The organism is Flavobacterium pedocola, assembly GCF_053764385.1.
In genome coordinates, this window is record NZ_JBSNCR010000003.1 from 519,043 (window position 1) to 576,713 (window position 57,671).

Genomic DNA, 57,671 nt, shown 5'->3' on the forward strand with positions numbered 1-57,671 from the left:
CAAAATCCTTTCCTTTATCACGGCAAAAGACATTTTTGTCGATCCGAAAAACCACGGTGGCGGGCTTCACCAGGGTAAGAAAAACAGTTTTCTGGACATGCACCTGGATTTCAATTATCACCCGATCAACAAAAACTGGTACCGTGAATTGAATTTACTGTTGTATTTGAACAAAGACTGGAAACCGGAATACAAAGGTGGTTTAAAAATAAAAGACCTCAGAACCGACAAAGAAGCGGAATTGGACGTGCCTTTCAACCGAATGATCATTCAGCAGTGCGCACCTTATACCCTGCATGGCTACGACATGACCAGTTTTCCGGAAGGTCGTTACAGAACTTCCATTGCCACTTATGCCTATCAGGTACATAACCGCTTAATCGAAACTCCTCGTACCACTGATTGGTTTCCGAAAGAGGATGCTTCGTTCCTGAAAAAACAGCTGGCGAAAAATTATAATGTACTGGTACAGACCAAAAATAAATTTTTTGGTAGTGGAACGGCTAAAAATCAGTAAAAAATAAGCTTTCTATTTTCTAACTTCAATTAAGCTTTTTAAAATTTCTGCTGATTTTTCCCAATCATATCGGTTTTGTATTTTTTGGGAAATCGTATTGATTTTTTCCGAGAAATCATTTTCAAGAATCATTTTCAATTTTCGATTGAATTCATTTTGATCATACGGATCGAAGAAAAAATCTTCAAAGAAATCAAAATCGGACATTGCCGTTTTATTGGAACATAAAGTAGGTATCTTGGCTGCAATTGACTCTAATGGAGGTATTCCGAACCCTTCTGCAATGGAAGGATAAACTGCTGCTTTTGCCCCTCTTAACAACATTAACATTGTCTGGAAATCGGTTTTTTGAAAAGAATAAATTTTTGATTTTACTGAAGCGTCCAATTTTTCATAAATATCCGCATAGGCCTTATTATCAATTGTTTCGTCGCCAATAAAAAGCAGTTGATGGCTTTCATATAATTTTAAATCAACAAATGCTTTTAAAACCAATTGCTGATTTTTTCGGGGCTCCCATCGGCTGATATAAATGATGTATTCCTTCAGCTTGAATTTTTCATAAACTTCCTTCTGAATTAATGCTTTATCATAGTTTTCAAAAAAAGCATCATTAATGGCATTCGGGGTGATATGATAATCCTTTAAAGAAAAATGATTGTCTATTGTTTTTTGCGAATAGCCCGAAACCGTTAAACGGATATCTGAGAACTTTGCGCTGAATTTATAAAGGATGGTGTTTTTTATTCTATTAAAAAAAGGAAAATATTCCGGGAAATCAATGAACAAAACATCGTGGGTCGTAACAATATACTTGCATCTTTTAAAAGGCGAAACAATATATTGAAAGTGTGCATAGTCGATTTGATAGCGTTTGATAATTTGAGGAATATCAAGCAACAAACGGCCAAATTTATTATGGTATTTATAGGTTATGTAATTAACATTCGGATGCGAGCCAAAAATCGATTTCAGTGCGTCGGAATTGTTCGAGGCCAAGAAAAATTCAAATTCCTGACACTTGATAAAATAAGTATAGATTCCTTGTATATATGTTCTGGTTCCCTGAAAACCATCATCGAAAACATGACAGTCTACAAAAATTTTGAAACGGTTTCCCTTATCCATTATTAATTCCTTTTTGGCTTTGATTTTCTCGTATCGTTATCTCCCTAAGAGCCAATAAAAACCCTATTATGATTGACTTATTATCTAATTTTAAGTATAATCCAAGGAAAACCCAATTTGAAACAATTAGGAAAACACTTGTTCCTATCAACAAATAATTGATGTGCCTTACCGATTCTATATCTGATTTCTTTTGTCTGAAAAGTAGGATTATGAAAAAGACACTGATGCAAACCCCCAACAATCCCGATTTTAAGAAAACAGTCATGAATCCATTATGTACATATGGAATATATTGAACATACTCACCATCATTCGAAAGAACCTTTCTTCCCAAATTTAACTTCGACCCTAATCCCTCACCAAAAAAAATGGAATTCCAACCATCATTTGTGACCTGTTTGATTGTGATGATGTTTTCGTAAGACCTGTAATTGTCATTGAAATCCTTCCAGTCTCCTTTGTCGATTTTTGTTTTAAAGGGCTCAATGGGAGCTATTTTTACTTTATACAGAAACGCCTCTAAGCCTTCTCCGTTTCTTTTCGGATTGATGTATAATATGGCCGAATACCCAACTAAAACTGCCAATACAATTGATGCGAGTACTTGAACGGATTTTTTATTTACCGTAAAATATCCCTTAAGCGCGATGTAAAGGATTATAATTTGAATAAGATTTGTTCGTGATAGGTATAAGAAACATGATATCCCCAAAACAAGCATAAAGGACCAAGCGTTTATTTTTGAAAAAACAAGCTTTAGATTATTCCGGAAAATTAAAATTATAAGGGCGTATATTTCATAATCACTGAAATAACCCGCCTCCTTCCTAATCAAATTGACATTCAGTGTTTGATATTTAACCGAAGCTATTGCAATAATTATAAGATGAATTACAGCAATGATTAAACCGGTATACACAAATAACTTTAATGCTCTTTCCCTATTGAATTTACATAATTGATATCCGGCTAACATGCCAACGACCGGCTTGAGCAGATAGGTAATATCCCTGATGATGTCATAAATGCCATGTTCTCGAAAAAGACTTCCGAAGAAGGCGATAGATAAAATCAAAACGAAGCAAGAAACATATTTTAATATGGTAACGGTGTAGGTCCTTTTAACGGTAAGCAACAACGTCATAAACCATATCAGAAAAGTCAACTCATAGTTATTGAGAAAGGTTACCCCAATACATGCAAAATAAAGAAGTTGATAAACAATATTTTTATAGTTTCCAAACATGAACTAGTTTGCTTTTGCCTCAGACTTTAATATATTTTTTACACTTGAAATTTCGTTTGTCTCAATATCGAATAAAGGCATGTTCTCGATTACTTTAAGTCTTTTATCGTGTCTTAAAAAAAGTAGTTCCCCTTTTTCTCCTTTGGAATCCCTGTTGGCAGATTCATTAAATCCAGTTTCGGAAGAATATTTTTTAAACGGCTCGGATAAATCTTTTCTAACAAAATAAGCATTAACGCCAGCTCTTGTACTACCAATAAAGTCATATCCTTTTCTATCAGCCAAATGACAAAAAGCAGCTAATGAGGCCCCAAAATACAATTCAGAATAATGCTCCTTACTTCTTACAAAATCTGATTTGTAAGGCACGGTAACCTTTTTCTCAGGTCCGAAGGCAGAATTATATTCGCAAACAACCACTCGGGGCTTAATACAGTCGATGCTTTCCCAAACCCAGTAGTCATTCCCGTCTATATCAACGCTCAATAAACCAATATCTTCAACATCGGTATACTCGCTAATCAGCTGATTAATATTTTCCTTTGTGATGAAACTCCTTTTTGCAGTAATGTCGTACTTCCAATAGATAAAATCTTTTTTGATAAAATCGATGTTTTTCTGGCTTCCATCCAAAACCAATCCTGACCAATTGTTATTGATTAGTAAAAAACGCGTGTTGGATTCCGTATAGGTTTCTACGCCAAATTCGACAAATATCTTGTTGGGAATATCAATTTTACTAATAATGTATTGAATAATACCATCTTCTCCCCTTTGTGAGAAAACCTGGAACTCAACTTCGTCCAATGAGGCGATTTTTTCTTTCTTACTGTTCAGTTCGGATAAAATTTTACCATTTAACAGCAATCCTTTATGTACATCGTAATTTATCTTCTGATAAATTTTTTTATATAAATATTTAATATACTCTTTCATATATCCTAACCGACAAAATGTTTCAATTTATTAAACTCATTTTTAAGCACATAACAATAGATTCCTGCCAGACATGCCTCTGTAAAAATCAAAAGAAAAAAGGCCTGTGCCAGTCCGAAGGTATGCATCAAAACCGATAATCCCAAAATGTTAAAGATAGTGGATAATATTGTTACTCTTATGTACTCTTTATTTTTATTTAAGCTGAAAATTAGCTGCTCCAACGGCAATGTTATTCCTATCAGAAAAGGAATGAATACCGCCAGATGCAAATAGTTTTCGATTTCTGCCATGTGGACCGCGTCTACTTTGAAGAAGGTTAAAATTTCTGTGGAAAAGAGAACCACCAACACCAATAATAAAACCAGAAATATAAAATTAAAGCCATTAAATTTTTGCCATAATCTTACTCCTTTTTTAAAATTATCGTCTATAGCGAAACAAACATAGCTATAGGAGAACTTGAAGAACAGCTGCAGATAGGTACGAAACAGATTGATTATCTGCTCGACCACTTTAAATTGCCCGGCCACATAATCCCCTGAAAAAAAGCCAATGATGACAACTGCGGAGTAGTTTCTTGTAGCGAGGAAAAGCTGGGAAACACAGAAAGAGAAATCACGAACCAACAATTCTTTCACCAGAGCAAAAGGAACTATTTTAAGGGAAAACCGGTAGGTCCTAAATATCCAAAGTAAACCAATTATATTGGCGACAATACTGCCTAAACCCATCCATAAATTTGCAAAAATATAATCAGATTGTGTTTTCACCAACGAGAGAACACCCATTACGTAGATGATTTTCGATATCACGTTAATGACCGTTATCCATTTGAAATTCTCAACACCTTGCAAAAACCAGGTTGGGTTAAGGAATTGAGCAATGATAATAGTAAAACTGAAGAAAAAAACAGTTTTCTCTTCCCTGAAATACGGCACAGCATAAATCAACAACAGCGACAGTAGCGCGACTACAAAAAACAGTGCACCTTTTGCGGCATAGATTGTTTTAAAGAGTGACTCCAGTATCGTTTTCTCATCCCGGTTGACGGAAATCTCTTTGACGCCAATGATATACGAACTATAATCAACGATTACGATCAATATGTAGGCAAAAGACTGTCCGATGGCGATAATTCCCAACTTTTCTAGACCGCAAACATAAATCAGATAAGGGGTAATTAGTAACGGACTGATTATATTAATGACTTGTCCGATTCCATAGACCATGAAATTTTTAAGCCATTTGTTAAAAAATAATTTGTTGAAAAAATCCCTCAAGTCCGTCGTGCAAATTTGTTCGCAAATATACTATTCTCATTCCATAAAAATAAAAAACCACCTTAAAGGTGGTTTTTTATTTTTATGGAATGACTTACTTAATAAGTAATTGAATCTGGTCGTAAAGTTCTTTACCTGAATAAGTAATCGGATCGTATGTTCCTTCTTTGGTAATAATAGGAGTAACTGAAGACTTAGCCGTATCTTTTTTCATTGTAAGTTCATTTACAGTAAGATATTTAAAGAAATCTGTTCCTTTTGCCTCAAATGTTTTTCCTAAATAATCAATTTTAAAACTGTTAACAACAATCTCTGGCTGCTCTTTATTCGTTCCAAAGTCCAGTCTTAAATAATTTGGTAAAACGTCTTCCGGAAGTTTAAAAACTATATCCTGTGGTTTATCGCTTCCTTTAAATTCAATAAAGAAAGAATTTTTCTCTTCATAGGAAGCTGCATCATCGTTCTTGTAATAAATCTGAAAACTGTCATCCTTTTTAACTGTAGCGTTTAAAGTAACACTGAAGATATTAGGGTTAGCAGCCAATTGTTCAGTGGCTACCTCGGTTTTTTCCTCTACCTTTTCTTCTTTCTTACAAGATAATAACGTTAAAGCTAATAATAAGCCAACCAAAATTTTATTTGCTTTCATTTTTTTTGAATTTAACTGTGCAAATCTAATTTTTTTTTCCATCTTAAAAAACATTACTGTTAAAAAAATTTATCTATTTCCTGTTAGAATCCTATAAGGCCCTGAAAAATTTCTTTTCAAAAAAACAGCAGTCATGATGCTGATTGCTATTGTTAAAATTGGGGAAAAGAAATAAACAAATAAATATGCGCTTAAACTTTGATTCATCACAGAGAACAATGCTTTTTTAATAATTGTTAATAAAGGCTCATGAAATACATAAATAAAAAAAGAAGTCCATGAAACCAATGCAATTTGATTAACAATCTTATTGGAATAATCAGCCAATTTATCATACAACGCCCAAAAGGAAAGTAGGCCAATCAAGATTGCTGTTTTTAAAAGAAACAGCTCTAATTTTTGGGATAATCCAAACATCCCTACTCCCGTTTTGAAAAACAGCAATAAAAACCAGAGTATAAAAATCCCTATACTCTTATCGACTTTTTTTTCCAAAATTTCAGGGCAATATAATGCCAGCGAAATCCCTGATGAAAAAAAGAACAGCGCTTCCGAACTTAAAAAAACCGAATCCTGATTAAAAAACCAAAATAGGAATGTCGTGAATAGGAATACGAATCTAATGCGTTTTATTAGAAACACAATGAGTGGCGACAAAAACACCATAATTATCAAATCTCTTAAAAACCAAAGTTGATAGGGTATCGGTTTGTAAAATATTCCCTCAACCCAGTCCAAAAATGAATAATCAACAATCAACTTATTTGTAAAAAATGGCTTGCTTTGCGGAATACTCTGTAGTATTAAATAAACTAAAAGCCCAATTATTGTCCAAAGCAAATATGGAATTAAAAGGGTTTTAATTCTTTTAACTATTTTATCGCGTAAATCATTTATTCCTGTTTTTCGGTTATAGACAAATAAATAACCCGAAATAACAAAAAAAAGAGGAACTGCTATTCTGGTAAATCCGTTTGAAATAAACGTTTGCAAGAACCAATTAAAATCCTTTTCTAAATAGAGCCTTCTATCCAACTGCTTTGTATCAATATTATAGCTATGTAAAAACACAACCATAATCATCAATAAAAAAGAAAGATTCTTTATTTTCTGGCTTAATCTATCCGACATTCTATTTACTTATATCAAAGTTCTTGTCGGTTAAAACAAGTCCTTCCTTATCTGTTTTTTTATCTTTAATAATAATCCCCATTCTGTAAGTTCCTTTCTCGAGTTTGTTCACTTTTATTACTGATGAAAATCCTGAATTATCCAGATTGAACTCATTGTTGGACGCTTTAGTAATATCTTCTCTTTTTATTTTTTGAGTTGGTGCTCTGAACGCTTTTCCATTTGAGAATAATACGACCCGGATATCGGAATTTACTGCGTCCTGCTCTTCCAAATAACCCCATCCCTGCACTTTTATGTATTCCGAGGTAACTTCAAAGGCCTCAACCCAAGATTTGATTTTTGCACCATTCTCATTCTTTAGTGGTTTATATTGAGATACATCTATTTCAGCTAAGGATTCCGTGTTTTTTACATACAATTTTGTCCAACAATCATATAATTCTGCATTATCCTCTACCGTAAAATTATCATCCAAAAATTTTTGAGATGATTCACTCAATGTATATGGTTTGTTATGTCCGTCAACATACCAGAAATTAACCTTCTTAGTAGAATCTTGAACCATTTCATTCACCAAAACCTCCAACGGTTTGTCGATAATATTCATTTTAACTTTTTCATTGTTAAGGAAATAAGGAAAATACCATCCCAAACTCGTATAAACCGGATTTTGGTTTTTATTGTTATCAATGATAAATTGCGAAACCTCTCTAAACTGTGTTTTATTCACTTTACGATAATAATCTTTTACTATAATTATATCTGTAAGTGAAACAACAATTAAAATCAGCACTATACCGTAGCGAATCAATTTGTTTTTAAAATAAAATAATCCACTAGAAACTATCAGCAAAACAGCCGGTAGTACATTAATGAAGTACCTGTTTATTATCATTGGTATTGAAAGATAAGATCTAATCAATGGAATTAAAACAACCAATATAATCCATGGAATCAGAATCAAAAACGAAAGAACTGTTTTATTATTTATTATGGTATCATAACTTATTTTCTCATCTTTCTGCTTTGACAGTCCTAAGAAATAAAAGAGTATTGCAAGATTTATAATTCCAATCAGGATTTCAGATGAATTAAAAAAATCATGGAATATCTGTGTGTAGGCATCCGGTTTAGGAACTTCAATCCAGAATTGTTTTATTGATGCCGTCTGAATAAACAGCTTTAATGCCGGTAAAAAAAGTATCGCTGTTACAATTCCCGAAAGTAGTGAATTAATAAAAATACTTTTTCGAACCTCTTTTACTGAAATAAGAATAAATACTAACAGAATTACATATTGTGCAAAAAGACCAAATAAACCAAAAAAATGACTGCAAATCATTAATGCTGCAAAAACACCATAAATTAATGCGTTCTTTTTTGTTGGATCCTTTAAGAACTTAATCATTCTATAAAAGGCTAAGGTTGTGAATAAAAAAAGAAGCACATAAGGTCTGCCGTCTTGGGAATAGTATAAATGAAAACTATTGGTACAAACCAGCAGCGCCATAACCAGCCCCACTTTCTTATTAAAAATTTCCCTCCCTAATAAAAACGAAGAATAAATTCCAAAAATTCCAAGTACAGCAGAAAAAGAACGTAGAACAATTACAGAATGACCGAAAATTTTAAATAAAATATAAGCACCATAAAAAAAGAGAGGTGGATGTGGTTCCGCAATCATCAAAGTATCATACACTTCTGAAATTGACAAATTCGGATTCGCTTCATTCAATGTATGGATTTCATCCAACCAAGCACTTTGAAAATCGATATGATAGAACCTTAAAAAGGTTCCAACTGTCATTATCGCTATTAAAATAGAATTTTGCTTTATGTATTCTAGAATCTTCATATTCTCTTTATTTTTTATTGTCTTCGGATTTCTCTGTTCCGTCCTGAATTATCTTATCTATAATAAAAAGCGGCCTGTTTCTCACCTGATTATAAATTCGCAATACATATTCCCCGATTAATCCCAACGATATAAGCTGCACACCGCTAAATAAAATTATCGCTAAAATTGTGGCTGTAAAACCATGTGGCACGTCGTTATAATATATTTTTCTGTACACATTATAACCAAAATAAATTAAAGAGAATACCACTGTTAAAAAACCCAATCGAGTAATGAATTTTATAGGGAAATCACTGAAATTGAAAATCCCGTTAAAAGCCAATTCAAACAATTTTGACCAACTGTATTTTGTTTCCCCGGCTTGTCTTTCGTCACGATCATACTCATATCCTATCTGCTTAAATCCAACCCAAGCACGCATTCCTCTTAAATAACGGCTTTGCTCCGGCATAGCATTCATATTGTCTACAACTCTTTTGCTTAACATCGAGAAATCACCACTGTCGATAGGAATATTAAAACTGGAGATTTTTTTCTGAAGACGATAATAGGCTAAATAGGCCATTTTTTTTAAGAAGCTTTCTTTACGATTTTTCCTAATTGCATAAATTACATCATAACCTTTCATGAGAAGAACATAAAATTCATTGACTAATTCCGGCGGATCCTGTAAATCCCCATCAATTATCATTGCTCCTTTTTTTCCCCTAACATTTGCCAACCCGGCACTTACTGCTAATTGATGCCCGTGATTCCTGGATAATAAAATCCCGGTAAACCGTTCGTCTGCATTGCAGATTTTTTCAACCAACTCCGCTGTTTTATCAATACTACCATCATTAACTAAAATAACTTCGCAAGCAAAGGGCGTTTTATCAATAACGCTTTGTAATCTTTGTATTAGTTGATTAAAAACAGCCTCTTCATTATAAAGAGGGACAACAATAGAAATGTCAATTGTTTTCATTTAAATATTCTTATAAACTTTTTAAACTCTCCTCCCACTCTTTAACCTCAACTTTAAAAACGCTTTTAATTATACTTTTATCCAAAACGCTGTATTTTGGCCGCTTTGCCGGAGTTGGATAACTCGATGTTGGAATGGGTTGCAAATCGATGGTTATGCTATTAACATTAAAAATTTCTTTCGCAAAATCAAACCAGCTGCACGCTCCTTCGTTGCTGAAATTGTAAATTCCATAATCTGTTTTTTGACTCAGGATTATTTTGATTAAAGCCTCTGCTAAATCAACAGCATTTGTTGGCGTCCCGATCTGATCGTCCACCACCGAAAGGGTGTCCCGCTCTGATGCTAGTCGCAACATGGTTTTCATGAAATTGTGCCCAAATTGGGAGTACACCCAAGAGGTCCGTACTATAAAATGTTTTTCCCATCTGGCTTGAAGCGCTTTTTCACCCTCCAGCTTAGTTTGGCCATACACTCCGGTAGGATTGGGAATATCTTCTTCAGTATAAGGTGTGGTTTTCGTGCCGTCAAAGACAAAATCGGTGGAAATGTGCAATAAAACCGTATTGTGATTTTTACAGACTTCGGCCAGATTTTGTACGCCGGTTACATTAACCAAATGTGCTTTTTCCGGTTCACTTTCTGCTTTGTCTACCGCAGTGTAAGCCGCTGCATTAATACAATATTCTGGTTTGTGTTTTTCAAAAGCTATAAAACAGCTTTCTTTACTTGTGATGTCCAATGCTGAAGAATCACAAAAGACAAATTCCAAGTCAGGATATTTTGTCCATAAAGATCGTATCGCTTGGCCCAGCTGACCTGTGGCGCCGGTGACTAAGACTACCATACTTTTTTTGCGTTTTCAAATGTGGGTAAAACCATGTCTTTCTCTGAGATCAGGAGTTCCTTCTCCTCTAATTTCCAGTCGATCTGCAAGGTGTTGTCGTTATACAGGATTCCGCCTTCGGATTCTTTGTTGTAGAAATTGTCGCATTTGTAGAAGAAAACCGCCGTGTCGCTCAACACCACAAATCCGTGGGCGAACCCGCGGGGCACAAACAGCTGTCGTTGGTTTTCGGCCGATAAAATTTCAGCCACAAACTGTCCGTAGGTTTCCGATCCCGGTCGAATGTCTACAGCCACATCCAGCACTTCTCCCTGCATGACCCTGACCAATTTGGCCTGCGCATGTACACCGCACTGGTAATGCAGTCCTCTCAAAACGCCTCTTGAAGAAAAAGATTGGTTGTCCTGAACAAAGTGAACATGTTGCCCGATTCCCTCGGAAAAAGTTCTCTCGTTGAAGCTTTCCATGAAATAGCCTCTTGAATCCCCAATCACATTAGGTTCAAGGATAAAACAACCTGCTAGTTTGGTAGAAATGAAATTCATTTATTGTAAAAGGCTCATTAAGTGTTTGCCATACCCGCTTTTTAATAACGGTTCGGCCAATATCTGTAACTGTTGTGCATCGATAAAACCCATGCGGTAGGCCGCTTCTTCAATAGCACCTATTTTCAATCCCTGACGCTCTTCGATAACCTCTACGAATTGTCCGGCCTGCATCAGTGACTGAAAAGTTCCGGTGTCCAACCAAGCTGTTCCGCGATCCAGGATACTCACTTGGAGTTTTCCCCTGTTCAGGTATTCTTTGTTCACATCGGTGATTTCCAGTTCCCCTCTGTGACTCGGTTTTATGTTGGCAGCAATTTCCAGGACATCGTTATCATAGAAATAAATGCCCGGTACCGCATAATTCGATTTGGGCTGAACCGGTTTTTCCTCAATGGAAAGCACTTTCCCTTCCTTGTCGAAATCCACTACCCCATAGCGTTCCGGATCGTGAACATGGTACGCATAGATGATACCGCCTTCCGGATTGTTGTTCGCCTGAAGTAATTCTGCCAAACCGGTCCCGTAGAAGATATTATCCCCTAAAATCAGGGCCACTTTATCATTTCCGACAAAGTCCTTCCCGATGATAAACGCTTCCGCTAATCCGTTGGGTTGTTCCTGCACGGCATATTCGAAGCGACAGCCTAAATTGCTTCCATCCCCTAATAACTGACGGAACAAAGGCAAATCGTGTGGGGTTGAAATAATAAGGATTTCCCGTATTCCTGCCCACATCAAGGTTGATAATGGGTAGTAAATCATCGGTTTGTCATAAATAGGCATCAGCTGTTTGCTAACCGCTAAAGTTAACGGATGCAATCGTGTTCCTGAGCCACCGGCTAATATGATTCCTTTCATTTTTTAAGTTGCAAAGTCTCAAAGTTGCAAAGTTGCAAAGTCGTAACTTAAAATTATGGTTTAATAAACATTCTACTTTTTAAATTCATTCAAATACCAGGTAATCGTTTTGCGGATGCCGGTTTCAAAATTTTCATCGGCTTTCCAGCCCAATTCGTTTTCGATTTTTGTTGCATCGATAGCATAGCGCAGATCGTGCCCCGGACGGTCTTTTACAAACGTGATCTGATCCTGATACTGTCCTTCGTTTTTTGGTTGCAACTCGTTTAGGATATTACAAACCGTATCTACGATATACAGGTTATTGCGTTCGTTGCGTCCGCCGATATTGTACGTTTCTCCCGCCGCTCCTTTTTGGAAAGCCAACTCGATCCCTTTACAGTGATCCAGTACATACAACCAATCGCGTACGTTTTTACCGTCACCGTAAATTGGAATGTTTTCTCCGCTAAGGGCTTTTCGGATAATGGTCGGGATCAGTTTCTCATTGTGCTGTTTCGGACCGTAATTGTTGGAACAGTTTGTAGTCACCACATTCATCCCGTAGGTGTGGAAATAACTGCGAACGATCATATCGGAACCTGCTTTGGAAGCCGAATACGGGCTGTTCGGTGCATACGGAGTCGTTTCTTCAAACAAACCGGTTTCGCCTAAAGTTCCGTAAACCTCATCGGTGGAAACATGGTGAAAACGACACGTTGCGTAGCCTTCTTTGTAATGGTTCGGACCGCTCATCCAGTGCTTTCTGGCCGTATCCAACAGGTTAAACGTTCCTAAAACGTTGGTTCGGATAAAAGCCTCAGGACCGGAGATGGAATTGTCCACATGGCTTTCGGCAGCGAAATGGATGACATCATGAAAATCATGTTCTGCAAAAAGCGCTTCAATAAAAGCCCTGTCGCAGATATCCCCTTTTACAAACGTATACCTCGGATGGTCCTGTACTTCTTTTACATTGTCAAGGTTCCCGGCATAAGTAAGCAAATCCAGGTTTACCAAATGATATTCCGGGTTATTTTCAATAAAATAGGGAACAAAATTAGCGCCAATAAAACCGGCTCCGCCTGTTACTAATACTTTTTTCATGATTATGCCAGATTTCTTTTTGCCATTTGACGTCTATAGAAAGAACGAGACATGCCAAAGAAAATGAATAAGCCTACAAAAAATAGTGGCAGGACAAATTTCATCTTACCGTTTACTGCTTTGGTATTCTTAACGTTTAAAGTATAACTACTGTCTTTAATTACTTTATCTGAAACCACTAATTCCAGACGTTTACTTCCCTGCTCGTTGATTAATGCTTCTTTGGTTTTGATTACATCATTCAATTGGGTGTTTTCATTGTAGTATACCAACTTATCACTTTTCTGATTACTACTTACAGCCTTAGAGAATTGATTCATTACTCCATCAATCTGCTTAATGATACTGTCGTTCTCCTTGATTTTTACATTGATATTGTTAACCTGTTCTTTCTGGATTCTTTTATAAAACTCGCTGTCGTTCAAGAAATTCAGAATCGGAGTCATTGTTTTTGCTTCCGTCGTAGTGCCTTTAGTCGTATAGGAAATCGAGTGATAGGTGTAGTTTTTACTGGTAAGATTCTCTTCCACAATCTTCTTCAGGTCACCGTCTTCGGCCATCAACTTCAACATTTCGAAATTCTGTTCTTTTCCCTCTATAAATCGGTATACATCCACGATGGGTTCAATTTCAATTTTCGAGAACTTTTTGGGGCTTTTTATTCCGATGCTTTTTAAGAAAAGGGTATCACCCTCTTTAATTTTAGAATTGATTAGGTCAATTTTAGCATAGAGGTAATCCGTACTTTCAAAATTTGGCGTCACGATAACCTGATGGTCATAAACTTTTGTTGACCTGTCCATATAAATACCTAATCCGACCCCTAAAACGAAAAGACCTCCAACAATGTATTTGTTTCGGATCAGAAATAAAAAACCATCGAACAACCAATCAATGAAAAACTGGATTTTATCGCCTATTTTCTTGGAAAGCTGATTTAAATCAATTTCCTGGTCATTCGGGTTGATTTGAGGACTTGTGCTCATAGAAGTTGTGTGTTATTTTACGTTAAAAATCTGTTCTAAAATTTTAATGGTGATCAAATAAGTAGGTTTTACCCCGGTAGTTCCCAGTCCGCCAGAAGCTAACGTACTTCCGGTTTCCAAAGGGTTATCCGAAGCATAGTATGCATAACGCACTTTTACATTCGGGTTGATGCTCTTACGGATTTTCGAAGCCGACTGGATGGCTTTCTGATAATATGCGCCTTCCATTTCCAGACCAATGGCTCCCCAGGTCGATTCGTGGAAGAATTTCAACAGGTCTTTATTCTGAAGCGAGGTTCCCAATACCGAAACCATCGGGCCGGCAAAAACAGGAATGTCATTGCCTTCGAACATTTCCTTGGTCAATTCGTTTTCAAACGGATAGTTGTCCGCCGTACCCTCATTGATGTGGGCGCTTGGGATCATGATATCGCCTTTCCCGCCTTGGAGGATTCCGGCTTTTCCCATGATGGATACCGATTCCACATTCAGGAATACTTTGCCTTTTCCGGTTTTGTAGGGTTTCAATAACTCGTCTATAGTCTCGAAAGCCTGTTCTCCGAAGGCATAATCCATTACGATTAACACCGGTTTGTCTTTTCCTAGATTCGCTTTAGGAAACGCTGATTTTTTTACATCGATTTTGGCGGTATCAAAAATCTGAACGTCAATATTGGTTCCTGAAGTATCCGGAAGGGAAATCATTCCACTTGTTAAGGCCAGTTCTTCCACTTTCTTGCGTAAGGCATCGTTTCCGGATTTACTTAAATCTTCAAACAACTGAAAATCGTCTCCGGACTTGTATTTTTTTCCATGAACGGGTTCTGCAAAAATCGAGTTCATCACACTGTGCATGTTCGCACTGATGATGTGGATCGGACGGGCCAGCAAATCGTTTTTCTCCAAAACTTCTTTAATGTCGTTCGCCCAGATTTCTCCGTAAATGTGATGCCCCAGTCGTTCTCTTAAAATCGGGCTGAAGGTAATGGTCCGTTTGTTGTTGTCCACCACTTCTTCGATGGCCAGTTTTCCTAACCAGTAAATCACGTGCAGGAAACGGTCCGGTTTTTCCTTGGTCCCAAAGCCGTCATAAATGTCCATCACTTCGGCGAAGGTTCTTCCCAAAATGTTCGAAGCATGTGAAATGGCCTGCTCACGATCTATTAGGGTTAATTTTTTATTCTGTAAAACCACCTGCTCCAGTTTTTCCCAATCGCGGGTCAAACGCCCGTCTTCGTCAATCAGGACGCGGTCCTTGATTTTGTGGGATTCGATAAAGATAAAGGTCAGGTGCGTTAAAATATCGTAGATGTCCGAACGCCCTCTGGTGATTTCCACGTTCATCTGCTCGTCGTCGATACGGTAACAGTTACGTCTTCTTTTTGGCGGTACAATCGGTTTGAAGTGTGATTTCGAATACCCTTCGTCAGAAGTTAAATTGATGTAACGGCACTCTTCAATCCCTACCGGCAAACGCTCGATTACATACAACAATCCGTTAAGTTCCACTTTCTCTTCGGCTATGGAACCGTAAATTTCAGGTCGCAAAGACAATAAGGCTTCGCGTAAGGTTTCTCCTGAGACCCCCATCGGTTTGTAAAACCCGCGGTTGAATAAATGTCTCATGGTAATGTACAGTCGCTCGATAGCTGCCGAGGACTCTTGCGCTCGTGAGCGCGAAATGATCTTTAACTCTTTCATTAAATTTTTCTATTTACTAACCTGCAAATATATACTTTTTATTTTTAGTTGGTCAAGGTAAGGTTTAGAGCCGGTTCAAAGGCTTTTCCAGTGTCATTCGAACGGTTGTCCTTCTGTGTTTTTCTCTCCCATTTTCCGCCTAAAAAAATAAACTGGGATTCCTTGGCCACATAATTGTAAAGTACTAAAGGAAAGTATTTTGTGTCAGTTCGGTTGCGCTCCAGCATCAGTTTTTCGAAGCCGACAAAAATTCCGTTGGCCGGCATTTTCAATCCGAGATCACTGATGTTAAAATTACTTTTCCCCACCCCTTTTTTGATCGGAACGATATAATCCTGCTGTAACAATTCCGTTCCGGGATAGCCATTGGCATCGACGGCGTAGAAATGGAGCTTCAACAAAACATCATCAATACGGCAATCGGTATACAGGGAAACGGTTTTTATAAACTTCGTTTTGCGGTAAGCTTCGGAATAAGGAAAATATTTTATGTCGATAGGCGGCGCGTTGTCAAAAGCCTGACAGATACTGTTTTCGGTTTCGCCGATTACCCGCTGTTTGGTCCCTTTCCATTTGGAGATGATCATTTCCTTTAATTCGAAAGAAGCCGGCTGCAGCAAAATTTCCGTAAAGGCCGAAAGCGTAACGGTTTCCCGCTGATAGCCCAAAGCTGAAACTATGACTTTTTTATCGTCCCCGGAAAGGTTCAGGGAAAAAGTCCCGTTTTCATCCGAAGTAGTTCCGGTAGTTCCTTTAGCCAGCCATACGCTTACATACGGAATGGGTTTACCGGTAAGACTGTCTTTTACAATGCCTTTCAGCTGTGCCGAAGCGGTAAAGGCACTCACCAGGAACAGCAAAAGCCCTATTCTCTTTGTCATGGGTTAAAACGTGTTAAGTGCGTCGGCTATTTTGCGGTCGTTGGAGAGTCGTGGCAGTTTGTTCTGACCGCCCAGTTTCCCTATGGATTTCATATACTCCTGAAAACCGTTTTTCACCACTTTGGAAACCACCACGGTCCGCAGCACATGGCCAGTGATCAGGTCGTCATAATACACGTTTTGTCTGCGCATCGCGGCATCGATCTTTAAAGCGAATTCGTCCGGATTATGGGGTTCGTTTTCAAATTCGATGAACCATTCATGATAAGGCAACCCGTCTGTCGGATTGATTTGCGGTGCCACGGTGAATTCGTTCACACGGACATCGGTACCTTCCATGGCTTGTTGCAAAGCAACTTCCACTTCCTTCCCGATCACGTGTTCCCCGAATGCGGAGATATAATGCTTGATCCTTCCGGACACAATTACACGATGTGGACTAAGGCTGGTAAACTGTACCGTATCGCCTATGTTATACCCCCAAAGGCCTGCATTGGTGGATAAAATCAGTACATAATTCACGCCCAGTTGCACTTCGCCGATGGTATGGCGTTTGGGGTTTTCGGTGAAAAATTCATCGGCTTTAATGAATTCGTAAAACATGCCCGAGTTGAGCAGCAGGAGCATGCCTTTTTCTTTTTGCGAATCCTGATACGCGAAGAAACCTTCCGAGGCGGGAAACAGCTCAATCGAATCAACCTTGCGTCCGATAAGGTTTTCAAACTTGGCGCGGTAGGGTTCGTAATTCACCCCGCCATAAATGAACAGGTTAAAGTTCTTGAAAATTTCCCCAACCGGTTGGTTCCCTTTCTCCTTCAGTTTTTCGAAATACATCTGCACCCAGGACGGAATGCCGGAAATCACCGCCATGTCTTCGTTAAAAGTTTCTTCCACGATAGCCTCCACTTTGGTTTCCCAGTCCTCAATGCAGTTGGTTTCCCAGCTTGGCATACGGTTCTTCTGCAGGTATTTCGGAACATAATGCGCTACGATACCGGACAAGCGTCCTAACTGGATGCCGTTTTTCTCTTCCAGAATAGGGCTGCCCTGAAGGAAAATCATTTTTCCGTCTACAAAATCAGCGTTTCCGGTTTCATGGATATAACTTAGGATGGCGTTCCGGGCCGCTTCAATATGATACGGCATCGACTCTTTGGTAAGCGGGATGTATTTGGCCCCGGAAGTCGTACCGGAGGTTTTGGCGAAATAAATCGGTTTGCCTTTCCAGAGGATGTTTTCCTCGCCTTTCACCACGCGATCCACGTAAGGCCGTAGTTCCTCATAATCGCGTACGGGAACTTTTGCGGCAAAATCAGTAACGGTTTTAATCTTCTCAAAATTATGGTCTTTTCCAAACTGGGTATCTTGAGCCTGACGGATCAGTTCCTGAAACACTTTCTGTTGGGTTTCCACGGGTTTTTGGGCCCATTTTTGAGTTTTGGCATGGATGATCGACGCAAATTGTCTGGCGAAAAAGGCTTTTAAGGACATGGTTATTTTTTCTTCTTTTGGGATTCGACTTCTTGACGCAACTCCAATTCCTTTTCCGAAGGATTTACCTCCAGCTGTTCCGGATCGATTTGCTCGGCCGCGATGATGGAATCGACGTTCAGTTTGGCATATTCCAAATCCCCGTTGAGTACTTTTTTAATGGATTCCACATATTGGTTGTTGCGTTTCATCTCCTGTTCCAACGAGTCGGATTTCAGTGTGAGTTCCACCGCTTTTTGCTTCAAATCAGTAGAAGCATAACCCGGAATATATTCGCGTAAAGGTGTAAAAGCGATGATGTAAGTGGTCACGAAAATAATGAGCAGTGCACCCAAAGTGGCCACTACAAAGACATTCATCAGGGTCAACCTAAGAGAGAACACTTCCGCAAAAGTATCTTCGTTCAGGATAACCAGACGGTTTTTACTGAACAGTTTCTTCTTGAATTTCTGACGTTTCAGTCGTTTCTCGGACATAATACGGGTTTGATTCACAAATATAAACAATATCGGCTTTTTACGGCCGGAACTTTATGTAAACCTTTTCAGCTTTTGGTTAAAGAAAACCTAAATTTGAGCTACTTTCTTTAAAAACAAAGGTATAGTTGTTTGCAAAATGGATTTTATGGCTACCTTTGCCAAACAAGATTGAATCAAATTATCAAAAACATAATAACTAAGGAATCATGGGTAGATTTGGGGCGACCGAAATAATTTTAATTGTAGTGGTGATCGTTTTACTTTTTGGCGGTAAAAAAATTCCGGAATTGATGAAAGGTTTAGGAACTGGTATCAAAGAATTCAAGGATGCGGCTAAAGGGGAAGATAACAAACCTGCTGACAAAAAAGAAGATAACAAAGAATAAGCCACTTTTAGTTGCCTGGTATGGATAAAACTGACGCAAAAATCCTAAACATACTGCAAAAAGACTGTACCCTTTCGGTAAAAGATGTTGCGGCTATGGTCGGGTTATCCTACACCCCAACATACGAAAGAATAAAACACCTTCACGAGTCGGGGGTTATCAGAAAAAGTGCCGTGATACTGGATCCGTCCAAGGTGGGCATCAAACTTTTTGCCTACTGTAATATTACGCTGAAGAAACAATCCCGCGAAAATCTTAAACATTTCGAGGATGAAGTATTAAAAATGCCTGAAATACTGGAAGTTACCAGTCTTTCAGGTGTTTATGATTATGTACTGAAAATTGCCACCAACGACATTGACGCCTACAACGATTTTGTGGTCAACAAACTGGCCAACATTCCCAATATCGGTCAATACCACAGCAACATCGTGATGAGCATGGTCAAAAACGAAACCGCTTATTTTCTGTCGGAAGACTAAATAAATTGTTTCCTTTTCTGTAGAAATTCCTCTCTTATTTTATCATTTTGCAAATTGCCAATACTACCTTCATGGGTATGGTCAAGCGTTGTACTGTTATAAACAAACCTGTTTTCTTCCACCTGTTTAGCCACTGTTTTATAGGCTTCCCTAAACGGCATGCCCGACAGCACTAATTCGTTCACCGCTTCCACGGTAAATAAATTCAGATACTTTTCATCCGCTAAAATATTTTGTTTTACTGCAATATGTTCCAGCATCAGTTGAAGCATGTCCAAACATTCTTTCAGGGAAATGATCGCCGGGAACAGACATTCTTTGGTGAGTTGCATGTCTCGGTGATAGCCCGACGGCAGATTATTGGTCAGTAACGTCAATTCATTCGGCAGGGCCTGGATGCGGTTGCATTTGGCACGTATCAGTTCAAAAATGTCGGGATTTTTCTTGTGCGGCATAATGCTGCTCCCGGTGGTCAGTTCTTTTGGAAAGCTGATAAACCCGAAATTTTGGTTCATGTACAAACAAACGTCCATAGAAAATTTTGTCAGCGTCGCTGCCACACCGGATAAAGCCATTGCGGCAACTTTCTCTACTTTTCCTCGCGTCATCTGTGCATAGACCACGTTATGATTCATCGATTCGAAATGGAGCAACGAAGTCGTTAACGTTCGGTTCAGCGGAAACGAAGAGCCATAACCCGCTCCGGAACCTAACGGGTTTTTATCTGCCATCTTGTACGCCGCCAGCAACAGCTCCAGATCATCGCATAAACTTTCGGCATAAGCCCCAAACCACAAACCAAACGAAGACGGCATGGCCAATTGGAAATGCGTATAGCCCGGCAACAACTCGTCTTTGTGTTGTGCACTCAACGTTAGTAAACTATTGAAAACGATTTCGGTTTTCGCAACAATGGCTTGCAATTCGGTTTTGAGGAACAATTTAATGTCCAGTAACGACTGATCGTTTCGGGAACGTCCGGCATGGATTTTTTTACCGACTTCGCCTTTCATTTGGGTTAGCAGCAGTTCAATCTGGGAATGGACATCTTCCACGCCTCCCTCAATCACAAAAGTTTTCTGATAAACCGTTTCGAGAATTAAATGCAGTCCTTCGTGAGCTTCCTTCAGCTCTTCAGCGGTTAGTAATCCTATTTTGTGCAACATCGCCGTATGGGCCAGCGAGCCTTTGATGTCGGCTTCTGCCAAATATAAATCCCAGATCGTGTCCTGACCAATGGTGAATTGCTCCACCTTTTCTTCGAGAGTGGTCTTTGTTTTAAGGTTTGAATTTTGCCAAAGCTTCATAATCGGTCTTATTAAATTTCTCCAGCATTTCAATATAAATTGCAATGCCGTTGTTAATTTCTTCTACATAAATATATTCGTTGGCCGTATGCGAACGTGCCGAATCCCCAGGCCCCATCTTGAAGGTGGGAAAACCGTTCATAAGTGCCTGATCCGAAGTAGTGGGTGACGCATAAATCGCTCTTCCCAACGCCATTCCACTTTGTACCATCGGATGCTCTTTTGGGGCAAAAGACGGGTTCAAACGTGTCGAACGCGGGACAACTTCACAACTAACATGCTGCCTGATAATTTCCAGAGCCTGCTCATTATTGTATTTATCGGTGGTACGGATGTCTACGGTAAACTGGCAACTTTCCGGAACCACATTGTGCTGCACTCCGGCATTGATGATCGTTACCGACATTTTCACTTTCCCCAACATCTCCGAAACGTCCGGGAACTCGAACGTCCGGAACCATTCGATATCGTTCAGGGCTTTGTAAATGGCATTTTCACCTTCTTCCCGGGCGGCATGTCCTGATTTTCCGTAAGCGATACAGTCGATTACAAACAGTCCTTTTTCAGCAATGGCGATGTCCATTTTAGTCGGTTCGCCAACAATTCCAAAATAGATGGCGCCGAGTTCCGGTAAAACGATTTCGACACCGTTAGTTCCGGAAATTTCTTCTTCGGCAGTGGCGGCATAAATCAGGTTGAAATGCAAATCCTGTCTTTCATAAAAATGCAGAAAACAAGCCGCAAGGGAAACCAAAGGCCCGCCCGCATCGTTACTGCCCAAGCCATATAAAATACCGTCCTCGATATCGGGGCTGAAAGGGTTTCGGGTATATTGAGTGTTGGGCTTCACCGTATCATGATGGGAATTCAGTAAAATGGTCGGTTTTTCGGCATCGAAATACTTGTTTTTTACCCAAACGTTATGCTGCAGTCGCGACGCGGGAATGCCTTTCTGCTCAAAAAAAGCATTCAGGATTTCCGCTGTTTGTGCTTCTTCCTTACTAAACGATTCCGTAGCAATTAACTCTTGCAAAAGCGCCAAGGCTTCTTTTTGTAACTGTTCCATTTCTTAAAGTATTTGGGTTCCGATGAAAGCATCGCCCTGTTCCGTGGCATAATCCGCATGACAGATTTCCACTTTGTTAATTTTTGAGGCACTTGCCCTGAAGGCATTTTCCAATTTCGGAAGCATACCTTTGGAAATGATTTGTTGTTCTTTTAACAATTCGTATTTTTTCTTATCCAAACTAGACAACCAGGAACTGTCGGATTCAGGATCGGTCAAGACCCCTAATTTTTCAAAACAAAACCTAAGGTTTACTTCGCTTGTTTCGGAAAGTGCCAGCGCTACTTCAGTGGCAACGGTATCGGCGTTGGTATTCAGTAAATTACCCTTTCCGTCGTGCGTAATCGGGCTGATCACCGGTATGATTCCGCTATCAATCAGACTTTGCAAAAATGCGCCGTTAACGGTATCCACATCGCCTACCCAACCATAATCGATAGTGGGATGGGTTCTTTTCACCGATTGGATGACATTACCGTCCACACCGCTCAACCCGATGGCATTAGAGGAAGTTGACAACAGTTTAGCCACTATGGTCTTGTTGACTAACCCGGCATACACCATAGTGGCAATCTTCAGGGTTGCTGCATCGGTGATGCGTCTTCCATCGATGATTTGCTGTTCAATATTCAATGCTTGCGCTAGACCTGTTGCCAATTTTCCGCCACCGTGAACCAGGACTTTACTTCCCGGCAGTTTAGAAAATCTGCTCAGGAAATGGTCCAGTTTTTCGGGATCGTCGATAATGTTTCCGCCTATTTTTATTACGTGTACCATCGGTTAAAAATTCGTTTCCAATATTTTTTTTAATACCGTTTGGGCTGCATAAACCCTGTTTTCAGCCTGTTGCAAAATCAATGCACTTTCACTGTCCAACAGCTCATCGGACAGCTCTAGGTTTCTTCTTACGGGCAGGCAATGCATGACTTTAGCCGAATTGGTAACCTTCAGTTTTTCCTTGGTAAGCATCCAATTTTCATCAACCGGTAGCACTTTTCCGTAATCCGTGAAAGACGACCAATTCTTTACATAGACGAAATCCGCATCCTGAAGCGCTTTCTCCTGATCGTATTCAACCGTGGCTCCTTTTGTGAATACCTCACTCAATTCGTACCCTTTGGGATGCGTAATGGTGAGGTCATATCCGCCGGCCAACGTCCATTCGGCAAAAGAATTCGCCACCACTTGCGGAATGGGTTTGATGTGTGGTGCCCAAGTCAGGACTATTTTTGGTTTGGCTTTTGTCTTATGTTCTTCAATGGTTATCAAATCCGCCAGGCTCTGCAAAGGATGTCGGGTTGCGGATTCCAGGCTCACGATCGGTACCTTCGCGTAATTAATAAACTGATTGATGATTGTATCGGCATAATCTTCTTCCCTGTTTTCTAAGTTCGGGAAACAACGGACCGCTAGTATGTCACAATACAGCCCCATCACGGCCGCGGCGTCTTTGATGTGTTCCACCGTTTTACTGTTCATTATGGCGCCTTCTTCAAATTCCAACGCCCAACTGTCGTGGTTCACATTCAGCACCATGACGTCCATTCCCAGGTTTTGAGCGGCTTTCTGTGTACTCATCCTGGTTCGTAGGCTCGAATTGAAGAATAGCAACCCTAGGGTTTTATGTTTTCCTAACCCGCTTTTGTGTTGGCTCTTTTTTAAAGCTATTGCTTCGTTGACCAGCGCCATGGGGTCTTCGATGTCGTTTACAGAGGTGAAATTTTTCATGCTAAAATCATTTTTAAGGCGTTTATCAACACGTCCAGTTCATTTGTGGTTACGGCCAGGGACGGTAAAATCCTCAACACGTTTTTATTGCTAGCAGTTCCGGTAAAAATGCCGAATTCTTCCAACAGCCGTTTACGGATGACGGCACACGGTTCGTGAAATTCAATGGCTAGCATCAATCCTTTTCCTCGTATTTCTTTGATGTTCGGAAGAGATTTCAAATGCCCGGTCAAGTAACTTCCCATTTTTGCCGCGTTTTCGAGTAAGCCTTCTTCTTCGATGACTTCTAAAACCGCCAAACCCGCCGCACAAGCCAAATGATTACCCCCGAAAGTAGTGCCCAACATTTCTTTTCTGGGTGGAATAGTGGGTGCAATCAAAACACCGGCGATCGGAAAACCGTTACCCATTCCTTTTGCTACGGTAATGATATCGGGCTGGATATTAGCATGCTGATGTGCAAAGAATTTACCAGTTCTTCCGTAACCCGATTGCACTTCGTCCAGAATCAGAAGGATGCCCAATTCTTTGCATTTTTCAGACAACTGTTGTAGAAACTCTTCTTCCGGAACCTGAATCCCCGCTACACCCTGAATCCCTTCTACAATCACACAGCAAACCTCATCACTTACTGCTTTATGGAACGCTTCTATATCGTTTAAAGGTAAAAACGTGATGTTGCTGTTCTGGTTCACCGGTGCTACGATTGCAGGATTATCCGTGCTGGCAACAGCCAATGACGTTCTGCCATGAAAAGCGTTTTTAAAAGCAATTATTTTCTTTCTTCCGTTGTGGAAAGACGCCAGTTTGATAGCATTCTCGTTGGCTTCCGCACCCGAATTGCATAAAAACAACTGGTAATCCGTGTAACCCGAGAGTTGGCCTAATTTTTCAGCTAATCGCTTTTGCTGTTCGATCACTATGGAATTGGAATAAAACCCAATTTTCTGCAATTGCTCCGTGATTCTTGAAACATACTTCGGATGTGTGTGTCCAATCGAAATCACGGCATGACCACCATACAAATCCAGATACTGCTTTCCGTTTTGGTCCCATAAATCCGAACCGGAAGCTTTTACGATTTCAATATCTGAAACCGAATACACTTCGAAAAGGTTCATTTTTTGATGCGTAGCTATAGTTATTGTCTCCATATTAAAATGCACTTGGTTTTAATTTCAAACCGGTTGTTTCCGGTAAGCCGAACATCAGGTTCATATTCTGTACCGCCTGTCCGGAGGCTCCTTTGAGTAAATTATCGATTACACTTACTATCATCAGATCGTCTTCATTCTTTTCCAGATACAGCAAACATTTGTTGGTATTCACGACCTGTTTCAGATGACAGTTGTCTGGTGATACAAACACAAAAGGTTCGTCTCTGTATTTCGCTTCAAAAAGCGATTTCAATGCTGCAGAAGATGTATCCGATTTCAAAGTGATGCAGGCTAAAATCCCTCTGGTGAAAGCGCCTCTTTGCGGTAAAATATGCAGGTTGCCATTATACTTTGCCTGAATCGTTTTTATACTTTGATCGATTTCCGCTAAATGTTGATGCGTGAATGCTTTGTACACCGAAAGGTTGTTTTGTCGCCAACTGAAATGCGAGGTTTCCGTTAACGATTGTCCGGCTCCGGTTGATCCTGTGGTACACGACGCATACACTTCTCCTTTCAATAAACCCGCTTCCGCTAAAGGTAAAAGGGCCAACTGAATTGCTGTGGCAAAACAACCGGGATTTGCTATATAATCGGCCTTTTGAATCGCTGCTTTGTTCCATTCCGGTAAACCGTACACAAAAGCATGTTCTCCGGAAATTCGGTGGTCCTGACTTAAATCGATGATTTTCACAGAAGAATCAAATTCACCCACCAACTTCTTGGCATCACCGTGTCCCACACATAAAAAAACCACATCAATCTGTGAGTGATACCCTTCTGAAAATTGCAAATCGGTTTCTCCGAAAAGATCGTCATGCACTTCATAAACCTTTTTCCCGGCGTTGCTTTTACTGTGAACAAAAACGATTTCCACCTGAGGATGATGAATCAGGATTCTGAGCAATTCCCCAGCTGTATATCCGGCCCCGCCTATGATTCCGACTCTAATTGTTTTCATGGATTATTTCCTTGGTAACCTGATGGTAAATCGAGGTCTGGTTCCCGAATATTTTTGTAAAGCCTTTTACGTCTTCCCCGGTCCAACTGTTGTTCATTTCCCCGTAAGAGCCAAATTTTGGCATCATCAGATCAAACGGACTCTTAATCCCGTTCAATTCATAGCGATAAGGGTACAAAGTAAGGTACACCGTCCCGCTGACGGTTTTTTGGGTGTTGGTTAAAAAGGCTTCGATATCTCTCATTGTCGGATCCAACATCTGACCTTCGTGCAGCCAGTTCCCGTACCAACCCGATAATTGTTCTTTCCAGAACAATTGCCATTTGGTCAGGGTATGTTTTTCCAGCAGATGATGGGCTTTGATGATCAGCTCCGGAGCGGCGGCTTCAAAACCGACACGCCCTTTGATCCCGATGATGGTATCGCCTACGTGAATGTGCCTTCCGATCCCAAAAGGCTGTGCCAACTCCTGCAGGTAGTCAACCGCCAGGGATGGATGTTCGAAAGACAAACCGTCAACCAAAAGCAATTCCCCTTTTTCAAAAGTCAAGGAAATATCTTTCGGATGCGTTTCCGTAATTGGAGTGGGCCAGGCTTCTTCCGGTAAATTCTGATGCGAGGTCAGCGTCTCCTTTCCTCCTACCGAAGTGCCCCACAATCCCTTGTTGATGCTGTAAGCCGCTTTTTCGAAATTGAAACTAACGCCATATGCTTTTAGAAATTCGATTTCTGTCTCTCGGCTTAACTTCTTATCTCGGATAGGTGTAATGATTTCTACCTCAGGCAAAAGATGATTAAAGATCATATCAAAGCGCACCTGATCGTTTCCGGCACCGGTGCTTCCGTGGGCAATGGTTTTGATTCCTGTCTTCTGGGCATATTCCGCAATGCTTTTCGCCTGCACCGCTCTTTCGGCACTAACGCTTAAAGGATAGGTTCCGTTTTTTAATACGTTTCCGTAAATCAGGTATTTGATGCAGTCTTCGTAATAGTCTTTTCGGACATCAATACAGGTATAAGAAGCCGCACCGCATTGCATTGCTTTCTGTTCTAAAATCTCGATTTCTGCCGAATTGAAACCCCCGGTATTAATGGTCACCGCATGCACCTCATACTTTTCAACCTGGCTCAGATAAACGGCACAATAGGTCGTATCCAAACCGCCACTATAGGCTAATACTATTTTCTTTTTTTGCATTTTGCTGTTCTTTTTCACTCGTGTTGTACAACATCGCCGTACACAGACAGTTTTTATAATTTTTGCTTTTTAAGATTTCGAAATTCACGCAGCTCTGACAGCCTTTCCAGAATTTTTCATCGGTCGTTAATTCCGAATAGGTTACCGGGACGTACCCCAGTTCCGAATTGATCCGCATCACGGCCAATCCGGTGGTCAGTCCGAAAATTTTGGCGTTCGGGTATTTGCTTCGCGAAAGTTCAAAGATTTTAGACTTGATCATGCGCGCCAACCCGCTCTGACGGAACTCGGGTGCGACAATCAGCCCTGAATTCGCGACATATTCTTCGTTTTGCCAGGTTTCGATATAACAGAACCCGGCCCACTTATCTTCCTCGGTCACGGCGATTACTGCTTTTCCCTCCTGCATCTTTTCCACGATATAGTCCGCCGATCGTTTCGCAATACCCGTACCCCTCACTTTAGCCGAAGCCTCCATCTCGTCGCAGATCGTCTGGGCGAAGTGAATGTGGTTACCGTTTGCAATTTGAATCCTAAACATAGATTATTTTTTGTGCAAATATATAAATTAATAGATATAATATCTTTTTAATATAAATTTTTATAGGTAATTTATCTTTGTGAATACATTTAACAGGCATTAAAACCTTCAAACAATGGTTTGATCAGGTAGTTTTATCCAAATAAAAAGCCCTGACTCCGTGTAGAATCAGGGCTGTATCTGAAAAGAAAAAAATCGCTAAAAAATCATCGTCAGCTGAATGCGTTTGCGGGCTTCATCGACTTCCACGATTTTCACCTGAACGTGTTGGTGCAGCTTTACGACTTCGTTTACATCGCTCACATAACCTTCTTTCAATTGGGAGATGTGTACCAGACCACTTTCTTTGATCCCAAGGTCCACGAAACAGCCGAAAGCCGTAATGTTGTTGACAATACCCGGTAAGATCATGCCGGAACGCAAATCGTTGATCGTTTTTACATTCGGATCGAATTCAAATACTTTCGCGGCTTTTCTGGGATCGAGTCCCGGTTTTTCCAATTCTTTCAGGATATCTTTTAAAGTTAAGATTCCAATATCGCTGGTGATGTAGCTTTCTGCTTTAATGGAAGCAATCTTTTCTTTGTTGGCAATCAGTTCGTTGGTTTTGATACCTAAATCTTTGGCCATTTTTTCCACGATACTGTAAGCTTCCGGATGCACTGCGGAATTGTCCAACGGGTTTTTTCCGTCTTTGATGCGGATGAACGCCGCGGCCTGTTGGAAGGCTTTTTCTCCCAAACGCGGTACTTTTTTCAATTGCTTGCGATCTTCGAACGGCCCGTTTTCGGCGCGATAGGTTACGATGTTTTCGGCCATCTTTTCTCCAATTCCGGACACGTAACTCAACAATGATTTACTCGCCGTGTTGATGTTGATGCCCACCGAGTTCACACAACGGATTACCGTGGTATCCAGTTCTTCCTTTAATTTGGTCTGATCCACATCGTGCTGGTATTGCCCAACACCAATGGATTTCGGATCGATTTTCACCAATTCGGCCAACGGGTCTGAAAGGCGTCTTCCGATGGAAACCGCGCCACGAACCGTTACATCGTAATTCGGGAATTCTTCACGGGCGATTTTAGAGGCGGAATACACCGAGGCACCCGCTTCGGACACTACAAAAACCTGCACCGGTTTGTCGAACGCAATCTTCTTGATGAAGAATTCGGTTTCACGGCTGGCGGTTCCGTTCCCGATGGAAATCGCTTCGATATTATAGGCGTTCACCATCGACTTTACTTTTTTCATGGCCATCGTGGTCTCGTTCTGCGGGGCATGCGGAAAAATGGTTTCGTTGTACAGCAAATCACCTTTTTCGTCAAGGCACACTATTTTACAACCGGTTCGGAATCCCGGATCGATCGCTAAAATACGTTTCTCTCCTAAAGGCGAGGCCAAAAGCAGCTGGCTCAGGTTTCCGGAAAAAACATCGATGGCTTTGATGTCGGCTTTTTCTTTGGCTTCCTGTAACGTTTCATTCGAAATGGCCGGTTCCAAAAGACGCTTGTAACTGTCCTTGATGGCCAATTCCATGTGGGGCGTGGTCTCGTTATTGGATTTTATGATGTTCTCTTCGATGAACGACAACGCCTCTTCTTTGTCGATTTCGACGTTCAGTTTTACGAAACCTTCCGCTTCGGCACGCAACATCGCCAATAATCGGTGGGACGGCGCTTTGCTGATCGGCTCGGCCCAATCGAAATACTGTGAAAATTTCTGTGCGGCTTCGTCGTCTTTTTTGGTTTTCACCACTTTGGTACTGATTTCCCCTTTGCGCTGAAACATGCGTCGCAAATTTCTTCGGATGAAAATGTTCTCATTGATCCATTCGGCGATAATGTCACGGGCGCCCTGCAAGGCTTCGTCTTCGTTGGCTACTTTATCGTTCAGGTATTTCGAAGCCAGGAATTCAATATCGTCGTTGCGCTGGCTCATGATGATTTTCGCCAGAGGCTCCAAACCGTTTTCCCGTGCGGTATCAGCTTTGGTTTTCTTTTTCTTTTTATACGGCAGGTAAAGATCCTCCAGTTCCTGCAAATCATAACTGTTCTCTATTTTACCTTTCAGTTCCGGTGTTAAAGCGTTTTGCTCTTCAATCGATTTTAGGATGCTTTCTTTTCGTTTTACGATTTCGGAAAACTGCTTACTGTATTTGGCTATGTTTTCGATCTGTACCTCATCGAGATTCCCGGTTTTGTCCTTTCGGTAACGGGCAATAAACGGTATGGTACAGTCTTCGGATAATAGCTGAAGCGTGGCTTCTATGTTTTTGGAAGCTGTCGGAACAAACTTCAGGATAAATTCGATTGTTGTCATTGAATTTTGAACTAAAATAAGAGTGCTAAAATAGCATCTTTGCGGTTTATTTTCCAGGTCTTACCGTTATAATTTCAATTTTAAACCGATTATCCGATTCTTTTTAAACATAAACGATAAAAAATGGCTTTCCGGTGCGCTTTCCTGTTTTTTTAGTAACTTTATAGTATCCTCATTATCATTTATTTAAATCAAAAAACTTCCTGCTTGGCTGTAAAAAAAATGAGTATTCATTAACACACCAAAACATGAAAAATTTTACTATTCTCCGAGTTTTACTGTTCGGACTTCCTTTGTTATTATTTTCTTTTGAAGTCCCTTCCGGTTGGTTTAAAGCAGGAAGCAGATCGGACAGTTATGAAATGACCCTTGAAAAAGGAGCCGGAATGGACGGCAAAAATGCGGCTACTATCAGATCGGTCGACAAAGTAATCGACGGTTACGGAACCCTGATGCAAAGTTCCTCTTCTGAAAAATTTAAAGGGAAACGAATTCGTCTGAGCGGGTATATCAAAACCACCGGAGTCACTGAAAAAGCGGGTTTTTGGTTGCGCATCGGGCAAGCTAATTCCGAAAGTTTTTTAGCTTTTGACAACATGATGGACCGTCCGGTTACCGGCACCACTGATTGGCAAAAGTATTCGATAGTGCTGGATGTTTCCGAAAAGGCTTCCAAGATTTCCTATGGCGCGCTGCTTAGAGGAACGGGACAGATTTGGTTTGACAAATTGACTTTTGAAGTAGTCGATGCTTCGGTACCCGTTACGGGTAAAAAAATTGTAAAACCGAAAGTGGTCAGTGAACCGTTAAATCTCGATTTCGAGAATTAAGTTGAAAAAGCAATTGAGTATCTTTGGTGTCATAAGAACAACCAATGCCGACAGTTTTCGTCTATCTAACCCTAATCAACAGTATCGCATTTTTAGCAAATGGGACCGATAAGTGGCTGGCTGTCCGCAACCGGTGGCGTATTCCTGAAAAAACGCTGTTAGGCATGGTTCTAGTGGGCGGAACGGTTGGTTCGGGAATCGGAATGTTGTTGTTTCGGCATAAAACGGCTAAGAAAAGTTATCTTATGTTTTTCTTTGGAATTGTTGCGCTGCAGCTAATGGGACTCTACTTCTATTTTAAAGAAGCGTAATCCGGTTATGGTTTGTTGTAATTCCTTTTGATAAACTTAAGTGCCGCTTCCATCAATTCTCCCATGTTTTTGGCTTTTTTGAAATTGGTGTCTTTGGTTACTTCAAAAGTGTCTTTCTTTAACAACTCAAAATTTAAGGTTGGCGACAATTCCATCGTCTTCATGGCCTGGAGCAAATCTTTCAGACGGGTTTCGGAACCGGCCAGACGACGCACCATGATGGAACGCTCCTCTTTTTGATATTGTTCGACGGAATTCTGTTCCAGTTTCTGGTTGACTAACTGTGTAAAAAGAAAATTCTCCTTGAACAAATGCGGCTTATAGAGTTTAAAATTGCCCTCGTAACACTGTTGGTCAAAATCTATGGCCCTGATTTTGTAAACGATATGGTCGAAGTCGTAAATCGGGATGACCACAAAATTGTACGATCGCATATCACCCAATAAACCGATCATACAGCGTTCGTTGAATTTTACGAATTCTTTGGCAATCTGCGCTTTTTCGGCTTCACTGCATTTTTCCAAATGATCCTTTAGGAACGTATCACCGGGAATCCCGATGATATGCTCCTCTATTAAAGTTTCTTTACTCACTAAAAAATTGATGCTGTTCGGGGAAAGAATGTGTTCCAGTTCCAAACCGAAAATCCTAGAAGCATCTGCCCGCTTAACATAAAAAAAGGTGTAATTGTCGTTTAGGACATTGCGGACTTTTATCCGAAACGGTTTTGAATTTCCGAAGGTGCAAAAGTCAATATAATCCACATTTAAGTACCCAATATTACGCTCATCACCATCGGAAAGCAATAAGGTGTATATTTTCTTAAGGCTTAGATCAATCTCGTGTTGCTCCAGTTCGTTGTAAAAAACCCGAAGCCACAGCGTATCTTCCCCTTTGGAATCCGAAACGACAACCGACCCGCTGAACCGAAGCAAATCTTCATAAAAAACATTGATTTTCGTTGCCCTTTCGTATTTGTCCAAATACTTTTGAAGCGCGGCATTTATTGGGTAATATTGTTTTTTTAAAAGTTTTACTTCGCTGTTCATATTATTGAATTTGAATGATACAATCGTCCTGTTCCACCATGGCGTTTTCCTTCAAAACAACCCGGGTTACCTTTCCTTTTTTGGGCGCGCAGATAGTGGTTTCCATTTTCATGGCTTCGATGATGAAAAGCGGCGTGTCTTTTTCGATTTCTTCGCTCTCATTCACCATGACTTTCAGCAATCTTCCCTGTAACGGCGCACCGATGTCATTAGGACCGGCAATTTTAACATGTGCCTCTTTAGTTGATTTTATGGCATTATCCTTAATGACAATGTTACGGGTTTGTCCATTAATCTGAAAATAAACCTCGCGGAATCCTTCCTCATTCGGCTCGCTCATGTACCGGAAATTAATCAGCATATTTTTACCCAAATCAAGATTGACAATTACTTCCTCGTTGGTTTTCATCGGATAAAAGAAATAAGGCGTCGGTAACTTTTCAACTTTTCCGAAATACTTCCTGAACTTATAAAACTCCTCGAAAACCTTCGGAAACATAATATACGAAAGTAAATCTTCCATCGTTACTTTATCGTCGAATTTCTGTTGGAACAGTTTCAGTTCGAGCTCTAAATCGATGGGTTTGATATGGGCGTTTGGTTTTTCGGTGTAGGGCTTCTCGTTTTTCAGAATCAGCTGTTGCAATGTTTTGGGAAATCCGCCGTAAGGCTGTCCTAAATCCCCACGGAACAATTGTTTTACCGATTCCGGAAAAGCCAGCGTATCGCCTTTTTCCAAAACTTCCTGTGCCGTTAAATTGTTCGAGGTCATAAACAAGGCCATGTCGCCTACTACTTTCGAAGAAGGCGTTACTTTGACAATATCGCCAAACAGTTCGTTCACCACTACATAATTCTGTTTGATGGTTTCAAACTTGTCTTCCAGTCCCAACGAACGGGCTTGTGGCAGTAAGTTAGAATATTGGCCTCCCGGAATTTCATGATCGTAAACCTCAGCGGTTCCTGCTTTTAATTCGCTTTCAAACGGATAATAGTATTCCCGTACAATTTCGAAATAATTGGAATAGGCATTCAGTTTTTTAAGGTTCATCGGATTTTCACGTTCCGAACCCTGCATTGCCGCTACCAGGGAATTGAAATTGGGCTGGGAGGTCAAACCGCTCATCGAGGCCAAAGCAACGTCCACAATATCCACACCGGCTTCAATCGCTTTCCAATAGGTCGTGGACTGAATGGACGACGTATCGTGTGTATGCAGGTGGATCGGGATGGAAATGTGTTTTTTAAGTTCGGAAATCAAAACCTCTGCCGCCAAAGGTTTCAACAGACCGGCCATATCTTTTATTGCTAAAATATGTGCACCGGCGGATTCCAGTTCCTTCGCCAGATCAACATAATACTGCACGTTGAATTTTTGTCGCTCCGGATTTAGGATGTCCCCGGTATAACAAATACAGGCTTCGGCAATAGCATTGGTTTTCTCCCGTACCGTTTTGATACTGAAACGCATGCCTTCAATCCAGTTTAAAGAATCAAAGATTCGGAACACATCGATACCGTTTTCGGCACTTTTGATGATGAATTGTTCAATAACATTATCAGGATACGCCGCATACCCAACCGCATTGCTCCCTCTGAAAAGCATCTGCAGTAAGATATTCGGGGCAGCTTTTCGGATCATTCGAAGGCGCTCCCACGGGTCTTCGTGCAGGAAGCGCATGGTCACATCGAAAGTCGCACCGCCCCATACCTCCAGGGAAAACAATTCCGGGAAGTTTTTGGCAATCCCTTCGGTCACTTTTAGAATGTCGTGATTCCGCAATCGGGTAGCGAAAAGCGACTGATGGGCATCGCGTAAGGTCGTATCGGTATAAAAAACCTTCTTTTCGTTTTTGATGTATTGAATAAAACCGTCCCTGCCTAATTCATTTAATAAATCCTTTGTCCCTTTCGGATATTCTTTTTGACTGACTTCCGGAACTATAGGTGTACGGAACGTTTTTCCAACATCGTATTGGGTAACATCCGGATGCCCGTTTACCTTTAATTCTGCCAGATATTTTAATATTTTCGTTCCGCGATCGTTAAAATATTCCGAGTCGGGAAGCAATAAATCCGGATTGTCCTGTATAAAATTTACCGTCGCTTCCCCGCTACGGAACGTTGCATTAGACAAAACATTCAGTAAAAAAGGCATGTTGGTTTTCACCCCCCGGATACGAAACTCTTCAAGCGTTCTTCTGAGACGGTCCGAAGCACCTTTAAGCGTTCGGCCACTGGAAGAAACCTTTACCAGCATCGAATCGAAATAAGGAGAAACCGTTACACCGGTATAACAGTTTCCTTCGTCAAGACGGATGCCGTAACCTCCGGCATTCCGGTAGGCGATAATGGTTCCGTAATCGGGTTTGAAGCCGTTTTCAGGGTCTTCCGTTGTGATACGGCACTGGATTGCCCACCCGTTACATTTAATATCTTCCTGTTTATGAATGAAAATCTGATTGTGTGTCAACGGATGCCCGGCAGCGATAATAATCTGGGACCGCACCAAATCGATTCCGGTAATTTCTTCAGTAATTGTATGCTCTACCTGAATTCTCGGATTCACTTCGATAAAATAGATGTTTTCCTGCGCATCCACCAGAAATTCAACGGTTCCGGCATTGTTATAATTCACATATCTTGCAATTTTTATTGCATAATCGTATAGTTTTTGTTTGGTTTCCGGTTTTAGGATGGACGGGGCAATTTCAATCACCTTTTGAAAACGACGCTGTACGGAACAATCCCGTTCGTACAAATGCACTATGTTGCCGTAATTATCGCCTAAAATCTGAACTTCAATGTGTTTGGGATTGTCGATGAATTTCTCGATAAAAAGCGTATCGTCTCCAAAAGCTTTTAGTGATTCCCCTTTTGCATTAAGGAACGCCAATTGCATTTCTTCCGGTGTCCGGACAACGCGCATCCCTCTTCCTCCACCACCGGCGGCTGCTTTAAGCATGATTGGGTAACCGATTTCCGACGCTTCGGACAAAGCGACATCAAGGGTGATCAGGTCGGCTTTAGAATCCCTGATAATGGGTACTCCGGTTGCTTTTGCCACTTTTTTAGCCGCAACTTTGTCTCCCAGTTGCAACATTGCCTCCACTCTCGGTCCAACGAAGATGATGTTTTCTTCCTGACATCGCCTTGCGAAATCAACATTTTCAGATAGAAAACCGTAACCCGGATGAATCGCGTCGACAGCATTCGCCTTGGCTACGCTGATGATTTCCTCAATGTCTAAATAGGGTTTGAGCGGCTCCGAGTCGTCGCCAATCTGAAAACTTTGGTCGGCTTTAAAGCGGTGCAACGAATAACGGTCTTCATAGGTGAAAACGGCAACCGTTTCAATCTTGAGTTCCGAAGCGGCCCGCAATACGCGAATAGCAATTTCACCCCTGTTGGCGACAAGTAATTTTTTAATAGTCAGACTTTCTTTCATTTTTTAAGATTTCAATAAAATAGTGTGTTGTTGTTTGAAAAACAGGTGTTATTTAACACTTCTAAAGTATTAAAATAAATTATTGAAAAACTAATTTTTATTGAAAAAAAAGATATTTTTACATTAAAACAATTATATTTTTAAATATTTTTTACTGTTTAAATGTAAATGAAAGGATGTTTTGAATATTACGCAATATTTTAACCATAATGTAAAACCCGAAATTATTACACAATAGTCAAAAAAGCGCTGATCCTTACATAAAAGCTGCTAACTGGCTGGAGAAAAACGTATTAAAAAGACAGAATAGCGTGAAAAAGAATTTCAAAATCAATCCTGTACGATAAAATCTTTGGGGTCTTCTTTGTGGAATTCCGGCTGAATGTTCACGTGGTTGATGCCGAATTTCTCGTACAACACCTCTTCCAGTTCGTGCAGCAGATTGTTGAATTCGCTCATGCGGATATCGTCGGAGCAATCCAGATGCGCTTCCAGGTGCAGTTCTTCTTCGTTTAAATGCCAAACATGAATGTGATGCAGTTTATTGATACCCTTAATTTTATGCACTTCGCGGACTATTTCTTTGATATCAATGTGTTCCGGAGTGAAGAGCATCAGCATTTTAGTAGATTTTCGCAGTAAATCCGACCCTACGACGATCAGATAAATGGCAATGATTAAGGTCATGACACTGTCTATCCAGTAAATCTGAAAATATTTCATCAGTAAACCGCCCACCAAAACCGCTACAGAAGCCATCATGTCCGTAAACAAATGCAGATACGCCGATTTCATGTTCAGGTTGTGATCGGCATCTTTTTTCAACAATAATACCGAAAGCCCGTTGGCCACGATTCCCAATAATGCCAGCCAGATCACGGTATCTGAAGCAATTTCCTTGGGTTCGAAAAAACGCATGATCGCTTCGTAAACCAGGTACAACGCCACTAAAACCAAGGTGAAGGCATTGACGAAAGCCGCAATCAGTTCTGCACGTTTTAAGCCGAACGTCTGACTGATGGATGCTTTTCGTCGGGACAATTTATGCGCCACATAACTGAAAACCAGCGAGATTACATCACTGAAATTATGCAGGGCATCGGATATCAGCGCCAAACTCCCGGAAAGGATGCCGCCTACCACCTGCGCAAGGGTTATCAAGATATTCAGCAGAATGGAATAAACTAAATTCTTCCCTTCTACATTGTGTTTATGAATGCGATGGTTGTGATTTTGATTATGCTCCATGTGGTTGTACTCCATAAGATTAAAGGTAAAAAAAAATCCGATTCTGAGAGAAATCGGATTTTGATTGTTTTATTGGCAGGCAATTTTGTTTACTCGGGTAGCGTGTCGGCCGCCTTCGAAATCGGTAGTCAGGAAGGTTTCCACCATTTCCACTGCCTGTTTGATATTCGTATAACGTGCCGGAATACTGATGATGTTCGCATCGTTGTGCTGACGAGCCAAAGCTGCAATTTCGTTGATCCAGCAAAGTGCCGCGCGTACGCCCTGGTGCTTGTTGGCTGTAATGGCAATCCCGTTTCCGCTGCCACAGATGATGATGCCGAAGTTGGCTTTTCCGGTTTCCACATCGTTGGCTACCGCATGACCGAAATCCGGATAGTCCACACTGTCAAACGTATCGGTACCGTGGTTAAGAACGGTATACCCTTTTTCTTCTAAATGCTTTACAATCGCCGCTTTGTAGTCCGGTCCGGCGTGGTCGTTTCCTATTGAAATGATCATGAGTGGTGTTGTTTTTGTTTGCTGCAAAGGTAATTCAAACGATTTTCAAATGCGAATCGTCGTTTAAATTTTTAACAATTTCTTTTACCGCCTCCACATCGTCCGGATGCACTTTAAGTTTGATACCGCCGAGCGCCTGGGAATACATGGGGGCAAAATCGACTATGGTTTCATTTTCAAAATAATGAGAAATATTCGCCTGATCCAAGAGATGTTTCAGCACGGTAATCTCATGCGGATAATCGAAGACGGCTATGGTTACAAAATCGTTCATGTGAAAGCTTTGGCTAAAGATACGAAAGTTATTTTTTGCATAAATCTGATGCGTAAATTCTGATTTGTTATTTGTTATTCGTAATTTTCAGCAATAATAGAAATGAACAAATGAGTAAGAAGTTTCACAAAGCCGGAAAAAAACAACAGGATTTTTCCGCAAAGATTTTTAAGATTTTAGCCCAAGACCCTAATAAAACCTTCAATTACAAACAAATAGCGGCAGCCTTAGACCTTAACGATACCAAAAGCCGTAACGAAATCATCAAAGAGCTGGCGTATCTGGCCTCCAAAGAGAAAATCCAGGAAGTAGAGCGCGGTAAATTCCAAATCATCGCCAAGACCGAATATTATGAAGGCGTAATCGATATGACCAGCCGTAAGACCGGTTATCTGGTTTCTCCGGATCTGGAGCACGACGTTTTTGTCCCGTTCCAGAACCTCAACCATGCCTTGGATGGTGATAAAGTACGGGCGTATGTCTACAACCGAAGAAGTTCCCGCAGACCGGAAGCCGAAGTGTTGGAAATTCTGGAAAGAGCTAAAACCGAATTCGTAGGAGTAATCGATATTCAGAAAAACTTCGCTTTCCTAACGACAGCCAATGCCAAAATGTACACCGACATCTTCATTCCGAAAGACAAAATCGGGGAAGCGCAAAACGGCGATGTGGTTTTGGTCAAGATGCAGGACTGGCCGAAAAAAGCCGACAGCCCATTCGGGGAAGTGCTTAAAGTACTGGGAAAACCGGGCGAACACGATACGGAAATCCATGCGATTTTAGCGGAATACGGTTTGCCGTACGATTTCCCTATTGAAGTGGAAACCTATGCTAAAAAACTGGACACTTCCATCACGGCAGAAGAAATTGCCAAACGACGCGACATGCGCGATACGCTGACCTTTACCATCGACCCGAAAGACGCCAAGGATTTTGACGATGCCCTTTCCTTCAAAGTGCTGGAAAACGGAAATTACGAAATCGGGATCCATATTGCCGACGTGTCGCATTATGTGCAGGAAGGCACGATACTGGAAGAAGAAGCCTATAAACGCGCGACTTCGGTATATCTGGTGGACCGCGTAGTGCCAATGTTGCCGGAAGTATTGAGTAATTTCGCCTGTTCGCTTCGTCCGCATGAAGAGAAATATACGTTCTCTGCGGTATTTGAACTGAACAATAAAGCGGAACTGCTCAACCAATGGTTTGGAAGAACCGTGATTTATTCCGACCAGCGTTTTGCTTACGAGGAAGCGCAACATATCATTGAAACTAAAACCGATATCATCCCAACTGAAATCTCTTTAACCGGAGCGGAATATCAGGTGCCTTCAGCAATTGTTGAAGCAACTTTAAAATTAGACGAATTAGCCAAAATCATGCGTCGTAAGCGTATGGCCAACGGAGCGATTTCCTTTGATAAAGTAGAAGTAAAATTCAAACTGGACGAAAACGACGAACCGGTAGGCGTGTACTTCAAAGTGGCAAAAGACGCTAACCATTTAATTGAAGAGTTCATGTTGTTGGCGAATCGTAAGGTGGCAGAGTTCATCGGCAAACAGAAAAAAACCTTCGTGTACCGTATCCACGACGAACCGAACGAAGACAAGCTGATCAACCTGCAAACCGTGATTTCCAAATTCGGCTACAGCCTGAACTTTAAATCACGTGACAGCATTTCCAAATCGTTAAACACCTTACTGGAAGATGTGAACGGAAAGAAAGAACAAAATCTTGTCGATACGTTAGCCATCCGAAGCATGAGCAAAGCGGTATATTCCACGGAAAATATCGGCCACTATGGTTTGGCTTTTGATTATTATTCACACTTCACCTCACCTATTCGTCGTTATCCCGATGTGATGGCACACCGTTTGCTGCAGCATTATTTAGATGGCGGAAAATCAGCAGATGAAGAGGTGTTTGAAGAAAAATGTATGCATTCGTCCCAAATGGAAAACATGGCCGCCAATGCGGAACGTGATTCCGTGAAATACATGCAGGTGAAATACATGCAGGACCATCAGGATCAGGAGTTTTTAGGCGTAATTTCCGGGGTGACCGAATGGGGCATCTATGTGGAAATCATCGAAAACAAATGTGAAGGTATGGTACGTATCCGTGAAATAAAAGACGATTATTATACGTTTGATGAAAAACAATATGCTTTAGTGGGTGAAATGTCTAACAAAATTTTACAATTGGGCGATGAAGTGTTCGTTAAAGTTAAAAACGCCGATTTGGTGAAAAAACAATTGGATTTCCATTTTATAAGAAGAAACGAGTAATCCCTTTATGAAGAAGAAGAAAAAGATTATCCCTTATATCCTGAAGCACATCTCAATTTTTAATTGTATTGCTGCCGGTATTTTTGCTTTTTCTCTTTTTGAGGTTATTACTTTTGAACCAAAGGATTCCAACCATGGGATGTTCGGTGCTTTGCTGATTGTTTTTTTATTGTGTGCCATCCCCTTTTTACTGTTTGATCTGATCATGAAAAAAATCATCAAAAACCGGCTTTTATTAAATTTTATGCAGTTTTTGATTGTAGTGGCCCTGTGTATCATTTTTTATTTTAAATATTCTGATTCCTTATTTTAATACTTATGAGAAAAATAGTTGTAGCCTTTTTATTGTTTTCCCTGGCAGGATTTTCCCAGAACAAAACCACCCGAAACGTAGGCGATTTCAGTGTAGTTAAAGTTTTTGACAAAATTTCCGTGCAACTGGTGGCAGGAGACCAAACCAAAGTGGAACTCTCCGGAGACCGCAGTGACGAAGTAGAACTGGTAAACAAAAACGGAGAACTTAAAATCCGTATGCCATTGAAAGGCCTGCTGAAAGGCGAAGAAATCACCGCTATCGTTTACTTTAAAAAACTGGAAGGTGTGGAAGCCAGCGAAGGCGCCTATGTATCAAGCCCAGCGGTTATAAACGCCATTGATTTCAACGTAAACGCCAAAGAAGGCGCGGAAATCAAGTTAACCCTTGACACCAAAAGAGTGACCGTAAAATCGAGTTCCGGAGCTATGGTGCGTCTAACCGGTAAAGCGCAAAACCAGGACATCGTGGTGTCCGGAGGCGGAACCGTGAAAGCCAGCGCCTTAGAAGGCGAACAAACCGTAGTTGTGGTCAATGCAGGCGGCGAAGCCGATGTAACCGCAACGGAATTGGTAGACGCCAAAACCCGTGCCGGGGGCGACATCACCATCTATGGCAATCCTAAACAAATCAATCAGAAAACGGTGGCCGGTGGTAACATCCGTCAGCACCAACTGCCTAAAAATTCTAAATAATCCATACAAAATCCCAATTCTGAAGCCTTTTTGGAATTGGGGATTTGCCTTTTGGAATTTAAAAATCATATCTTTGTAAGACTAACCATTACTGAATGATTAACGACATCCTGACCGGAATTCCCCTTGGGTTCTTTCTAAGTTTTATGATCGGACCTGTTTTTTTTGTGCTCATCGAGACCAGTATCACCAAAGGTTTCCGTGCGGCCATGTCGTTTGATTTGGGTGTGGTGATTGCCGATATCTGTTTCATTGGCGTAGCGTATTTCAGCAGTTACCGTCTGATCCAGAGTATTAAAGACGACCCTGCCCTATTCCTTTTTGGAGGGATCATCATGTTCACCTATGGACTGATTACCTTCCTGAAACTCCGCAGGGCACATAAAAATATCGATCCGGACGAAGAAGTCGTGGAAATGATCAAAAAAGATTATTTCAGTCTGTTCATTAAAGGATTTTTACTGAATTTTATCAATATCGGCGTGTTAGGTTTCTGGTTGGCGATTATCATTGCTTTCGGCCCGAAACTGGAAATGGACGCTTCCCGTATGGGTTTGTTTTTCTCGGCGGTGCTGGGTGCTTACCTGTTAACCGATATCGGAAAAGTGCTGCTGGCCAAACAACTGCGCCGCAAACTGACGCCTACCAACATCATCAAAGTCAAGAAAGTAAGCAGCGTTTTACTGATTATATTCGGATTGGCCCTGATGCTGCAAGGCTGGTTCCCGGAAGAAAAGAAGTTCGTGAAAGATACTTTGGAGAAGATTGAAGAGAAAGCACAGAAATAAGATGAAGAAAATTGTGCTATTAGTAATGTTTTCTTTAGCGAATCTGATTTATTCACAGAACGATTCAATCAATCCAAAAAAAGCGGTAATCTCCAATGATTATTTAAATATTGTCTATCGTGGCTTCCCTAATCCTTTAACAATTGTTGTTCCCAATTCGAAGTCGTTTACTGCCTCCGCACCGGGTCTTACTAAGATTTCTGATGGAAAATTCACTTTAGCTCCAGGATCTGGGTTAGAGGTGACAATAACGTTGGATATCTTATTAAATGATAACACAAAGGTTGTTGAAAACCATACTTTCAGAATTAAAAACTTACCTACAATATATGCTGCAATCGATGGAAATAATTGTAGAAAATGTATTGTTCAGCTTACTAAAAAAGAAATAGAAACAGCCGAAATTTCTACCATACCGGACATGTTATTAAAGGATATTAAATTTGAGGTCGATACTTTTGAGGTATGCTTTTCTGAAAATAAAACAATACAAGTCATTGGAAATAAAATAAATGAAGTTGTTTTTTCAGAAATAAAAAAAATGAAGTCTGGTTCTTATTTTGAAATTAACAAAGTCATATTGAGAAAACCTTTTTATCATATCTCACTTTACGTGAAACCAATACGTATTATGATTGTTGATGAAGAAAAATAAAAAAAGCGTTCACCAAAATGAACGCTTTTCTTTTTAAACTATATAGCGGATTGGGGTACTCTTTACTGTTTCACGATTTTAACGGATTTTCCTTCCAGCTGTAAAAAATACACGCCGTTTTTCAGTTCTTCCAAATTCAAATCGTTAGACTGCAACTTGCCTTTCGCCACAACCGCGCCTACTACATCAACAGCGGTATAGTTGGAATTTACCGCAACATTTTCCAGAGTAATAACATTTCGGAAAGGGTTTGGATAGGCATTAATCTTAGTGTTTTCCAAAGCTAAATCCGGAGTCCCCAACACTACATTGTTATTCGGTATGTAATTCTGTAGGGTATTTACTCCGTTCAGTTTATAGACGAAAAGCGACGATTTGACATTGTTTTCGGTGGCAATTCCGTTTTCGGTAGGTGAAAATTGACCGTAATCGTTATCGTTGCAAAGAACAATCGTGTTGGCATCGATAATGGCAATCCCTTCTGCCTTATCCATGGCAATCGGCCAACTGTTGGCGTGTAAATCGAAAACCAAAGTTTTGGCAACCGGAGTAATCCCGTTAGCCGTTAAATTAGCATGCGTATCCAGTTCTTCAAGTGTTTTAGTGTTACTGCCGTAAACCAGACCGCTAACTACAGGTGTGGCACCGGTAATGTCAATCTGAAACAGTTTTTTGATGTTCTGAACTCCTCGTGCCCCCTGCTCTATAACTAAAAAAGTAGTGTTGTTAATGGCTTTAAGATCACCAATTTTCAAATCCCTTGGGCGGATGTCGGAAGATGTTCCGATTTGACCTTCGTTTACATAAGCGTACATCTGCGTTGTATTGGTAGCCGGGTTGATTTCCAAAATTCTGTGAATCCTAGAGTTTCCTAAAGTGCCGCTTCCTGCTGATCCGCTTACATTTTTATAATACATCGGACTTTGGATAATCGCATACACTTTACCGTTCGGAGTTATGGTCAATCCTTCAAAACCTCTGTTATTCCTTCTGAAAGCAAAAGCAGGATCGATTGCTACATCTTCAGGATACTGCAATGCATAAGGCGTATAGCGTCTTAAAACTACGCCGTTAGGATTTACCTTCCAGATGGTTGGCCCTCCTTCTTCAGAAATCCAGAAATTACCGTCGCTGTCGATATCCAAACCTTCCGAATCGATTCCCCAAATGTCTTTAGCAGTGGTATTGGCGTCAAAATTGGCACAATCCGTTACCACGTTAGTAGAGGCTATCTCAGCTGCCGTGCTTCCAAAACCGGTCGGATTAAGCAACCCGGAAACATTTGTACCGTCTGGTCGCTTCAAGGTAATGGTTTGTAAAATCTGAACTTCATTCCCGACAATCTTGATACGCATGATTTTAGGAGCATACGATGGAAAAGCATAAATCTTATCGTAGGTTGGCACACATCCGGAAGGATATTGCGCTGATGGTGTCGCTGAAGTATTGGCATTGGCCGCATCAACATTTACGCCACGATCAGTAACAATCCAGAATTCCGTCCCGTTGGTATTGGGAATGTATTGCATCGCAGAAAATCCGCCTTCGCGAAAAGTGATTCCCTGAAACGTTCCGATGGTAGCAGAACTTAAATTCTCATGGGTGCTTTCCAATGTAATCTGGGCATTTAAGCTGCCTAAACTCAAAATACTTACTGTCAATAGTAGTTTTTTCATCATTTCTAATAGGTTTTACGGATGAAAACAAATGTATTAGTAGCGATCTGAAAAGGTGTTTTCCAAAAATCAAGATTCGGTTAACATTCCCTATAAAAACGGTGTGATTTTAAGGCGTTTTACCTGCAGATAGGTTTTTCTTTAAGTTTTGATAATAACAGAAAGTGTCATAGATAATAAACAAAAAAACCTCCAAGTTTCCTTGAAGGTTTTCTGAGGCATCGCCCGGATTCGAACCGGGGTAGACGGTTTTGCAGACCGCTTCCTAGCCACTCGGACACGATGCCGTTGTTATGGATGGCAAATATAGAATATTTTTTTATAGTTGCAAAGCCGCAAAGTCACAGAGTTGCAAAGTTTTTAAAGAAATTTAGTTCTTTAGCTTCGGTATTCCTCCATTTGAATGGTAACTGCTTCAACATCACCACCAATTGGTGGATTGATTTTGGAAACACTTACGATAATTCTGGACACGGCCGGGATTTCTTTAAAGATGCGGGCAATGATGCGTTGTGCCACATGTTCCAGTAATTTCGAACGGATGGCCATTTCTTCCACCACAATTTTGTTCAGATGGACATAATCCACTGTGTCGGCCAATTCATCGGAAAAAGAAGATTTTCTCAGATCCGTTTTAATTTCAAGATCGACGGTATAGTCGGAACCTATTTTACTTTCTTCCACCAAACATCCGTGAAACGAAAAAGTCCGGATGTTTTTTAATTTTATAATCCCCATAATGCTTTTTAGCGGTCATTTTCAAATCTTCTGATTTACAAATTGACGAATTAAACTTATCTTTGCTAAAATTACATAAAATCTATGTCTACGAAAGAAAAATCATTGAATTTTATAGAGCAGATCATTGAAGAGGATTTAAAAAATGGTCTGTCCAACGATAAATTGCGTTTTCGTTTTCCGCCGGAACCTAACGGCTACCTGCACGTGGGACATGCCAGTGCGATCTGTCTTAACTTCGGTTTGGGAATCGATTACAAAGCCCCGGTAAACCTGCGTTTTGACGATACCAATCCCGCTAAGGAAGAACAGGAATATGTAGACGCCATCAAACGCGATGTGGAATGGTTGGGTTTTAAATGGGCAGAAGAATGTTATGCTTCGGATTATTTCCAACAACTATACGATTGGGCCGTTGTCCTGATCAAAAAAGGGAAAGCCTATGTGGACAGCCAGTCTTCGGAAGAAATGGCCAAACAAAAAGGAACGCCTACGCAAGCCGGAACCGACAGTCCGTTCCGTAACCGTTCCGTAGAGGAAAACCTGGATTTGTTCGAAAGAATGAAAAACGGCGAATTCGAAGACGGTACTTATATTTTAAGGGCTAAAATCGATATGGCCTCCCCTAACATGCTAATGCGTGATCCGATCATGTACCGTATTATGCACAAACACCACCACAGAACCGGTGACAATTGGTGCATCTACCCGATGTACGACTGGGCACACGGGGAAAGCGATTATCTGGAGCAAATCTCCCACTCGTTCTGTACGCTGGAGTTTTTACCGCACCGTGAATTGTACGACTGGTTTTTGGACAATATTTACGATACTGACCGAGTACGTCCTAAACAGCGTGAGTTTGCCAGAAGAAATTTATCGCATACGGTGGTTTCCAAACGTAAATTGCTGCAATTGGTTCAGGAAGGCCATGTAAACGGCTGGGACGATCCGCGCATGAGTACGATTTCCGGGATGCGCCGTCGTGGGTATACGCCTGCTTCTATCCGAAATTTTGCAGATACTATCGGGATTGCCAAAAGGGATAATTTAATCGATGTTTCGTTACTGGAATTCTGCGTCCGTGAAGATTTAAATAAAATCACGCCTCGTGTCATGGCGGTAGTCGATCCGGTAAAACTGGTGATTACCAATTATCCGGAAGGCAAAACCGAGTGGCTTGAAGCGGAAAACAATCCGGAAGAAGAAGTGATGACCTACAGACAGGTGCCTTTTTCCAAGGAATTGTACATTGAAAGAGAAGACTTTATGGAAGAGGCAACGGGCAAGTTTTTCCGTTTGACCTTAGGGAAAGAAGTACGTCTGAAAAATGCCTACATCATTAAAGGGGAAAGCGTTATCAAAGATGCCAACGGAACCATCACCGAGATTCATGCCACCTACGATGACAACAGCCGAAGCGGAAGCGGAAGCGAAGCCAGTAACCGAAAAGTATCCGGAACCATTCACTGGGTATCGGTAGCCCATGCGGTGAAGGCGGAAATCCGTTTGTATGATCGTTTGTTTACCGACGAGTCTCCGGACACTCATAAGGATAAAAACTTCCTTGATTTCGTAAACCCGAATTCTTTGAAAACCGTTACCGGATTTGTGGAGCCTAGTTTACAAACCGCTCAGGAAGGCGACAGTTTCCAGTTTCAGCGTGTGGGGTATTTCTGTGTAGACCGTGACAGTACCCCGGAAAACCTGGTGTTCAACAAAACTGTGGATTTAAAGGATTCCTGGGAAGAAAAAGGCAAAAAAGAAGAGAATACCATCAACAATTCGTTGAAGGAAATCAACCGATATTTCAAGGCAACTGCTGATGAAGAACGAAATGCCATCGAAAAAATCATTGGGGAAAACATCAAAACCATTTCCAATTACAGCTTGTTGCAGAATTCGTTGAAAAAGAACATCAACAATAATAAGGCTTCCCTATTGTTTTCGAACTGGATTTTAAAATATTCGGATGCTATCAAAGCTTCGGATGTGGATACGGAACTGTTGCACAAATTGTACTCAATGTCCTTAAAAAGTGAATCCGCTTTTGTTCGCTATGAAGTGCTTCAGCTATTACAAAAGGATAATGCTAATCTCGACAGTTTCAAAACACAGCTTTCGGAAATGAAAACAACCGAAAAAAATGAAGCGGTTCTGGAATTGCTTTCCAACGTATTATAAAACAAAAAGCCCGTTCCATAGCGGGCTTTTCTAATTCTTTTGATTTAACAATCACAGCCTTATGCTTAGAAAACTTCCTCTCGGTTTCGTTTTACTTTTTGTTTTTTCTACCGTAACCGCTCAGGAAAACAGTTTAAAAAAAGCCGTTGATAAAGCCAAAACACAAAAAAATACTGCAGAAAGCGTTTTAGAAATCGAAGCTTTGGTTGCCCATTCCAAAGATGAAAAAACAAATATCGATGCCTATACTGTTTTGGGAGACACTTACAAGCAGCTCGAAGTGTATGACAAGGCCTATCAATTTTATCAGAAAGCCTTACAATTAGCCGAAAAGAATAAGCTTACCAAAAGAATAGGTTTGTTTAAAGAAGATTTAGGGAACATTCAATTCGACCTTGGTAATTACACTAAGAGCCTTCAATTGCATACCGAATCCAAGCAATGCTTTGAAAAAATCAACGATTTGGATGGGGTAATACGATCTAAAGGCAATATCGCCCTTGCTCATTTTAAAAATGGCCATATAGATGAAGCTATTGCTTCCTTTAACTCTATTTTAAATGAAAAACCATTAGATCCGAAAACAAAAGCCACAGCACTTTTAAATTTAGGGAGTATTTATCTGGAATCCCGTAAAATTACAACCGCCATAAAGTATTATCTGGAAACGCTCTCCCTGATTGAACCCACAAACGAGGACGATTTTAAAATTCAGGTGTATCTGAATTTAGCGGAAAGCTATATTATCCTGAAACAATATGATAACGCTTTTTTATATACCAAGAAAAGCGAAAAGCTCTTGCAAAATGTAAACAGTAATGAATCAAAATCCAATTTATACCTGTTTTATGCTCAAATATATAATGGAAAATCTGAATTTAAGGAAGCTTATAAAAACCTCCAGCTGCATCAGAAATTTAAGGAATTATCCATAAAATCAGAAGAGACCTTACTGGTTGAAAACATTGAAGCCATTAATAAATTAGAAAACCAAAAGCTTGATTTACAGATTAAAGAGCAAAAAATTAAATTACTTCAGAACGAAAAATTTGCTAATCGGGTTAAAATAGCCTTCCTGATTTTACTTCTAATCGGTATTTTATTCCTGTTGTTTTACCTGATAAAAAGACAAAGAAAAAAAGTGGAATCCCTGAGTCATGTCATTCATCAGACCGAAGATAAACTGGAGTTCAGCCAAACCAAAACCGATAAAATGGTGTTGAACATTGTTAAAAACAACGACTTCATCGAACGGTTTAAAGAAAACCTAAAACAGGTACAAATCACAACCAAGGACACCGAAAGCAAAAGTGAATTGGGTAAACTCCTTTTTGAACTGCAGAATTTTAAACTGATAAATGACAATAAGGAAGATTTGTTCAATCAGGTAGATGCGGAATTTCAGTATAAGCTGAATAAAAAACACCCTTCCTTGACCGAAGAGGAACAAAAAATATGTGTCTTGATTTACCTGAATCTGAAGAACAAAGACATGGCGGTTATCCTTAATTTATCCATCCGAAGTGTTGAAAATTGCCGTTACCGCATCCGGAAAAAAATGGATTTAGACTCCAATGACAACCTTTTAACTGTTTTACACGATTTGTAAACTATTGATTTTCAATATATGAGTAGTTTTTGAGTAGCGTTTTATTTGTGTTTTGTGTTGAGTTGGCAATACTTTTGGCCCAGAAATCACAAAACAGTTAAACGAATGAAAAATAAAATTACTTTACTTTTATTACTTATCACATTTCAAATAAATGCCCAATGTTGGAAAGCTATTGCTGCTGGAACTACGCATACTATTGGAATTAAAATGGATGGGACACTTTGGGCTTGGGGATATAATAATTCTGGTCAATTAGGGTTAGGGAATACCACCAACAAAACTACTCCAACTCAGGTAGGAACTGCAACAGATTGGGTTACTGTTGGTGCAGGTTACAGTTCCTCTTTTGCTATCAAAAATGATGGAACATTATGGGCATGGGGAAATAATACTTATGGTCGTCTTGGAGATGGAACTACAGTTAATAAACTTTCACCTGTTCAAATAGGTACCACAACAAATTGGGTATCGGTTGATACTAAAAATCATACACTAGCAACAAAATCAGACGGTACATTATGGTCTTGGGGCTATAATACTGCTGGAGAATTAGGAGACGGAACACAATCCAATACTGTTTTTAGATTAGTGCCTGGTCAGGTTGGTACGGCTACAAATTGGCAAGCTGCTTCTGTGGGTTCGAGTTTATCAGTTGCTTTAAAAACCGATGGAACTGTATGGGCATGGGGTACTGGTAGTCGAGGAGAAATTGGTAATGGGGCTTATAATACTCAACTTTTACCTGTTCAAGTTGGTACCGCTACAGATTGGCAAAAAATTTCAGCAGGAAATGCACATGTTGTTGCTATAAAAACGAATGGAACTTTATGGGCTTGGGGAGAAAATAGTGATTACCAATTAGGATTAGGTGATGGATCTCCTGTAGTTAAAAATGTTCCCACACAAATTGGATCGGATGCAGATTGGCAATCAATTGCAGCTGGTGGCGCTAATAATACTGCTCTTAAAACTGACGGAACATTATGGGCTTGGGGTTATAATAATAATAGTCAAATTGGTGATGGAACCACAGTTACGAGAAATGTTCCAACACAAATTGGTACAGCTACAGATTGGTTAAAACCTCTTTCAAAAGGATACCGTTCTGGTGCTTTAAAAGCAGATTTGTCACTATATAGTTGGGGTCGTAATGCTGAAGGACAATTAGGAGATGGTACAACAACAACCCGAAACACGCCTACAGGAATAACGTGTCCAACAACACTTGCTACTGAGACTTTTACTGCTGCTGCTTTTTCTGTATATCCTAATCCGACAAGCGAATTTCTTACTATAAAGAATGACCTGGATTTACCAATTGATACAATTACAATTTTTGATTTATCCGGGAAAAAAGTTTTCGAACAAAAAAGCTACAATGCCCCTATCAATGTACAACCCTTAGAAACGGGTATTTACATGGTACAGATTATTTCGGAAGGAAATATCTATCAGCAGAAATTGATCAAAAAATAAATAAGTCAGTTAGACGGGAAATTATGATACTATATCCAATGCGCAATAGTTGTTATTCTGGTTGATGTGGCAATTGCATTGGATATACATATTTCCCAATCCTATATAAAACTAAAATCTACCTAACCAACCTACTTCTAAAACGAAAACCAAAAAATAAAATTAGCAGAGTAATAATCCTCATATGTTATTATTCTCATTTTAAAAATTGGTTTTTAAGCCCGTCATAAGATGGGCTTTTTAGTTTATAAGATTAATTTATTCTTTTTTATAAAAACATAATTAATTTCTATTGAAATTGAATTTCATAAATGCGTTTAAAGACATTTATATTTTAAGGAAATGTAAATGTTTGCCAAATATTAAATTAGTGCCGCAAAAGGCTTTATTTTAAATTTTTAATATTTTTACCTAAATTATTAACTACTGCTTAACAGCAAATTCCTTTTTGAATTCGTAAGTTTATGATTCAAGTTTTTTATTAATTCAAAATTAGAAATTATGTCAAGCAACACAGAAAACATTTTGTTGGCACTTTTAACAGGTGCGGCAGTAGGAGCAGGTTTAGGGATTTTGTTTGCCCCGGATAAAGGTTCTAATACCCGTAAAAAAATAAGAGACAGTTTTGATGATGTTTCGGAAAATCTAAAAAACAGGTTCTCAAGAGGTAAAATCGATTTAGAGTCTAAATTCGATTATTTCTTATCGCATACCGATTCTAAACGAGAAGAACTAATTGACGCTTTGGAAAAAAAACTGGTTGAGTTGAAAAAACAAGCTGCAACTGTTAAAAACTAATTATGCCATTTGAAAATCTAAAAGAAAACGCCGAAGAAATTCAGGAAAAATTAAAAGATGTGGTTGACAGCAATGTTGCCTATTACAAACTATGGCTGTTTAAAATAACCGCTAAGTCATCTATTGCTCTCTTTAAAATTGTCTTGATGGCGGTCTTCTTTTTGATGGGTTTGTTGTTCACTTCCATTGCATTGGCTTTGTTTTTAGGGCAACAATGGGAAAGTTATCCCTTAGGCTTACTGGCCGTCGGGGGAATTTATCTTGTTTTAATACTGGTGGTTTATCTCGTAAAAGACAAGATTGTAGAACGTACGATTCTTAAAAAATTATCAAATATCTTTTTTAACGATTAATACCGGCTTATGGAAACAATAATGTATTCTTCCTTCGAAGAGATAGACCGAGATCTGGAAATCCTAAAGCTCCAAAAAGAAATCGATTATAGAAAACTATCGCTAAGCATTGAACGGACTGTCGATGGTTTTACGCCGAGCAACATCGTAATGCGCTTTTTAGGAAACCTGGGAATGATAGCGAACAAATACGACTTACTCCAAAAAATAGTATTGCCATACTTACTCGCTAAATTGGCAAGAAAATAAAAAAGAGGTCTTTCGACCTCTTTTTTATTTTTATTACGATTTTTTAAGCTGGATCTGATGGATTATAATCCAATGAAGTATGGTCGTCTTTTTTCTTTATGCGCTTCGGCTGGTTTTTCATGGTTTCTCCAATCTGGTTGCTTGCCGTGAAAGAAGCCACCATATTGTTCAACATATCACTTCCTGCTTGCGGAGAATTTGGCAACAAAATTAAATTCGAATTCGTATCCGCACCAATCGCCTGTAAGGTATCATAGTGTTGCGTTACCACTATTAAAGCTGAAGCCTCCTGGGAATTGATGCCTACATTGTTCAAAACTTCCACACTTTCCACCAATCCTCTCGCAATTTCCCTACGCTGATCGGCGATACCCTGACCTTGTAAACGCTTGCTTTCCGCTTCTGCTTTAGCTTTGGCCACAATACGGATACGTTGTGCTTCCGCCTCATACTCCGCTGCTGTTTTTTCACGGTCGGCGGCGTTGATACGGTTCATCGCGTGTTTCACCTGTGTATCAGGATCAATATCCGTCACTAACGTATTGATGATGTCATAACCATAGGTCATCATCGCCTCGTTCAATTCCCGTTTTACCGCGATTGCAATATCGTCTTTACGAACGAAAACATCATCAAGAATCAACTTTGGTACTTCGGCACGTACCACGTCGAATACATACGAAGTAATCTGATCGTGAGGAAATTCCAGTTTGTAAAAGGCATCGTATACTTTTTCCTGAATCACTTTGAACTGTACGGATACTTTCATTTTTACGAATACATTGTCCTTGGTTTTGGTCTCAATCACCACATCTAACTGCTGAATACGTAAATTCACACGTCCGGCAATTCGGTCAAACACGGGAATTTTGATCTGTAAACCCGATTGACGAATGCTGTTGAATTTTCCAAATCGCTCCACCACGACTGCTGTTTGCTGCTTTACGGTAAAAAAAGCGGCAAAAAAAATGAAAATCCCAAGAACTCCTAAAATTGGTAATGTTATCATAGTAAATAGTTTATTGTTTTTATAAGATTATACGTATGCCCGGAATAAATGTTACATAAATCTCAAAAATAAGTTTACATTTGCCAAAATTTTTAAAGTTTTTATGAAAAAAATAGCCCTTTTTTTCTTCCTGTTTCAAACCGTTTTTGCCTTGGCACAACATGGTTATCGTGACGGAAACCGTATTGGGATTTACGGAGGAGTTACCCATGCCTCATTGTTTACCTCCGATTTTGACACAAAACCGGAATTAGGATGGGCAGCCGGAATGCAGGTGCGCGGAAATTACTATAATGATTTCAGTATGATCTTCGGGATGCAGTTTTCTGAAAACAATATATCCGTAGCCACCACTTCTCTACTACAGAATCAAGACGTGCAATATAAAATTATGGGCGCACAAATTCGTTTACTTTTAAGTTATAATCTGGTTAAAGATCATGTCTCTTTAGATTTCGGGCCGGTACTTCAGGTGAATGATAAGATGAAATTCGATAAAAAATTTGAAAGTAATATTGTGAACGGAACCGCACTTACAGCAAAAGATATTACCGACATCAATAAAATCAACGGAAATATCTATGTAGGGGTAAGCGCCGGAAACAGAAGGGTAAGGGCAGTTGTGAATTACCAATACGGTGTCAACAATATTTTAAACAACCTTAACAAAAAGGAGGAAGTAAAAGTACTCAACAACAACCATAGTTTTAGCGGTCATCTTGGCATTTTGAGCGGCCAGGTACTCTTCAATTTATAATAAAAAAGCCCCGAATATTTCGGGGCTTTTCTTTTATAACGTGCTTATCGCTTGTTGTAAACGTTTAATCGTTTCCTCTTTTCCAATCATCTCTACGATATCGAACAGGTGAGGGCCTTTTAATTCTCCCACGAGGCTCAAACGGAACGGCTGCATTACTTTCCCCATCCCGATTTCGTTTTTGGTCATCCAGTCTTTTACGATAGTTTCAATATTTACCGAGGTAAAATCCCCAATGTTTTCGACTACTGAAATCAATTGCTGCATTAGCCCCGGTGTTTCCTCTTTCCAGTTTTTAGCCGCTTTTTCATCATACGAAACAGGGGCTACAAAGAAGAAATCGGATAACTCATATAAATCCGTTACAAATGTGGCACCTTTTTTAACTGAAGCTACCACTTTAGTCACATAATCTTTATCGGCCGTAATGCCTTTTTCCGCTAACATCGGAAGGAATTTTTCTGCCAGCGATGCATCCGATTGTAATTTCAGATATTGTTGGTTGAACCATTTGTTTTTATCCGGATCGAATTTAGCTCCTGCTTTGTGCACACGGTTCAGGTCAAATTTATGTACCAGTTCTTCCAGCGAAAACAATTCCTGATCGGTACCGTCGTTCCAACCCAATAAGGCTAAAAAGTTCACCACGGCTTCCGGGAAAAATCCTTTTTCTCGGTATCCCGACGAAGTTTCTCCAGATGTTGGGTCTGTCCAATCTAACGGAAATACAGGGAATCCTAATTTATCACCGTCTCTTTTGGATAATTTTCCGTTTCCTACAGGTTTTAAAATCAATGGTAAATGGGCAAATTCCGGTGCTTCCCAACCGAACGCTCTGTACAACAATTCGTGTAGTGGGAGCGAAGGCAACCATTCTTCTCCACGGATCACATGGGAAGTTTCCATTAAATGGTCGTCTACGATATTGGCCAGGTGATAAGTCGGCATCCCGTCACTTTTGAACAATACTTTATCGTCTAATAAATTAGTATCGAATTTTATATCCCCGCGGATGATGTCTTTCAGTTGTAAGGTTTCGTTCACTGGTGTTTTGAATCGGATCACGTATTCTTCACCGTTGGCAATTCGCTCCGCTACTTTCTCGGCAGCATTGGTTAAGGAATTGTCCAGATGTTCACGAACGGTATGGTTGTAAATAAATGTTTTGCCTTCTTCTTCAGCATTTTTACGCAACTGATCCAAATCATTAGCCGAATCAAACGCATAATACGCCCAACCACTGGCAATCAATTGATCCGCATATTGTTTGTATAACGCTTTACGCTCACTTTGTCGGTACGGCCCGAATTTTTCGTTTTTACCAACGGTTTCGTCAGGAGCAATTCCAAGCCATTCCAAAGCTTCCATAATATAGGCTTCAGCGCCCGGCACAAAACGGTTTTGGTCGGTATCTTCCACACGCAGGTAAAAAACACCGCCATGTTGTTTGGCAAACAAATAATTGAATAAGGCAGTACGCACACCACCAATATGTAAAGGCCCTGTAGGACTCGGTGCAAAACGCACCCTAACCGGTTTTGACATTTTTTACTGAATTTTGTGCAAAGATACTTTTAAGTTTAGAGTTTTACGGATTTCCTATTGCAGTTTTTTTAAAAGACTTTCCGTTATCAACAATTGTTAATTTCTGTAAGGTTTCAGTAACTCCTTTGTTTTAAACAATATGCTCATACAGTAGCTAAAAAAGTTGCTGCAAAAAACAAACTAATTAACAATCAAAAATCAGAATATAGTAAGAATTTAACACCAAATTTTAAAGGTGTTAATGAAATTACAAGAATCGTTGAATAACAAGCTTTTACCGATTAACAACTTCTGTTGATAACTTTGAATAGAATCTGACAACTGTTTTTTGGTGGATTACTTTTTTTTTCTAATCCAAAACCGGAATGACATATACAAGCGAAGTTTTTAGTTTTTCTTGAAAATTTATCAAAAGGTAAACAACAGTTATCAACACAAACTAAAAAGGTAAATTATTAAGATCATCGTTTAATTTTTACATTTCAACGATTGTTGATAACCAAAAACTAAACTTTGATTTACAATAAATTAACATAAAAACTTACTGTTGATAACTCGGTATAAAAAGAAATAAGTAGAATTCCTACCCTTATTTGTAAAAGTTATTTCCACTATTAACATACTATAATAACCATCAAAAAATTTAAATTTTAAAAAAGATTTTTTTTATTTATTTAATGAATGTTGAAAACCTTTGATTGATAATCGAAAAAATGAAATGTAAGATTTGATATTCAATTTCGTTTTTAACGTATTTTAAAGTTTTGGTTTTGTTTAAAATTGTAATTTTATCGGTTATAAGATAAATAGCAGATTTTGGAAACCAAAAATGTCATCTTTCAGAAGCTCGAAGCCTTCATTAAAAAGTATTACACCAATGAATTACTCAAAGGAACGATTCTTTTTATTGGGTTAGGGTTACTGTATTTTATTTTCACGTTACTCGTGGAACATTTTCTTTGGCTGCAACCTAAAGGAAGAACCTTGCTTTTTTGGTTGTTTGTCGGGGTAGAGGTTTTTCTGCTGTTGCGTTTTATAGTATTTCCTGTTTTCAAATTGTTCAAATTACAAAAAGGAATTGATTATACAGAAGCGTCACAAATTATCGGTAGTCATTTTTCGGAAGTAAGTGACAAGCTGATAAATTTCTTACAGCTTAACAACCAATCGAATGCTTCTGAATTGTTGTTGGCTTCCATCGAACAGAAAGCCAAAAATTTGCAACCGATTCCGTTCAGCAATGCGATCAATTTTAAAAAGAATATAAAATACCTGCCGTATGCTGCCGTGCCTTTGTTGTTGCTTTTGGTTTTTATGATCAGTGGTAATTCCGGAATTATCACCCAAAGTTTCAGTAGGGTAGTACATTACCAAACGCGTTACACACCTCCGGCCCCTTTTTCGTTTCAGGTCGTTAATCCGAATTTAACCTCTGAACAGGGAAAAGATTTTTTGTTGCAGGTAAAAACCACTGGTAAAGTCATACCCGAAAATGCCATGATCAAAATCGAGGACGAAAGTTATTTTATGGAAAGCAGTAAACCGGGTGAATTCCAATACCGTTTTGAAAAACCTGTTAAGAATATTGCTTTTCACTTAGAAGCCAACGAAATCACTTCAAAGGACTTTGAATTGCAAGTAGTGGCCGTACCAACGATTGCCAATTTTGAAATGCAGTTACAATTTCCTTCGTATTTAGGAAAAAAATCCGAAACGATCCAAGGGACCGGAAATGCAGTGGTACCGGAAGGAACCAAAGTGGTCTGGAAAGTAAATGCTTTGGCCACAAATTCCGTACGATTTGTAGCTGAGGCTAAACAAACCGATTTTCAACGCAGAGAGAACAGCTTTGTATTAGGAAAGACTATTTTACAAAATACTGATTATCAGATTATTACTTCCAATACTAAAGTAAAAAATTACGAAAAACTCAATTATCAGTTGTCCACCGTAAAAGACCATTATCCTACGATTTCCGTACAAGCGGCTCCTGATTCTTTAAAGTTAAAGAAACACGTCATGCTAGGGCAGGTATCGGATGATTATGGTTTGACTAAATTACAGGTGGTTTTTTATCCGAAAGACAAACCGAATGAAATCCGTCGTGGTTCGATTGCAGTCAAAAATGCTGCTTTTGATCAGTTTGTTTATTCGTTTCCGGATGGTTTATCAATTCCAGCCGGAGTCGATTATGATTACTATTTTGAAGTTTTTGATAACGATGCCATCCACCATTACAAAAGCACGAAATCTTCTGTGTTCTCACATCGTGAAATGACAGAGGAAGAACAGGTCGAACAGAACCTACAAGAACAGAATTCCAATATTAACAGTTTAGAGAAGTCAATTAAAAATCAGGACAAGCAACTTTCCGAACTCGATAAATTACAGAAATTAGGTAAAGAAAAAACGAATCTTGATTTTAAAGATCAGAAAAAAGTGCAGGATTTTATCAACCGTCAGAAGCAACAGGATGAGATGATGAAAGAATTTTCTAAAAAATTAGAAGAAAACCTTGAACAATTCAATCCGGAAAAGAAAGATGAATTCAAAGACGAACTTCTAAAACGTTTGGATAAGAACGAAAAGGAAATCGAAAAAAATGAAAAACTTCTGAAAGAACTTGAAGAACTTACTAAAAAACTTAAGGAAGAAGAACTATTCGATAAAGTCGATAAACTAAAACAAAATACTAAAGACCAAACCAAAAGTCTTGAGCAATTGGTGGAGTTGACCAAACGTTTTTACGTAGAAAAAAAAGCAGAACAAATTGCCTCTAAATTAGACCAGCTTTCTAAAAAAGAAGATAAATTATCCGACAGTAAAGATAACAATGCCAAAGAGCAGAACGAAATCAATAAGGAATTCGAGAAGCTCCAGGAAGAAATAAAGGAGTTGGAAAAGCAAAACGAAGAGTTAAAAACGCCAATGGACATTCCTACGGAGAAGCAGGAACAAGAAAATATTAAAGAGGATTTACAGAAAGCTTCGGAGGAATTGCAGAAACAGAACCAACAAAAAGCTAAGCCTAAGCAAAAGTCAGCGGCTCAGAAGATGCAACAGATGAGCCAGAAAATGAAGCAATCCATGCAGATGGATGGCATGGAACAGATGGATGAAGATGTCAA

Annotated in this window: 53 protein-coding genes and 1 tRNA gene (2 of these 54 only partly in view); 18 read left to right on the top strand and 36 right to left on the bottom strand. The window is 39.9% G+C overall.

The window, feature by feature from the left end; all coding sequences use genetic code 11:
• On the top strand, window positions 1-517 hold the 3' portion of the coding sequence (locus ACWPKD_RS09380; protein ID WP_455412422.1) for a 2OG-Fe(II) oxygenase. 260 nt of this gene lie to the left of the window's left edge; only the last 517 of its 777 coding nucleotides appear in the window; the start codon falls outside the window, past its left edge; its stop codon occupies window positions 515-517.
• Window positions 518-529: 12 nt separating this feature from the next.
• On the opposite strand, the gene ACWPKD_RS09385 is transcribed toward ACWPKD_RS09380, so the two are convergent.
• The 17 genes from ACWPKD_RS09385 to ACWPKD_RS09465 form a co-directional block, all read right to left on the bottom strand.
• Complete coding sequence (locus tag ACWPKD_RS09385; protein ID WP_455412423.1) at window positions 530-1,645, bottom strand: glycosyltransferase family 4 protein; 1,116 nt, start codon at window positions 1,643-1,645, stop codon at window positions 530-532.
• A complete protein-coding gene (locus tag ACWPKD_RS09390; protein ID WP_455412424.1) occupies window positions 1,638-2,894 on the bottom strand; it encodes a hypothetical protein in 1,257 nt (418 codons plus the stop codon). The genes ACWPKD_RS09385 and ACWPKD_RS09390 overlap by 8 nt, the downstream gene beginning before the upstream one ends.
• 3 nt (window positions 2,895-2,897) lie before the next feature.
• Entirely contained in the window at window positions 2,898-3,830 is a 933-nt protein-coding gene (locus ACWPKD_RS09395; protein ID WP_455412425.1) for a hypothetical protein, read from the bottom strand.
• Window positions 3,831-3,835: 5 nt separating this feature from the next.
• The gene (locus tag ACWPKD_RS09400) at window positions 3,836-5,062 is read right to left on the bottom strand and encodes an oligosaccharide flippase family protein (RefSeq protein ID WP_455412426.1); all 1,227 of its coding nucleotides are present in this window, start codon (window positions 5,060-5,062) and stop codon (window positions 3,836-3,838) included.
• 145 nt (window positions 5,063-5,207) lie between these two features.
• A complete protein-coding gene (locus tag ACWPKD_RS09405) occupies window positions 5,208-5,762 on the bottom strand; it encodes a hypothetical protein (RefSeq protein WP_455412427.1) in 555 nt (184 codons plus the stop codon).
• 69 nt (window positions 5,763-5,831) lie between these two features.
• The gene (locus ACWPKD_RS09410) at window positions 5,832-6,893 is read right to left on the bottom strand and encodes an acyltransferase family protein (RefSeq protein WP_455412428.1); all 1,062 of its coding nucleotides are present in this window, start codon (window positions 6,891-6,893) and stop codon (window positions 5,832-5,834) included.
• Between the two features lies 1 nt (window position 6,894).
• Window positions 6,895-8,751: a glycosyltransferase family 39 protein gene (locus tag ACWPKD_RS09415; RefSeq protein WP_455412429.1), complete on the bottom strand. Its 1,857-nt coding sequence runs from the start codon at window positions 8,749-8,751 to the stop codon at window positions 6,895-6,897.
• A 7-nt stretch (window positions 8,752-8,758) separates the two neighbouring features.
• A complete protein-coding gene (locus ACWPKD_RS09420) occupies window positions 8,759-9,721 on the bottom strand; it encodes a glycosyltransferase family 2 protein (protein WP_455412430.1) in 963 nt (320 codons plus the stop codon).
• A 10-nt stretch (window positions 9,722-9,731) separates the two neighbouring features.
• Window positions 9,732-10,568, bottom strand: coding sequence for a dTDP-4-dehydrorhamnose reductase (rfbD, locus tag ACWPKD_RS09425; protein ID WP_455412431.1), 837 nt, complete (start codon window positions 10,566-10,568; stop codon window positions 9,732-9,734).
• Complete coding sequence (gene rfbC / locus ACWPKD_RS09430) at window positions 10,562-11,113, bottom strand: dTDP-4-dehydrorhamnose 3,5-epimerase (protein WP_455412432.1); 552 nt, start codon at window positions 11,111-11,113, stop codon at window positions 10,562-10,564. Before rfbC ends, rfbD begins: the two co-directional genes overlap by 7 nt.
• Window positions 11,114-11,974, bottom strand: a complete 861-nt coding sequence (gene rfbA / locus ACWPKD_RS09435) for a glucose-1-phosphate thymidylyltransferase RfbA (RefSeq protein WP_455412433.1) — start codon at window positions 11,972-11,974, stop codon at window positions 11,114-11,116.
• A gap of 72 nt (window positions 11,975-12,046) precedes the next feature.
• Window positions 12,047-13,060, bottom strand: coding sequence for a dTDP-glucose 4,6-dehydratase (gene rfbB, locus ACWPKD_RS09440; protein ID WP_455412434.1), 1,014 nt, complete (start codon window positions 13,058-13,060; stop codon window positions 12,047-12,049).
• A gap of 2 nt (window positions 13,061-13,062) precedes the next feature.
• Entirely contained in the window at window positions 13,063-14,046 is a 984-nt protein-coding gene (locus ACWPKD_RS09445; protein ID WP_455412435.1) for a hypothetical protein, read from the bottom strand.
• Between the two features lie 12 nt (window positions 14,047-14,058).
• A complete protein-coding gene (locus ACWPKD_RS09450) occupies window positions 14,059-15,747 on the bottom strand; it encodes a DUF6909 family protein (protein ID WP_455412436.1) in 1,689 nt (562 codons plus the stop codon).
• 44 nt (window positions 15,748-15,791) lie between these two features.
• Entirely contained in the window at window positions 15,792-16,628 is an 837-nt protein-coding gene (locus tag ACWPKD_RS09455) for a carboxypeptidase-like regulatory domain-containing protein (protein WP_455412437.1), read from the bottom strand.
• 3 nt (window positions 16,629-16,631) lie between these two features.
• On the bottom strand, window positions 16,632-18,119 hold the full coding sequence (locus ACWPKD_RS09460) for a GH3 auxin-responsive promoter family protein (RefSeq protein WP_455412438.1): 1,488 nt from the start codon (window positions 18,117-18,119) through the stop codon (window positions 16,632-16,634).
• Between the two features lie 2 nt (window positions 18,120-18,121).
• On the bottom strand, window positions 18,122-18,595 hold the full coding sequence (locus ACWPKD_RS09465) for a peptidase (RefSeq protein WP_455412439.1): 474 nt from the start codon (window positions 18,593-18,595) through the stop codon (window positions 18,122-18,124).
• Window positions 18,596-18,804: 209 nt separating this feature from the next.
• On the opposite strand from ACWPKD_RS09465, the gene tatA reads away from it, so the two are divergent.
• A complete protein-coding gene (tatA, locus tag ACWPKD_RS09470) occupies window positions 18,805-18,984 on the top strand; it encodes a twin-arginine translocase TatA/TatE family subunit (protein WP_455412440.1) in 180 nt (59 codons plus the stop codon).
• A gap of 20 nt (window positions 18,985-19,004) precedes the next feature.
• Entirely contained in the window at window positions 19,005-19,466 is a 462-nt protein-coding gene (locus ACWPKD_RS09475) for an Lrp/AsnC family transcriptional regulator (protein WP_455412441.1), read from the top strand.
• On the opposite strand, the gene argH is transcribed toward ACWPKD_RS09475, so the two are convergent.
• The 9 genes from argH to ACWPKD_RS09520 form a co-directional block, all read right to left on the bottom strand.
• Entirely contained in the window at window positions 19,463-20,773 is a 1,311-nt protein-coding gene (argH, locus tag ACWPKD_RS09480) for an argininosuccinate lyase (RefSeq protein WP_455412442.1), read from the bottom strand. The genes ACWPKD_RS09475 and argH overlap by 4 nt on opposite strands.
• Window positions 20,745-21,839, bottom strand: coding sequence for a M20 family metallo-hydrolase (locus ACWPKD_RS09485; RefSeq protein ID WP_455412443.1), 1,095 nt, complete (start codon window positions 21,837-21,839; stop codon window positions 20,745-20,747). Before ACWPKD_RS09485 ends, argH begins: the two co-directional genes overlap by 29 nt.
• Before the next feature lie 3 nt (window positions 21,840-21,842).
• A complete protein-coding gene (gene argB, locus ACWPKD_RS09490) occupies window positions 21,843-22,616 on the bottom strand; it encodes an acetylglutamate kinase (protein WP_455412444.1) in 774 nt (257 codons plus the stop codon).
• 3 nt (window positions 22,617-22,619) lie between these two features.
• Entirely contained in the window at window positions 22,620-23,567 is a 948-nt protein-coding gene (locus ACWPKD_RS09495) for an acetylornithine carbamoyltransferase (RefSeq protein ID WP_455412445.1), read from the bottom strand.
• Complete coding sequence (locus tag ACWPKD_RS09500; protein ID WP_455412523.1) at window positions 23,564-24,688, bottom strand: aspartate aminotransferase family protein; 1,125 nt, start codon at window positions 24,686-24,688, stop codon at window positions 23,564-23,566. Before ACWPKD_RS09500 ends, ACWPKD_RS09495 begins: the two co-directional genes overlap by 4 nt.
• A 34-nt stretch (window positions 24,689-24,722) precedes the next feature.
• The gene (gene argC, locus ACWPKD_RS09505; RefSeq protein WP_455412446.1) at window positions 24,723-25,685 is read right to left on the bottom strand and encodes an N-acetyl-gamma-glutamyl-phosphate reductase; all 963 of its coding nucleotides are present in this window, start codon (window positions 25,683-25,685) and stop codon (window positions 24,723-24,725) included.
• A complete protein-coding gene (locus ACWPKD_RS09510; protein ID WP_455412447.1) occupies window positions 25,672-26,883 on the bottom strand; it encodes an argininosuccinate synthase in 1,212 nt (403 codons plus the stop codon). The genes argC and ACWPKD_RS09510 overlap by 14 nt, the downstream gene beginning before the upstream one ends.
• Window positions 26,852-27,424: an N-acetyltransferase gene (locus ACWPKD_RS09515; protein ID WP_455412448.1), complete on the bottom strand. Its 573-nt coding sequence runs from the start codon at window positions 27,422-27,424 to the stop codon at window positions 26,852-26,854. The genes ACWPKD_RS09510 and ACWPKD_RS09515 overlap by 32 nt, the downstream gene beginning before the upstream one ends.
• A 198-nt stretch (window positions 27,425-27,622) precedes the next feature.
• A complete protein-coding gene (locus tag ACWPKD_RS09520) occupies window positions 27,623-29,746 on the bottom strand; it encodes a Tex family protein (protein WP_455412449.1) in 2,124 nt (707 codons plus the stop codon).
• 248 nt (window positions 29,747-29,994) lie between these two features.
• On the opposite strand from ACWPKD_RS09520, the gene ACWPKD_RS09525 reads away from it, so the two are divergent.
• Together ACWPKD_RS09525 and ACWPKD_RS09530 are read left to right on the top strand one after the other, a co-directional pair.
• A complete protein-coding gene (locus ACWPKD_RS09525; protein ID WP_455412450.1) occupies window positions 29,995-30,576 on the top strand; it encodes a hypothetical protein in 582 nt (193 codons plus the stop codon).
• Between the two features lie 44 nt (window positions 30,577-30,620).
• Window positions 30,621-30,887, top strand: a complete 267-nt coding sequence (locus ACWPKD_RS09530; protein WP_455412451.1) for a DUF1294 domain-containing protein — start codon at window positions 30,621-30,623, stop codon at window positions 30,885-30,887.
• 5 nt (window positions 30,888-30,892) lie between these two features.
• Here ACWPKD_RS09530 and ACWPKD_RS09535 read toward each other — a convergent pair whose 3' ends face one another.
• The 5 genes from ACWPKD_RS09535 to ACWPKD_RS09555 all read right to left on the bottom strand — a co-directional run bounded on the left by ACWPKD_RS09535 (window position 30,893) and on the right by ACWPKD_RS09555 (window position 37,407).
• A complete protein-coding gene (locus ACWPKD_RS09535) occupies window positions 30,893-31,936 on the bottom strand; it encodes a hypothetical protein (RefSeq protein ID WP_455412452.1) in 1,044 nt (347 codons plus the stop codon).
• A 1-nt stretch (window position 31,937) separates the two neighbouring features.
• On the bottom strand, window positions 31,938-35,384 hold the full coding sequence (locus ACWPKD_RS09540) for a pyruvate carboxylase (protein ID WP_455412453.1): 3,447 nt from the start codon (window positions 35,382-35,384) through the stop codon (window positions 31,938-31,940).
• Window positions 35,385-35,714: 330 nt separating this feature from the next.
• Window positions 35,715-36,647 (bottom strand): cation diffusion facilitator family transporter, encoded by a 933-nt coding sequence (locus ACWPKD_RS09545; RefSeq protein WP_455412454.1) that lies wholly within the window; start codon window positions 36,645-36,647, stop codon window positions 35,715-35,717.
• A 54-nt stretch (window positions 36,648-36,701) separates the two neighbouring features.
• Window positions 36,702-37,133: a ribose 5-phosphate isomerase B gene (gene rpiB, locus ACWPKD_RS09550; protein ID WP_455412455.1), complete on the bottom strand. Its 432-nt coding sequence runs from the start codon at window positions 37,131-37,133 to the stop codon at window positions 36,702-36,704.
• Window positions 37,134-37,167: 34 nt separating this feature from the next.
• Window positions 37,168-37,407 carry a DUF2007 domain-containing protein gene (locus ACWPKD_RS09555; RefSeq protein WP_455412456.1) on the bottom strand — a complete coding sequence of 80 codons (240 nt, stop codon included), beginning with the start codon at window positions 37,405-37,407 and terminating at the stop codon, window positions 37,168-37,170.
• 110 nt (window positions 37,408-37,517) lie between these two features.
• On the opposite strand from ACWPKD_RS09555, the gene rnr reads away from it, so the two are divergent.
• From rnr to ACWPKD_RS09580, 5 genes are all read left to right on the top strand, one after another.
• Window positions 37,518-39,695 carry a ribonuclease R gene (gene rnr, locus ACWPKD_RS09560; protein WP_455412457.1) on the top strand — a complete coding sequence of 726 codons (2,178 nt, stop codon included), beginning with the start codon at window positions 37,518-37,520 and terminating at the stop codon, window positions 39,693-39,695.
• Window positions 39,696-39,702: 7 nt separating this feature from the next.
• Window positions 39,703-40,008 (top strand): hypothetical protein, encoded by a 306-nt coding sequence (locus tag ACWPKD_RS09565; protein WP_455412458.1) that lies wholly within the window; start codon window positions 39,703-39,705, stop codon window positions 40,006-40,008.
• A 5-nt stretch (window positions 40,009-40,013) separates the two neighbouring features.
• Window positions 40,014-40,703, top strand: coding sequence for a head GIN domain-containing protein (locus ACWPKD_RS09570; protein WP_455412459.1), 690 nt, complete (start codon window positions 40,014-40,016; stop codon window positions 40,701-40,703).
• A gap of 95 nt (window positions 40,704-40,798) precedes the next feature.
• Window positions 40,799-41,491 carry a LysE family translocator gene (locus ACWPKD_RS09575; protein WP_455412460.1) on the top strand — a complete coding sequence of 231 codons (693 nt, stop codon included), beginning with the start codon at window positions 40,799-40,801 and terminating at the stop codon, window positions 41,489-41,491.
• 1 nt (window position 41,492) lies between these two features.
• Window positions 41,493-42,146, top strand: coding sequence for a GldM family protein (locus ACWPKD_RS09580; protein ID WP_455412461.1), 654 nt, complete (start codon window positions 41,493-41,495; stop codon window positions 42,144-42,146).
• 62 nt (window positions 42,147-42,208) lie between these two features.
• On the opposite strand, the gene ACWPKD_RS09585 is transcribed toward ACWPKD_RS09580, so the two are convergent.
• The 3 genes from ACWPKD_RS09585 to folB all read right to left on the bottom strand — a co-directional run bounded on the left by ACWPKD_RS09585 (window position 42,209) and on the right by folB (window position 44,560).
• Window positions 42,209-43,825, bottom strand: a complete 1,617-nt coding sequence (locus ACWPKD_RS09585) for an esterase-like activity of phytase family protein (protein WP_455412462.1) — start codon at window positions 43,823-43,825, stop codon at window positions 42,209-42,211.
• Between the two features lie 213 nt (window positions 43,826-44,038).
• Window positions 44,039-44,109, bottom strand: a tRNA-Cys gene (locus tag ACWPKD_RS09590).
• A 91-nt stretch (window positions 44,110-44,200) separates the two neighbouring features.
• Window positions 44,201-44,560, bottom strand: a complete 360-nt coding sequence (gene folB / locus ACWPKD_RS09595) for a dihydroneopterin aldolase (protein WP_455412463.1) — start codon at window positions 44,558-44,560, stop codon at window positions 44,201-44,203.
• Window positions 44,561-44,644: 84 nt separating this feature from the next.
• Here folB and ACWPKD_RS09600 point away from each other — a divergent pair, with 84 nt between their 5' ends.
• The 6 genes from ACWPKD_RS09600 (at window position 44,645) to ACWPKD_RS09625 (ending at window position 51,232) form a co-directional block, all read left to right on the top strand.
• On the top strand, window positions 44,645-46,744 hold the full coding sequence (locus tag ACWPKD_RS09600) for a glutamine--tRNA ligase/YqeY domain fusion protein (protein WP_455412464.1): 2,100 nt from the start codon (window positions 44,645-44,647) through the stop codon (window positions 46,742-46,744).
• A gap of 61 nt (window positions 46,745-46,805) precedes the next feature.
• Window positions 46,806-48,353 (top strand): tetratricopeptide repeat protein, encoded by a 1,548-nt coding sequence (locus tag ACWPKD_RS09605; protein WP_455412465.1) that lies wholly within the window; start codon window positions 46,806-46,808, stop codon window positions 48,351-48,353.
• Window positions 48,354-48,458: 105 nt separating this feature from the next.
• A complete protein-coding gene (locus ACWPKD_RS09610) occupies window positions 48,459-49,832 on the top strand; it encodes an RCC1 domain-containing protein (RefSeq protein ID WP_455412466.1) in 1,374 nt (457 codons plus the stop codon).
• A 501-nt stretch (window positions 49,833-50,333) separates the two neighbouring features.
• Window positions 50,334-50,630, top strand: coding sequence for a YtxH domain-containing protein (locus ACWPKD_RS09615; protein ID WP_455412467.1), 297 nt, complete (start codon window positions 50,334-50,336; stop codon window positions 50,628-50,630).
• Between the two features lie 2 nt (window positions 50,631-50,632).
• Complete coding sequence (locus tag ACWPKD_RS09620) at window positions 50,633-50,983, top strand: phage holin family protein (protein ID WP_455412468.1); 351 nt, start codon at window positions 50,633-50,635, stop codon at window positions 50,981-50,983.
• A gap of 9 nt (window positions 50,984-50,992) precedes the next feature.
• Window positions 50,993-51,232 (top strand): DUF6327 family protein, encoded by a 240-nt coding sequence (locus tag ACWPKD_RS09625; RefSeq protein WP_455412469.1) that lies wholly within the window; start codon window positions 50,993-50,995, stop codon window positions 51,230-51,232.
• Window positions 51,233-51,275: 43 nt separating this feature from the next.
• On the opposite strand, the gene ACWPKD_RS09630 is transcribed toward ACWPKD_RS09625, so the two are convergent.
• The gene (locus ACWPKD_RS09630; protein ID WP_455412470.1) at window positions 51,276-52,241 is read right to left on the bottom strand and encodes an SPFH domain-containing protein; all 966 of its coding nucleotides are present in this window, start codon (window positions 52,239-52,241) and stop codon (window positions 51,276-51,278) included.
• Between the two features lie 103 nt (window positions 52,242-52,344).
• Here ACWPKD_RS09630 and ACWPKD_RS09635 point away from each other — a divergent pair, with 103 nt between their 5' ends.
• The gene (locus tag ACWPKD_RS09635; protein WP_455412471.1) at window positions 52,345-52,998 is read left to right on the top strand and encodes an outer membrane beta-barrel protein; all 654 of its coding nucleotides are present in this window, start codon (window positions 52,345-52,347) and stop codon (window positions 52,996-52,998) included.
• A 33-nt stretch (window positions 52,999-53,031) separates the two neighbouring features.
• Here the strand turns inward: ACWPKD_RS09635 and gltX are convergent, their stop codons facing one another.
• Window positions 53,032-54,543 (bottom strand): glutamate--tRNA ligase, encoded by a 1,512-nt coding sequence (gene gltX / locus ACWPKD_RS09640; protein WP_455412472.1) that lies wholly within the window; start codon window positions 54,541-54,543, stop codon window positions 53,032-53,034.
• 816 nt (window positions 54,544-55,359) lie between these two features.
• On the opposite strand from gltX, the gene ACWPKD_RS09645 reads away from it, so the two are divergent.
• Window positions 55,360-57,671: the 5' portion of a DUF4175 family protein gene (locus tag ACWPKD_RS09645; protein WP_455412473.1), read on the top strand. Its footprint extends 994 nt past the window's final position; only the first 2,312 of its 3,306 coding nucleotides appear in the window; its start codon is at window positions 55,360-55,362; its stop codon lies off the right edge, out of view.

What these genes read in the sequence shown, in the direction of transcription:
- ACWPKD_RS09385 (WP_455412423.1), bottom strand. Translation starts at nt 1,645, where the DNA reads ATGGATAAGGGAAACCGTTTCAAAATTTTTGTAGACTGTCATGTTTTC.
- ACWPKD_RS09390 (WP_455412424.1), bottom strand. Translation starts at nt 2,894, where the DNA reads ATGTTTGGAAACTATAAAAATATTGTTTATCAACTTCTTTATTTTGCA.
- ACWPKD_RS09395 (WP_455412425.1), bottom strand. Translation starts at nt 3,830, where the DNA reads ATGAAAGAGTATATTAAATATTTATATAAAAAAATTTATCAGAAGATA.
- ACWPKD_RS09400 (WP_455412426.1), bottom strand. Translation starts at nt 5,062, where the DNA reads ATGGTCTATGGAATCGGACAAGTCATTAATATAATCAGTCCGTTACTA.
- ACWPKD_RS09405 (WP_455412427.1), bottom strand. Translation starts at nt 5,762, where the DNA reads ATGAAAGCAAATAAAATTTTGGTTGGCTTATTATTAGCTTTAACGTTA.
- ACWPKD_RS09410 (WP_455412428.1), bottom strand. Translation starts at nt 6,893, where the DNA reads ATGTCGGATAGATTAAGCCAGAAAATAAAGAATCTTTCTTTTTTATTG.
- ACWPKD_RS09415 (WP_455412429.1), bottom strand. Translation starts at nt 8,751, where the DNA reads ATGAAGATTCTAGAATACATAAAGCAAAATTCTATTTTAATAGCGATA.
- ACWPKD_RS09420 (WP_455412430.1), bottom strand. Translation starts at nt 9,721, where the DNA reads ATGAAAACAATTGACATTTCTATTGTTGTCCCTCTTTATAATGAAGAG.
- rfbD (WP_455412431.1), bottom strand. Translation starts at nt 10,568, where the DNA reads ATGGTAGTCTTAGTCACCGGCGCCACAGGTCAGCTGGGCCAAGCGATA.
- rfbC (WP_455412432.1), bottom strand. Translation starts at nt 11,113, where the DNA reads ATGAATTTCATTTCTACCAAACTAGCAGGTTGTTTTATCCTTGAACCT.
- rfbA (WP_455412433.1), bottom strand. Translation starts at nt 11,974, where the DNA reads ATGAAAGGAATCATATTAGCCGGTGGCTCAGGAACACGATTGCATCCG.
- rfbB (WP_455412434.1), bottom strand. Translation starts at nt 13,060, where the DNA reads ATGAAAAAAGTATTAGTAACAGGCGGAGCCGGTTTTATTGGCGCTAAT.
- ACWPKD_RS09445 (WP_455412435.1), bottom strand. Translation starts at nt 14,046, where the DNA reads ATGAGCACAAGTCCTCAAATCAACCCGAATGACCAGGAAATTGATTTA.
- ACWPKD_RS09450 (WP_455412436.1), bottom strand. Translation starts at nt 15,747, where the DNA reads ATGAAAGAGTTAAAGATCATTTCGCGCTCACGAGCGCAAGAGTCCTCG.
- ACWPKD_RS09455 (WP_455412437.1), bottom strand. Translation starts at nt 16,628, where the DNA reads ATGACAAAGAGAATAGGGCTTTTGCTGTTCCTGGTGAGTGCCTTTACC.
- ACWPKD_RS09460 (WP_455412438.1), bottom strand. Translation starts at nt 18,119, where the DNA reads ATGTCCTTAAAAGCCTTTTTCGCCAGACAATTTGCGTCGATCATCCAT.
- ACWPKD_RS09465 (WP_455412439.1), bottom strand. Translation starts at nt 18,595, where the DNA reads ATGTCCGAGAAACGACTGAAACGTCAGAAATTCAAGAAGAAACTGTTC.
- tatA (WP_455412440.1), top strand. Translation starts at nt 18,805, where the DNA reads ATGGGTAGATTTGGGGCGACCGAAATAATTTTAATTGTAGTGGTGATC.
- ACWPKD_RS09475 (WP_455412441.1), top strand. Translation starts at nt 19,005, where the DNA reads ATGGATAAAACTGACGCAAAAATCCTAAACATACTGCAAAAAGACTGT.
- argH (WP_455412442.1), bottom strand. Translation starts at nt 20,773, where the DNA reads ATGAAGCTTTGGCAAAATTCAAACCTTAAAACAAAGACCACTCTCGAA.
- ACWPKD_RS09485 (WP_455412443.1), bottom strand. Translation starts at nt 21,839, where the DNA reads ATGGAACAGTTACAAAAAGAAGCCTTGGCGCTTTTGCAAGAGTTAATT.
- argB (WP_455412444.1), bottom strand. Translation starts at nt 22,616, where the DNA reads ATGGTACACGTAATAAAAATAGGCGGAAACATTATCGACGATCCCGAA.
- ACWPKD_RS09495 (WP_455412445.1), bottom strand. Translation starts at nt 23,567, where the DNA reads ATGAAAAATTTCACCTCTGTAAACGACATCGAAGACCCCATGGCGCTG.
- ACWPKD_RS09500 (WP_455412523.1), bottom strand. Translation starts at nt 24,688, where the DNA reads ATGAACCTTTTCGAAGTGTATTCGGTTTCAGATATTGAAATCGTAAAA.
- argC (WP_455412446.1), bottom strand. Translation starts at nt 25,685, where the DNA reads ATGAAAACAATTAGAGTCGGAATCATAGGCGGGGCCGGATATACAGCT.
- ACWPKD_RS09510 (WP_455412447.1), bottom strand. Translation starts at nt 26,883, where the DNA reads ATGCAAAAAAAGAAAATAGTATTAGCCTATAGTGGCGGTTTGGATACG.
- ACWPKD_RS09515 (WP_455412448.1), bottom strand. Translation starts at nt 27,424, where the DNA reads ATGTTTAGGATTCAAATTGCAAACGGTAACCACATTCACTTCGCCCAG.
- ACWPKD_RS09520 (WP_455412449.1), bottom strand. Translation starts at nt 29,746, where the DNA reads ATGACAACAATCGAATTTATCCTGAAGTTTGTTCCGACAGCTTCCAAA.
- ACWPKD_RS09525 (WP_455412450.1), top strand. Translation starts at nt 29,995, where the DNA reads ATGAAAAATTTTACTATTCTCCGAGTTTTACTGTTCGGACTTCCTTTG.
- ACWPKD_RS09530 (WP_455412451.1), top strand. Translation starts at nt 30,621, where the DNA reads ATGCCGACAGTTTTCGTCTATCTAACCCTAATCAACAGTATCGCATTT.
- ACWPKD_RS09535 (WP_455412452.1), bottom strand. Translation starts at nt 31,936, where the DNA reads ATGAACAGCGAAGTAAAACTTTTAAAAAAACAATATTACCCAATAAAT.
- ACWPKD_RS09540 (WP_455412453.1), bottom strand. Translation starts at nt 35,384, where the DNA reads ATGAAAGAAAGTCTGACTATTAAAAAATTACTTGTCGCCAACAGGGGT.
- ACWPKD_RS09545 (WP_455412454.1), bottom strand. Translation starts at nt 36,647, where the DNA reads ATGGAGTACAACCACATGGAGCATAATCAAAATCACAACCATCGCATT.
- rpiB (WP_455412455.1), bottom strand. Translation starts at nt 37,133, where the DNA reads ATGATCATTTCAATAGGAAACGACCACGCCGGACCGGACTACAAAGCG.
- ACWPKD_RS09555 (WP_455412456.1), bottom strand. Translation starts at nt 37,407, where the DNA reads ATGAACGATTTTGTAACCATAGCCGTCTTCGATTATCCGCATGAGATT.
- rnr (WP_455412457.1), top strand. Translation starts at nt 37,518, where the DNA reads ATGAGTAAGAAGTTTCACAAAGCCGGAAAAAAACAACAGGATTTTTCC.
- ACWPKD_RS09565 (WP_455412458.1), top strand. Translation starts at nt 39,703, where the DNA reads ATGAAGAAGAAGAAAAAGATTATCCCTTATATCCTGAAGCACATCTCA.
- ACWPKD_RS09570 (WP_455412459.1), top strand. Translation starts at nt 40,014, where the DNA reads ATGAGAAAAATAGTTGTAGCCTTTTTATTGTTTTCCCTGGCAGGATTT.
- ACWPKD_RS09575 (WP_455412460.1), top strand. Translation starts at nt 40,799, where the DNA reads ATGATTAACGACATCCTGACCGGAATTCCCCTTGGGTTCTTTCTAAGT.
- ACWPKD_RS09580 (WP_455412461.1), top strand. Translation starts at nt 41,493, where the DNA reads ATGAAGAAAATTGTGCTATTAGTAATGTTTTCTTTAGCGAATCTGATT.
- ACWPKD_RS09585 (WP_455412462.1), bottom strand. Translation starts at nt 43,825, where the DNA reads ATGATGAAAAAACTACTATTGACAGTAAGTATTTTGAGTTTAGGCAGC.
- folB (WP_455412463.1), bottom strand. Translation starts at nt 44,560, where the DNA reads ATGGGGATTATAAAATTAAAAAACATCCGGACTTTTTCGTTTCACGGA.
- ACWPKD_RS09600 (WP_455412464.1), top strand. Translation starts at nt 44,645, where the DNA reads ATGTCTACGAAAGAAAAATCATTGAATTTTATAGAGCAGATCATTGAA.
- ACWPKD_RS09605 (WP_455412465.1), top strand. Translation starts at nt 46,806, where the DNA reads ATGCTTAGAAAACTTCCTCTCGGTTTCGTTTTACTTTTTGTTTTTTCT.
- ACWPKD_RS09610 (WP_455412466.1), top strand. Translation starts at nt 48,459, where the DNA reads ATGAAAAATAAAATTACTTTACTTTTATTACTTATCACATTTCAAATA.
- ACWPKD_RS09615 (WP_455412467.1), top strand. Translation starts at nt 50,334, where the DNA reads ATGTCAAGCAACACAGAAAACATTTTGTTGGCACTTTTAACAGGTGCG.
- ACWPKD_RS09620 (WP_455412468.1), top strand. Translation starts at nt 50,633, where the DNA reads ATGCCATTTGAAAATCTAAAAGAAAACGCCGAAGAAATTCAGGAAAAA.
- ACWPKD_RS09625 (WP_455412469.1), top strand. Translation starts at nt 50,993, where the DNA reads ATGGAAACAATAATGTATTCTTCCTTCGAAGAGATAGACCGAGATCTG.
- ACWPKD_RS09630 (WP_455412470.1), bottom strand. Translation starts at nt 52,241, where the DNA reads ATGATAACATTACCAATTTTAGGAGTTCTTGGGATTTTCATTTTTTTT.
- ACWPKD_RS09635 (WP_455412471.1), top strand. Translation starts at nt 52,345, where the DNA reads ATGAAAAAAATAGCCCTTTTTTTCTTCCTGTTTCAAACCGTTTTTGCC.
- gltX (WP_455412472.1), bottom strand. Translation starts at nt 54,543, where the DNA reads ATGTCAAAACCGGTTAGGGTGCGTTTTGCACCGAGTCCTACAGGGCCT.